This window comes from Providencia vermicola (assembly GCF_020381325.1).
In the GTDB taxonomy this organism is placed as follows: domain Bacteria; phylum Pseudomonadota; class Gammaproteobacteria; order Enterobacterales; family Enterobacteriaceae; genus Providencia; species Providencia vermicola.
This window is the reverse complement of sequence record NZ_JAGSPI010000001.1, coordinates 173,015-230,685: the sequence shown is the minus strand read 5'-3', so window position 1 is coordinate 230,685 and position 57,671 is coordinate 173,015. Positions and strand designations below refer to the sequence as shown.

The window sequence follows — 57,671 nt, the reverse complement described above, 5'->3', positions numbered from 1 at the left end:
TTTCCACAGCCCACTGAATATCTTCTTGGCTAGCTGATTGGAGATTGGCAATCACCTCGCCATTGGCAGGGTTGATCGCAGGGAATTGGTCGCATTGTGGTTGCGAGCTATCAATATAACCACCATGAATGTATAGCTGATGTAGTGGTGGGTTTGTCATATTATCTCCTGTAAAATTATTTTAGGTTTGAGATACCTGTGCCTCACTAAGTTTCATCTCGATGTACTCATTGGTAATTTTTAACGCATCCGAAACAGGGAAGGCTTCATTACTTAACGCACTACGCAACCACAACCCATCAATCAGCGCTGCAAGGCCTTTAGCCGCCATTCGTGCCTCGTTTTTTTCCAGTACGCGCCCAAACTCATAACTTAAATTTGAATATAAACGTCGGTCATTAACCTGCTGTAAACGATTTAAATTCGGCTGATGCATGCTACTTGCCCAAAATGCGAGCCACGTTTTCATTGCCGCTTCGCTCGTCTGCGTTGGGTCAAAGTTCCCCTCTACAATGGCTTGAATACGCAATTTAGCGTCTGCGCCTGTTAACATTCTCAAACGCATCGCAACAGCAAAACCTAATTGATATTGAATATGTCGCATAGTCGCTTCGAGTAGGCCGTTTTTATCACGAAAATAATGACTAATAATTCCTGTGGAAACACCCGCTTTACGTGCAATTAATACAAAGCTGGCCTCTTGCATTCCAACTTCATTAATTACCGCTAACGTCGCCTGAATTAACTGCTGTTTACGTATCGATTGAATTCCTATTTTCGGCATGAGCTCTTAACCTAAAAACACATTGTCTCCATTTATTAAACGTTTTTTTAATTGAATGTTCAATCAATATTAACTACCATTTGTCACAATTAATTCACAATTATATGGAGGAGAATAGGATAAAACAAGGTTAACTTGCTTAAATTTCAATAAATTAGCAAGAATGATAATTTTTCACCTGTTAAATAAATAAAATGTGGAACTGCCGATGACAACTCTTAATAGTTCGAAAAATCAGCAGAAAGACAAATTAAATTCTGTGGTTTTTTTCACTTCTGCGGGTCTAATACTCGCGTTTTCTTTTTTCACTATCTTGATGACCGAAACAGCAAATCAATGGATCGTCGCTACCCTTGGTTGGGTATCAAAAACCTTTGGCTGGTATTATCTGTTAGCTGCAACGTTATACATAGTGTTCGTGATTTTTGTCGCAACATCTCGTTTCGGAAATATCAAACTTGGGCCAGAACAATCCAAGCCCGAATTTAGCATGCTAAGTTGGTCAGCCATGTTATTTGCTGCGGGGATAGGGATTGACTTAATGTTTTTCTCCGTGGCAGAACCCGTCACACAATATATGCTACCGCCAACTGGCGAAGGCGAAACATTAGAAGCAGCTCGTCAGTCGATGGTGTGGACACTGTTCCACTATGGCCTAACGGGCTGGTCAATGTATGCATTAATGGGAATTGCATTAGGCTACTTTAGTTACCGCTATAATTTACCCCTAACGATCCGTTCCGCTCTTTATCCAATATTTGGTAAGCGTATTGATGGCCCAATCGGCCACACTGTCGATATCGCCGCCGTTTTGGGGACCATTTTCGGAATTGCCACCACTCTGGGGATCGGTGTCGTCCAGCTAAATTATGGCTTAAAAGTCCTATTTGATTTACCTCAAGGGTTAACCGTACAAAGTGGCTTAATTTTCCTTTCCGTTGTGATGGCTGTGATATCCGCCACATCAGGGGTCAATAAAGGCATACGGGTATTGTCCGAACTTAATGTCCTACTCGCTTTAGGGCTGATTTTATTTATTTTATTTGTTGGTGATACCGAATTCTTACTCAATGCACTCGTGTTAAATGTCGGAGACTACGTTAACCGCTTTATGGGGATGACACTCAATAGCTTCGCATTTGACCGCCCAACGGATTGGATGAATAGCTGGACCCTGTTTTTCTGGGCGTGGTGGGTAGCATGGTCTCCATTCGTCGGGTTATTCCTCGCGCGTATTTCACGGGGGCGAACAATCCGCCAGTTTGTGATTGGCACCTTAATTATTCCGTTTGTTTTCACTCTGTTATGGCTATCCATTTTTGGTAATAGTGCTTTGTATGAAATTATTCACGGAAATAGCGAACTCGCAAAAACGGTCTTGGAAGCCCCTGAAAAAGGGTTCTATTCCCTCCTTGAGCTGTATCCTGGATTTGGCCTAACCGCTTCACTTGCCACGATCACTGGGTTGCTTTTCTACGTCACCTCCGCCGATTCTGGCTCGCTGGTACTGGGGAATTTCACGTCAAAACTCAGTGATATCAATAATGATGCTCCTAATTGGTTACGTATTTTTTGGTCAGTGGCTATTGGCTTACTCACATTAGGTATGCTGATGACCGATGGTGTTGCTGCGTTACAAAACACCACTGTCATTATGGGGCTCCCCTTTAGCTTTGTGATTTTCTTTATTATGGCAGGCTTGTATAAATCATTAAAAGTGGAGGATTTTAGACGAGTCAGTTCCTTAAATACCAATGCGCCAGCGCCACTGTATGGCAATGGCACATTAAACTGGAAGCAGCGTTTAGGCCGTGTCATGAACTTCCCTGGAACCTCTTATACACAAAGAATGTTGGATTTAGTATGTATCCCTGCGATGCAAGACGTAGCGAAAGAGCTGACTTTAAGGGGAGCGAAGGTCGAGTTTAGCATTCTACCTCCCATTTCCGATGAACGGTTAGACCATCTAGAGCTCACTGTTGACTTAGGTGAAGAGCAAAGCTTTATTTACCAAGTATGGCCACAACGTTATTCCGTTCCCGGTTTTACCTATCGTGCCCGTTCAGGGAAATCCCATTATTTCCGTTTAGAAACCTTTTTATGGGAAGGTTCGCAAGGAAACGATTTAATGGATTACACCAAAGAGCAGGTTATTAGCGATATTCTTGATCAGTATGAAAAACATATGAATTTCATTCATTTGAGTCGCGAATCTCCCGGGGCAACTCTCACATTTCCTGAATCTGTATGACCAAACCTAATCCGTTTGTCTACAGGTTGGAAAGGTTTTGAAAAAAACTAACGAAAATCAATTTATTGATTTTGGCTGATAACACAAACTGGGCAAAACTACGTTTTTATCCACTTTGTCAACAACCTCAAGGGAGCTTATCGCTCCCTTCTTATTTTACAATCCGTCATTAAACCACTCATTATACAGGCCCACTTGTTATCATATTTTTTCATTTGTTGGTGGTCATTCATCCATAATGTTGAATTTGGGCTCCCAGTTCGAATAAGGTTTGACAACTTTGTTCTTCTAGCAAAAGCCAGTGACTAGATAGAATTCACGCTACCACTACTCCACTAACACAGATACGTTGATCGCTCCTTTATATTTCCCAGGTTTAATATTTCCATTTGCACAAAGGTTAAAAAAGAGTGATTTAGTGAAGTCTTTACCTGGTATCGTAGAAATAGATTGACTACCTAAATAAGGGATTGCATCTGACGAGTTCGCGTTGCACACACTATCACCTTGGCTTGTTGCAGACGTTGCAATATAGGGCAAGTCACCTGAATCGTCTTCTGAGCCCGTTAATACCATCCCTGTTGTGCTTCCTGCCACCATTGGGTTTAAAGGGCCTAATGTTAAGAACCCTTCTTTCCCTGCTTCATAGCAACTCACTTGCACAACGGCTTGTTCACTTGCAAGGTTTTTCGGCGTAGGGTAATTCTGACTTAACTGTGCTGGATATTGGATATTGGTTGGTGTAGAGGGGGTCAGATTACAACTTTTTAGTGCTGTAATAGTAACATTACTATTTTTATCGAAAAGTGCAGGCCTACCATCTTCATAAGAATATCCTCCCGTTGTCACCAGACCCACACTTTCATACCCTGGATGGATTTTATACACCCCAGCTTTGAGCCCACCACCAATTGCATATGCTGAATAACTCGTCACTGTAAAAGTGGTTGGATTTACATTTGAAGCGCCAGACCTATAAAAGAAATTGCTACTACCTGACTTTGGAGCTATTCCCCAAACTGTTTCAGCTTTACTAGCTTTATTTATAAAAATATATAACCCATTCAGGTTAACACTTTTCCCATTTAAAACGGTTGCTGAAACATTTTGCCTTATATCGCTATTATAACGTAGAAACGAGCCATTTAAAGCCCCGTTAATTGTTAACACAATTGAGCCACTATCAGGATTATTCGTATTAATAAATTCAATTCCTGCTGTTCCTATTTCAGGAAAATAACGTAACGGTTCAATTGTTGCCGATGTCCTTAAACTTATCTCGTAATGTACTGTATTACCCTCAAGAAGTGTTGTTGTATGTAAATATGCCGTTGAAGATGCAACAGGCGGCACAACCTCACCTAGGTAACCTTTCGCACCGATCGGTACCTTAAGTTCAATGGCGTAACTATGCAGAGTAATAGAAAATAAGGTTGCAATAAGTAGTATTCTTTTTGTCATATCGTCATTTCATCAAGTTAGGCATTCTATTATGATGCTATATTTTAATTAATTAACTCAATATAGGTGTAATTATAATATAAAGAAAGGTAACAGCTCCCTTAATTTGTTACTAACCACTAAATAGCAATCTGATAGCATGAACATGACCACCAGAATCTTTCTACGCCCCATCCACTTGACTTTCAAAACTATCACATTAATTAATAAGGGATTTTAAAAAAAGTCGGTTTTCTGACACTTTAAATACAAAAGCCAAGATAACCCATAATCCATAATTCCCGCCTCAATAGTTGGATTATACGCACACAATAAATTACATATATAAACAAATAGAAAAACCAATCATTTGCTATATCGAAATTCATCAGGATCCTGTAACTTATCCTATGTATTTGCCTTTCATTCAATTATAGCCGTCTAATCGCTCACTGAACTTAATAACAAAACGACCTATCGCCTATTTCAAATATTGGTGCGGAATACGCTATTTTTTAAGGGCTAATTTATTTTCTAAATCAATCACTTTTCTCACTAGATCAACCGTTGGGAATACCTTTTGCTGCTAAAGTGGATTACTACGCGCTAAGCATTAGCAGCCATCAATATCAAAAACCAATTAAAACTGTTCTATTCCAGTATTGACGACCAAGAACGGTATGATTAGATTCAAATTACATCAATGATTGGCTTGAACCTTGTTTCGATGTGGAGCTTAACACGTGACCGACCAGGTAATAAGCCATACCCTGAAGCCACAAGCTCTGGCAATCCAGAGCAGACTCAGGAGTTTGAATACACCGAGTTATTTACCCAAAAACTAAACGCGTAAATAACCCGATATCATCAATATCATGGATAATGGTGATATCCCATTTTTTCTGAAATACGGCGACCTGACGCTTTTAGCAATTGTACATAGTGGTCGAGTTGCTGCTCATCAAAACGGATGGTTGGGAACGAAATTGATAACCCTGCCACCACATGCCCTAAGCGGTCATACACAGGCACCGCAACACAACGCAAACCGAGTTCTTGCTCTTCTCTATCCTGCGCATAGTGGCATTCCCGCACTGCAGCTAATTCCACCAGCAAATTTTCGATGCTTAAAATGGTTGTATTCGTTTTTTGGGTAAACGTTTCATCTTTTAAAGCCAAACGGATGGCATCTTCATCTTGCCAAGCCAGTAAAATTTTACCAATTGCTGTGCAATACAGTGGGTTACGGCGTCCTACCCGCGAATACATGCGCAAGTTATAGCTGGAATCAATTTTATGAATGTAAATAATGGCATCTTCATCCAATGTCCCTAAATGCACGGCTTCATGGGTTATTTGCCCAATATGGCGCATTTCTTTGTCCGCGATTTCAATTAAGTCCACATATTCAAGGGACTTTGCGCCTAATTCAAAGAGCTTTAATGTCAGTGAGTACTTATCTGCCTCACCTTCTTGTTCCACGTAGCCCAATTGTTTCATGGTTTGCAAAAAACGAAAGGTGGTGGCCTTTGACATTAATAAACGCTGGGATAGCTCAGAAACACCAATCTCTTTTTGCTCCCCTAACGCACTGAGAATACTAAATACTTTCACCACCGCAGATACGGCATCAGTCTGAGTCGTCTTATCCATGTTATTTTCTTCATCCTATTAGATTGGCCGCGATAATATCATAAAGCCAATTAAAACTACGCGATACGCCATAGCATAATTGTCGAACCTTATAAAAACAAGAACGTCGATTCATTATTTTTAAAACAGCGTTTCATTTTTATTGAGTTTCTGTACCAAATGCGTTTTAATAGCCTCATCAGGTCAGTAATCGATAACACAGTCGTAATCGCGCAGGTGATAAAAATGAGTACACATCCGCAAGTTGCCGTCATTGGCGAGTGCATGGTTGAATTACAAAAGTCGGGGGAGCTGTATAAACAAACCTTCGGTGGGGACACGCTAAACACTGCGCTGTATTTGTCTCGCTTAACTCAAAAACAGGGTGTGACAACACGCTATATCACTGGTTTAGGAAAAGACCCATTCAGCCAACAAATGCTGGATAGTTGGCAGCAGGAAGGTATTAATACTGAAGCAGTCTCAATTTCACAAAAGCATTTACCAGGGATGTACCTAATTGAGACCTCCGCTGATGGCGAACGCCGTTTCTTTTATTGGCGCGATAACGCAGCAGCCAAATTTTGGTTGGATGAAAACAGCAAAGCACACACACAGCAACTTCTTAATTCACAACAATTTATTTATTTAAGTGGCATCAGCTTAGCGATTTTACCTGACGCAGCTCGCCAACTTTTAATGGAAATACTGCAACAAGCTAAACAGCACGGTGCGAAAATTGTGTTTGATAATAACTATCGCCCTGCACTTTGGCCATCAAAAGAAGCCGCACAACAGGCTTACCAACAAATATTAAAATTAACTGATATCGCGTTTCTGACCTTTGATGACGAGCAACTTCTGTATGGGGATTGCCACGAAATCGAAGCCATTTCGCGAACGCAACTGTATGGCGTAAATGAGATTGTGATCAAACGTGGTGCAGAGGCCTGCTACGTGGTCATCGATAATGAGCGCTATGAAGTGCCAGCAAATAAAGTCAGTCACGTCATTGATACCACCGCCGCAGGGGATTCGTTCAGTGCAGGCTATCTTGCCTGCCGCATTTTGGGCGGCACACCCTGCGACGCAGCAAAAACTGGCCACTTACTGGCGGGAACTGTTATCCAACACCGGGGAGCAATTATTCCTGCCGAGGCCATGCCAACCACCGATTTAGGAAAATGTTAAGGGGCTTTAGCCATGAATCAACTGATTGAAAGAATTAAAAAACTGAACGTTGTTCCCGTGATCACCATTAATCATGCAGAACATGGCGCACCACTTGCTAAAGCCTTGGTAGAAAACGGCCTGCCATGTGCGGAAGTGACTTTTCGTACCCCTGCCGCCGTGCAAGCCATTAAAAATATGCGTGCCGCCTACCCTGAATTGCTGATTGCTGCGGGCACCGTGTTAACCACTGAACAAGTTGATCAAGCTATTGATGCAGGTGTGGACTTTATTGTTAGCCCAGGTTTTAACCCCAAAATTGTCGCTTATTGCCAACAAAAGAAAGTGATTATTATTCCTGGGGTGAATAGCCCAAGCCTCGTCGAACAGGCCCTTGAGTTTAACCTGACCACCTTAAAATTCTTCCCTGCGGAAGCCTCTGGCGGTGTTGCTATGCTAAAAGCCCTGAGCGCTGTTTACCCAGTGAAATTTATGCCAACTGGCGGTATCGGCGTGAAAAATATTAAGGAATACAACGCATTACCATCGGTGTTAGTCTGCGGTGGCTCGTGGATGGTGCCAAATGACTTAATTGACAAAGAAGACTGGCAAGCGCTTGGTCAATTAATTGCCCAAGCAGCAGCTATTTAATTAACATAAAAAAAATCTCGTTGTCGTTATTATGCCCTTATCTCCATGATAAGGGCTTTTTTATGAGAAATTAGCCTGCATTTTTTGCCCAATACACACTAATCCTAACAACTGTAACTTGATTAATTATTGGTATTATTCATCAATAAAACGTTTGAGCTGTAACCGTAGCATCTCATTTTCACGCCGCAATCTGTTATTTTGATCCATCAAGCTCATGGCCATTGCAATCCCTGGCCAATCAATCTCTAGCTCATGGTAAAGACGCACCGCCCTTCTCACAATAACCACGGCTTGGTCATCAAATAACCATTCATGCGTTGTTTCAATCGGTTGGATTATCCCCAGCCCGACAATTTCCTGTAATTCATCTTCGGCGATACCTGTATGAATACAGAAATCAATAACGGTGAGTGTTGTTAACTGTTCCATTATTTTCCTCCCCAATTCTTACGCGGGTCAAAGCTCTGTTGTGCCTCCGCCAACTTCTGCCACAGTGCATTGGATTGTGCATCACTGCTCTCTGGCATCACCACTTTTATAATCACGTATAAATCACCGGCATGCCCCTTGTGCGCCAATCCTTTTCCTTTAATCCGTAATTTTTGACCCACTTGGCTGTTTGCAGGAACCGTAATAACAATAGGGTCTTTGAGCGTCGGAATGGTGATTTTGGTGCCTAGCGCTGCTTCCCATGGTGCTAAGGGCGCCACAATTTCCAAATCATGCCCTTTAATATCAAATAATGGATGTGGAGCAATGCGGATAGTGATCCATAAATCCCCGTTTTCACCGCCATTCTCCCCTGCGGTACCTTGCCCTTTTAAGCGGATGCGTTGCCCATCGATAACCCCCTCGGGGATTGTTACATTTAATGTTTTGGGGATTTCATTGTCGATAAAACCGTAGGCATTATAAACTGGTAAATTGTAGCTTATGGTGCGTTTGTGTGATTCTTGACTCTCTTCGAGGAAAATAGCTAATTCAACTTCGAGGTCTTGGCCGCGGTGACTGCGAGGCTGCCTTGTGCTACCACTGCGTGCACGTTGAGAAAACATCGATGAGAAAATATCATCGAAATTCCCTGAATCAAAACCTTGCTGGGAGTATGAATGACTTTGCTGGCCTTGAGCCCCTTGGTTAAAATAAGGGTCGTTTCGGTGTTCCCACATCTCATCGTATTCTGTACGCTTTTCTTTATCACTCAGTACTGCCCACGCTTCGGCGATTTCTTTAAAACGCGCTTCCGCATCAGGTTCTTTGCTAACATCAGGGTGATATTTGCGCGCTAAGCGGCGATATGCGGTTTTAATAGTCTTCAAATCATCGGTGCGATTTACACCCATGATGCTGTAATAATCCTTTAGTTCCATAGTCATATCTCGTTCATTTATTTGTTGAATAGAATTCTTATGGTGCTTTACCTTGCCGCGTGTATTTTGAAAATATAATGGCAGCATTGAATTTAACTTAAGATATTTAAGCAATAATTGGAATAGACGAATGCGGCTAAAAATTAAATATATTAATTAATCAGCCCATTCAATAGATAACGATATTGTCGATTTCACGCAAACCACCATTCCATAAACACAGAAATTATTGATAAATCTCCCCTAAAAACAGGAAACTTTCACCATTTCAGGCTAAACCTATAAAAGAGCTATTTGATTGCAAGGGAAACCCTATGGATGCTATTGCCAGCCGTCTGAACTATAAAGTGAATTTCGCCATATCGATTGAGGATTTTATTCGGTTAATTCTTCAATCGCCGTTTAAAGAAACGGTTTCAACCGATAACCTAACTCAATTAGATGCAATGCTGAATAACGCGGATTTATTGATTAGTGCATGGGATGACGAGCAAGTGGTGGGATTTGTCCGCGCGGTCACGGATTTTAGTTCTTGCTGTTATATTTGTGAGCTTGCCATTGATGCACATTATCAAAAACACGGCATCGACCGTCAATTAATGCGCATTGCCGCCGAAGAGCTTCCCCCCGACTGCCAAATTTTGTTTTTCTCCACCGACAGCAATCTCACCGAATATCTGAAATTGGGCTTCACCCAATCACCAAGAGCTTGGCACACCACCGCAGAGACCTATTTAGCCAAATCCGCCGATAGGGATTGATATTGAGGAAGCAATGGGAAAAGAAATTTTAAAGAAAATTTACCAACAGGGTCTTTAAGGTACTCACATAACAAATTCAAGAAAATAGCTTTTAACTCAACAACGATGCCCTAACCTAATCATACACAACAAATTCAAAAAAATTCTTTAACTCCGCAGCGATGCTCCAAAGAATAATTTCAAGAAACACTCTTTTAACTTAGTAGCGATGCTCTAAATAATTCGTGCTACAGCTAGGCGGCGAGTGAGTTTAGCCCTAGGAGCATACATAAGTATGTGACTAGGGTGAACTCATGAAGCCAACAACGCTGTGGTGCGAAGTATGACGAGCATCTTGTTTGAAGCGAAGTATGACGAGCATCATTTAAGACGACCACGCAAGCGCTTAATAGCCTGACTATGCAACTGACTCACCCTCGACTCCCCCACCTCCAGCACCGCACCAATCTCCTTCAGGTTCAGCTCCTCTTGGTAGTACAGCGTCAGCACCATTTTCTCGCGTTCTGGCAACTGGTCTATCGCCGCCATCACTTGCGCCTTTAAGCTCGACTCCATCAGCAAGCTTAGCGGGTTACCGCCGTCGCTCTCATCCATTTGCGGTTCACAGCTTTCCCCGTGAACTTCATGCCACTCATCGTAGGAAAATAGCTGGCTGTTGTTGGTATCCAGCAGTGCTTGGCGATACTCTGCAAGGTCAATATCCAGCGCTTTGGCGATTTCTGGCTCCGTCGCGCTGCGCCCCAGTGATTGTTCTAGCACGCCAATGGCCTTGGTCATTTCCCTTGCTTGGCGACGCACGCTGCGCGGCACCCAGTCACGGCTGCGCAGTTCATCAAGCATTGAGCCACGAATACGCTGCACCGCATAGGTGGCGAACGATGCCCCTTGGGTGACATCGAAACGTTCCAATGCATGCAATAAACCAATGCCCCCCGCTTGAATTAGGTCGTCGATATCAACACTGGCGGGTAGTCTAACTTGCAGTTTCAGGGCTTCATGGCGTATTAGAGGGTAATAACGCTCCCATAGGCTATTTTTATTAATCACACCTTCGGCAGTATACAAATCACTCACAACCTGAATCACCCTTCAAGCTTTATAAAAGGTACCCATTATCTGTGTTGGTTTTGATTTCAATCCGTAGAGTAAGGCACTAAATGTGGCTTTATTTCCCTTATCCTAAATAGGCCAAATTTGAATGATTACAAGGTTAATGGTTGTTTTAACACAACTTTCAGGAGATTTGATGGGCAATACAAGTGGGAGGGGTTGTTTTGTTAAAAGGTAGCTTTTTCATTAAATTTCAGGTTTGAACTTTCGACTTTTCCATTGAATTGTAGGCTGAGTTAGCCCCCTTAACACAAATGAAGCTATTAGTAAGCAACAAGCTAACTTAGCCTTAAGCATGTTGACCTATGTAAATATAACTCTGAATATGAATGCCGATAAAAAAAATCAAACTAATAGATCATATATAAAGAATATAATTATTGAAAATTTGATACCAATTATATATCAAACTTATTATATTTTTTGTTTTAAATTAAAGGTTAAGTTAAAATATTAAATTAAGATATTAAACTAAGACATTAAATTAAAAAACGATAGTTTAGTTAATTAATCAATCAAGATTAATTAACTGATATAAAAAACATTAAAATAAATAATAGTTGAAACTTGACTTTATTTCTAATCCACCAACCCATTTCTAGTTATTTATTTTACCATACACTACCATTCAAGATTAATACTTTACCATAAACATATTATTGTAGTAATTTCACGCCAATAAACCAAATCATTTTACATTTGACGAAATCACTTAACAATTGTAGTTTTAGATTTACTGATGCAACGATGCAACGATGCTTTAGTTTAATCACAAATTAGTTTTTTTATTAAAGGGGTTTACTATGAAAATGATCAAGCATAAACCAAACACTAAACGTATAGACTTTTCTGTCATGTACAACGCTAAGTAATTTGATAAAAAGGAGGCTATCGCCTCCTTTTCATTGGAGGACTATATCATATGGATTACTTCAAACTAGCTGCCAGCATTCCTTTGGAATATCTTATCATTCGTAATATATTACTTAGATATATTTCACAAGAACAACTTACTATCCATGATAAGAAATTTCTTTATCCTTTGGAAAATTTTGATAAGAGTAAACTGTCCTTAACGGATAGAATTAAACCTGATGACCAAATTAGATATTATCTAAGTGACAGAGTATTTAGGAAAATTGCAGAATTAGCTAAAAAAATAGCAATAGCAGAAATTAAAACAGTCAATATTACAGCAAAATTCACATCACATCCATTAATCAATTGTTTTGTCCAGGCATTATATCGCATGAATGTTTCTGTAAACTTACTTGTAGATTGCACTAAAAATGAAGAAACACATTTAACTGAAAATGAAACTAATTTAGTTAATGAATTAATCAAAGAAAAACTTGGCGATATTAATATTATTCAACTCTATATCCAGATGATTATAAATTCTGGTGATATATACAGTGCCGACCACCTAATCGAACACTGCCTAGAGTACCTTGGTGATTACGAAAAATCACAAGCACTTATGATTGGTACAATTAAAAACTGTATCAATAAACCTATTGAGGCTGAGTATTATTACTTAAAAAGTAAAGAATCAAAAGAGCCTTTAAGCATTGTTAAAGCGAATTATACATTGTCAATGCTATATCTTCGACATCATAAATCTAATAAACGCAATATTGAAAAAGGACGCCAATTTTTACAGGAAGCTTATAACATTATTCAATCAGGTCAATTAGATTATTTAGAACAAGATAAAAAGAATTTTTTCACTGTATTTAACAGAAATGGATATGGCCTTATTCTTTTTAGGGAAGGAGACTCAGATGAAGCTATAAAACTTCTTAATTGGGGACTTCAACAGTTATCAGACAAGCATAGCATGCACTATATGCATCGCTCTGTAATTATTTATAATATATGTCTCTGCTATAAACAATTAGGTAAACATGATGATGCAATAATATATTTCAATCAACTACTTGAAATTGATTATGCTTTTCCTGAATATCATCTTGAGCTGGCAATGTGTTTTTATGATAAAGGAGATATGGCAGGCTATATAGACAACATCCAAAGAGCCTTATCTGTTAGTCCAATGCATAGCGATAGCCACTATCATATGAGCATAGCGTTTTTATCATCTGAGGATTATATTTCAGCAGAAAAACATGCTCGCCTTGCTTGGGAAATTTCAGGCGATAACCTTACAGCCTATAATTATGCTTATATTCTTTCATTAAATAACAATTATAAAATTATGGATCAGCTTATGCAAAGAACTGGCATTTTCATGACTCCTGAATGGTTAATTTTACAAGCTGAAAAAATCGCCCAAGATTCGAAGGCGGCTGCCTACAATTACCTCTTAGAATGCCAGAAAATTTTTCCAAACAATCTTTTAGTAAAAGAAAACATTAAAATCCTGAGTATGTAAAATGGCATACAAAATATATTTATTTTATTTCTTTTTTTTATTTCCCATGTGGATATCAAAAACATTACAACCCATCTATTGGGAACAACAAGGGCAATTAAATTTATTCTCAGTTTCTTATGTCATGATGGCAATTGCTGGCGCATGCTCAATGTTTTATGTGAAAGGACTTTCGCATGTTGGCACTAAGAACAGTTTATTTGTCGGTTTTTTCCTATATGGTGGGGGCTTGATACTTAGGGCATATCCTATAGGGATCAGTATTGCGATTACCTCTGGTTTAATGGCGGGAATGGGAGCAAGTATCATTGCCATTGCCCTGAAATCATTGATTTTTAATGCAGAAAAATCAGCACAAAGCAAAATGTTACTGCACAGCGATAACTTAAGTACCCTTGCTCAAAGCCTTGGAGCATTTATTGCTGGTGCGTTAGTGACCCTTCTTTCTACTGTAGACTCAAATGCATACCGCTCGGCTCTGATAATTAGCGGTGGGATGGTGTTCGTTGTAATGTTCACTATTGCATCATTAAATACCCAACAAAAAGAACAGACTTTACCCAAGCCAGACCCGAAAAAAAACACGTCATTTTTTAAGCTATTCAGTAAAAAAGATCTGATTTTATTTATTGCCTTTATCCTCAGCGGAGCCAGTTGGGCATTAATCTTGCCTATTATTCCTATTTATTTAAAAAATATGCATTTTTCAGATGCCAATATGGGCTTAGTGATGTCAATAGGGGTGATTACTGGGCTTATTCTTAAAAACCTTTTTATGCTTCTTTTTTCTGATAAAAATAAATCGTTTTCTTTACTGGTTTTCTCTTGTTTATGTATGTTGATGCTATATGGGGTATTTTGGTCAATTAAAATGAGGTTACCGCTTATTTTTGCGGCATCCGTTATTGCAATGTATATGTTTAGAACGGTTTGCTCACTGTTAATAAACTTTATTGAAATGGAAATTGCACAAAAAGGCAATGCTGAACATGTTTTTGGTTTAATACAAACCGCCTTCTTAACTGGGGATATATTGGGAGGGATAGCGTTACCGTATGTTTATAAATCTGGCTTTATTACCAACCACCCACTGCTCATTATTTTTTTCATTCTGTTATCAAATATACTGATTTGCTCCAGTGTTAAGATGAGTACTAAAGCACAGAATAAATTCACTTAAAATATGGCGGCCCCCCTCTAATAAATATTTCCTCCCCCAAATACACCAAATTGAATCCCTTAAATAATTTAAGTTGTAGGTAGGCGGCAAGTGAAGATATCTCGATGAGCGTACACAATTACATGATTCGAGTAGCTGAGCGCAGCCAACAACGCTATGGTGCGAAATATGACGGCTAATATGACGGGCATGAAAAAGGCCAGCAAGCTGGCCTTCAATCAGGAATACAAGTCTAACTTAACGTAATAGACTTAAAACACCTTGTGGAACCTGGTTAGCTTGCGCCAACACAGCAGTACCTGCTTGTTGCAGAATCTGGCCACGGCTCATGTTAGACACTTCAGTTGCGAAGTCAGCATCTTGAATACGGCTACGTGCAGCACTCAGGTTGTTAACTGAGTTATTCAGGTTGTTGATGGTAGACTGCATACGGTTTTGAATAGCACCTAAGTCTGAACGTAAGCTATCAACTGTTGCTAATGCTTTGTCTAAAGTACCTAGAGGGCCTTTAGCATCCAGAGCTTCTTGTTCCTCAGCCGTTAATGCTGTCGCATCCGCAAATACTAGTTCTGGTTCAACTTCATCACCAGCACCTGCACCAGATTCTTTCTTCCCTGCAGTTACTGTTGGTGCAGCAGCTTTAGCTGTAACTTCTTTGCCATCTGCATCTTTACCAACGATAAATACATTGCCTTTATCTTCTGTGCCATCGTTATTGGTTGCATAATAAACTTTAACATTAGTAAGTTTCTCGCCACCAACCGTGATATCATCAAAACCTTTCTTAGCTGCTGCAGTTGCAGATACATTATCGTCCAGATCACCTTGAAGGGTCTTAATAAAGCTATCAGCTGTGACTTCTGAGCCGAACTTGCCTTTACTTGCATCAAAACCAGTCAAACCTAACTCTGTACTATCGATTTTTTTCAAGTTAATAGCGATAGTTTCTGAATCGTTAGTACCAACCTGAATCTTCATTGAAGTATCTTCACTAAGAACTTTTACTCCGTTAAACTGAGTTTGCTCAGAAATACGGTTGATCTCGCTCATACGTGCTGTAACTTCTTTATTGATAGATTCGATATCGCTCTTAGAGTTTGTGCCGTTTTGTGCTTGAACAGTCAACTCACGAATACGTTGTAAGTTGTCGTTAATTTCGTTAACCGCACCTTCCGCAGTTTGTGCGATAGAGATACCGTCGTTCGCGTTACGTGCTGCTTGAGTTAAACCTTTAACGTTAGCCGTAAAACGGTTAGCGATGGCTTGGCCTGCTGCATCGTCTTTTGCACTGTTGATACGTGAACCAGAAGATAAACGCTCAATTGCTGTACCTAATACGCCTTGTGAACGGTTTAAGTTGTTCTGAGTGGTCAGAGACAGAATGTTAGTGTTAATAACTTGTGCCATGGTAATGTCCTTGTTATTCAAATTAATAAGTTAAGCCTATGTGCTTAACTGAGTGATTTTCGTCAGCAATATGTTTATCGGCTGTAACCAAAACCCCTTTAGGCTTTTTGAATAAAAATTTCATCGATAACGGCAAAAGTGGCACGGGAAGGCGCTTTTTGCTTTATTATTTTGTTGGAAATTATTTTATTTTTATCAATTTTATGATTATTCAACCCTAATAAGGATAAATACCTAGGTTTACCTCGTTACTTCCCGCCATCGTTGTTTTTCAGAATAGTCTAAAATTTTGCTCCGTTTTGCCGATAAGACTCTAAATAGGCTCTATTTCAGAGTTAATGACACAGGCATAGACTCTAAATCATTCGAATTACAGGTAGGCGACAAGTGAAGATAGACCGATGAGCATACACAAGTATGTGATTCGGCTAGCTGAACGAAGTCAGCCCCCCTGCAACTTGAAGGATGACGAGAATAGCGTAGGAGAAAACATGGCAGGCATATCCACACTCGGTATCGGGTCAAACTTAGATTTAAACGTACAAATGGACCAATTAGAAGCGATGGAACGCCGTCGTTTAGAGCCATTAACCACCCAAAAAGCCAGTTATGACGCGCAAATTAGCGCCTTTGGTAAAATGCAGTCATCCTTAGAAAAACTAAAAAAAGCGGCTGAAGACCTAAAAAAATATGGCGATATCAGCACCACCAAAGTGAATGGTGAATATAAAGCCTTTGATGTAAAAACTGACGGTAAAGCCGTCGCAGGTGTGCATGATGTGTTAGTCACTCGGTTGGCAAAAGCGCAAACTATTGCCACCCAAGGGCAAACTGATAATAAAAAATTATTAGGCAGTGATGCAGATGAACGCACCATTACCATTACTCAGCCCTCTCAAAAAGAAGCTAAAGACAAAATCGTTATCAAACTTGATAAAGAGAGTACCTCTTTAATCGAGATTGCAGATGCGATTAATAAAACAGACAAAGGCGTCACAGCCTCCGTCATCAAAGATAAAAATAACGAATACCACCTCGTCGTAACTTCCAAAAAAGAAGGTACAGAAAACCGTATTAGCATTAAAGTCGATGGTGATGATGAACTCGCTAAAATACTCAATGTTGAATCAGTTATTGATGATAAAGGTGTCGTTACCTTAAATACAGATAAAGACAGTGGTATGGTGCAAAAAGTTGCCCCACAAACAGCTTTACTGGAAATTGACGGCTTTGAGTTAGAATCACAAACCAATGAAGCCAAAGACTTATTTCCTGGTTTAACTTTAACTCTGAAAAAAGAAAGCGAAAATAGTAAAGCTGATCATTTAATCGTTTCTGAAGATATCGAACCCGCTAAAGGTAAAATTAAAGCGTGGGTAGATGCCTATAATGAATTCCAAACGTTAGCGAAAGAACTCACCAAATATACTCCAACAGATAAAGGTACTGCACCAGATAAAAGTAATGGTCCACTAATTGGCGATTCAACCTTACGGGGTATTCAAAGCACGCTGCGCTCACAAGTACGTACTGCACAAGATAGCGGAGAGATGAATTTACTCAATAAAATGGGCATCAAGCAAAAACTCGATGGCACCTTAGAAATTGAAGATAAAAAATTAGATAAAGCGCTAAAAGAAAATCCCTCTAGCGTCAAAGTATTTTTTGCGGGTGACGGTGAAAAAACGGGTTTTGGGACTGAAAACTTTAACTACTTAAAAGACACCTTGGACAGCAAAGAAGGCACACTGCACAACGCCACCGATGGTATCCAAAAGAAAAAGAAAAGCTTAGACAAACGTATTGAGCAGACCAATAAGCAAATCGAAAATACCATGGATATATACCGCCGTCAGTTCCAAAACTTGGACAAAATGATGACCTCCCTCAACAGTACCAGTAACTCATTAGGCCGACTTTTAGGTTAAAAAATATGTATCAACGACACGCACAGCAAGCCTACCAGCAAGTCGATTTGGAAAGTGAAATCACCAACGCGACCCCGTACCAGCTGATCCAAATCCTGTTTAAAGGGGCGCTAAGTGCCCTGAAACGCGGGGAGATTTTTATGCAGCAAGGGAAGGTGGCAGAAAAAGGTAAAGAAATCTCAAAAGCTATCGACATCATTGACACTGGGTTAAAGCAGTCGTTAAATTATGAAGCTGGCGGCGAACTTGCGGAAAATTTAGCAAGTTTGTATGAGTATATGACAATGCAGCTACTCCGTGCCAACCTCGAAAACGACGTGGCTTATGTCCAAGAAGTTTACCAGTTACTCTCCGATATCGCCTCTGCATGGCAACAAATCGGTGCAAATGTGGATGAAAGATAATCAGGTGGACAATAAAAATCCTATCGATTTACAAGAAATATACCGTAATGTTTTAGTATTAAGTGAAAATTTAGTTGCCTTAGCGCAATCTGGGGAATGGGAGACACTGGTCTCCCGCGAAACGGAGTATGTTCTGGCGGTGGAAAACCTCACCGCGTTAACGCAAGCGTTCGAAGAACAGCAGCCAATCACTGAGGAATTTATTCAGTTATTGCATAAAATTATTGAAAATGAACGTGTGACTAAAGAATATTTACAACAGCATTTAAACTTTTTAAGCAAAGAAATTAAGCAATTAGACCAAAAACGGGTGCTCAATAACAGCTATGGGCAATTCGATGAGAGCGACGCCCCGTTGGTTATTCGCCCTAGGGAATAAAATTTGTGTGTCAGGCCAACAAACCTGACACGCCTCTTCCCATGACTATTGCTGCTGTTTTAAACGTTGCTGTTTTTTCAGCTTTTTGAGCAGCATATTGCGTTTTAACGGCGATAAATGGTCGAGGAACACTTTGCCGTGCAAGTGGTCGATTTCATGTTGCATCACGATGGCTAAAAACTCATCGCTGTCCACCTCAAACGCCTTGCCGTGTCTATCAAACGCTTTCACTTTCACACGTAAGAAACGGTCGACATCCGCGTATATTTCAGGCACTGACAAGCACCCTTCTTGGTAGCTGGTTTCCCCTTCGCTTTCAACGATTTCAGGGTTGACAAACACCATTGGTTGATCACGGTTTTCCGAAATATCAATCACCATAATGGATTTGGTTTCAGCAATTTGCGTAGCAGCAAGGCCAATGCCGTTATCAGTGCTGTACATGGTATCGATTAGGTCATCGATTAATGTTTGTACCGCGGCGAAATCCGTCACTGGGCTGCATTTAATGCGCAGTCTTTCATCGGGAATTTCAATAATTTCTCTTACTGCCATAATTTAAATCCTATTAATTCAGTCTTTATTCTTAATAATTGAATCTATTGCTCAGCCAAATTATCTAAACAAACAAAGTTGCATAAGCAAGCACCTCAACACCGCGCGTTAAACACGTTAAGGGAGGGTAAGCTTACACGCCTTTTTCTAATGAATGGCCTAATAAATAAGTATAGAAAACATTATCAGCTTTTTCATTTACCAAAAATAGGCAAAAAATGACATTGTGATTTAACCTTACTCGCACATTGGTGTTTTTTTCGCCATAAAACTTGACCGAGCAATTTAAAATTTCGTGTAAAAACAAGCTACAATGAGGCTTGGCAGAAAAATACCATGTTATTTAACAAACTTCACCAAAAATGTGCAAAAAGTGTCATTTAACCAATTACTCATTTTACAATTATCTATCACTAACAATTTCTCATCACCTGTTTAAATAACACTGGAGTTAAACTACCCCACCACGAATATCCCGAATAAACTGCCTTGTATAAGCGATTTTTCATTTTAGCGAAAACCCCCTAGCATGCTGATGTCATTCAAACGATGACAAATAAACAAATGGAATAAATAAGTTATTATTGATAAGGAATTCAATATGAAAATAACTCACCGAGTCATTCAGGTTACTTCATTACTGCTTGTTAGTGTGTCTTGCTATGCGTTAGATAACCCCCTTCTTCCATCACCTACGGAACTTGAAAAAATTCAATATGATATAGACCGTCTGTCAAGTAATGATCGAAACTTCCATGACCGAATGAATTATTTGGAGTCCAATACAGATGCAAATAGCAACAGCATTGATAAAATAAATCAAACCACCAGAAAGCTCGCAACGACCCAAAAAAATGATAGAAAAAACATTGAAAACCAGCTAAAAAACAATAGCAAAATGACTGAGCTAAAATTGGAAGATGCGGCTAACCAAAGCCAAACTTACACCAACATCAGCGTTGATAAGCTCCGCCATCAAAGCTTCGACAAAATGGATCAATTAAGTGACCAGATTTACGGGGAAATGCGCAATTTTAATACTCAATTGGATGAAAAAATTGTCCAACTCGATAACCACTATGAACAGCAAGTTACACAACTCAAACATAAAATAAATAAAACTGCCAAACAAGCCAATTCAGGTATCGCTTCTGTCGCGGCAATGAGCAATATTCCCTATTCCTTAAATAGCCGATTCAGTGCAGGGATTGGTATGGGGCATTATAAAAATGGCAAAGCAATTGCTGCTGGAGCACAATATCAAGTCAGAGAAAATGTGAACCTGCGTAGCTCCATCGCATGGAACAATAGCAATAGCCCTGTCATTGGTGCAGGTATGGCTGTTGGCTGGTAGAATAATTCCCTTGTAACCTGTGCTTTTCTTCTGCCAAGAATACAAAGTACCATTACGGTTATGGCGATAAATAGAGGAGGCTAAGCCGAGTCAAAGTAATATGATTGCGCTGGCTTAATTAGCCCCCTATTTATTCCCCCAATAAATATATTTTAGTAATTTAGCTGCAAGATAAATATACCGTGCCACCCTTAAATATCGACGTGCAAAATGGATATACTTTTGTCCTTTTCCCTGTAAAAACACAGGTAAACGATTGCAGTTGATCTAAGTTGTGAATTCAGGGAAATAACCGCAGATACAAATTGCAACCAGGGGATCAGCTGGATACAATGCACGCCTTTATTTGCTCTTACCTCTGTTATCCAGCCTAAATAACAACGGGTTATAAATACGTTAACGTAAATTCACTTCCAGTCATTTGCGTTGAATATTTTAATTACCGAAAAGCTGAATCGAGGCAACAGAGTGTGAGTTGGCTACATGGCATAACAATACCGTACTGAACAGCGGTATTACCCCATGGTTCCCTTAATTGATTAACGCTTATTTGAAGTCGCTATTGTGAAATTACTTTTTTGCCTTTCGTTAACTACTGCAATTCTCTCGGGCCTTTGGGCATGGGTCGCTGATTTACTGGGCTTAATTGGCTGGGCAGGATTTCTGGGCTGTACGGCTTACTTTGCCTACCCGAAAGATGGCGTCAAAGGCCTTGGTATTACCGCACTAACAGTTAGCAGCGGTGTTGTGTGGGGATTAGTTATCTTACATAGCGGTAGCTATTTGCAAAATTTGCCGAGCTTTATCGGCTATTTCGTCACAGGATTTGTGGCCTTTTTTATGTGCATTCAAGCAAAAAAACAGTGGTTGTCATACATCCCTGGAACCTTTGTTGGTACCTGCACCATTTTTGCTGCGCAGGGGGCATGGCTGATCACCATTCAATCATTACTGATTGGTGTATTGTTTGGTTTTGCCATGAAGAAAAGTGGAACATGGCTGGCAGAAAAGTGATAAAAAAAGCCGCCTTTCGGCGGCATAATAAAATAAATAAAACCAAGGGAATTTCAAACAGGATTGATAGTACCTTAAATTCGCATAACAACAATATATAACATAATGATTTCATTAGTAATTAATTAGAATAACAACTAAGTAAGCTTACATAGCTAAACGAAGAAAATGAAGCAAATATTGTTAATGAAATGATAAAGAATGGATATAAGATTCATTTTTTGATTAGGTAAGCTTATCTAACTGCCCAATATTTAATTTCATATGAAACTATTTATATCATTATTAGTTAAATTCAGATTTATCTGTATACTCGTTTAGAGTAAAATTAAGGAAAGATTAGACTGGCTTAACTTAAATAATAGCTTGGCTAAAAATAAAATTTTACCACGGCAGGCAATTATGCGATATTTCTCGTTTATGAGTAAGGCAAAAAACCATAGAAATAATACAGTTATTAATGAAAACCTTCTTTTTTAGAGCTGACACTGCTTTTTCATTTTCAACCAATAGTTTTGTTGGCAAATATTAAAAAACTCTTTTCTTTTTGGTAATATTTTCAGACCATTCTCTTCGACTAATTGCCAGATAATCCAGCGCTCAGGGCATTGAATATCACAAGTAAATTCCGCTATTTCAATTTCCTCTGTGCATAAAAGTACGACCCCATCCGCAAATTGCCATTGGCGAGTTTTAATAAACACTTCAGATAAACTATCTTGCTGTTGTTGGTTAACAACTAATGTACAATTTTTAGCCGCTAGGGCTTGAGATATATAATGAGAAAGCATGCTAGTTCTCTATCCATAAAGGAAGTTTAGTGATCTTACGATTTAATTTGCTGCGAACAACAGCTATTGGTGACAAATAGCCTGTTTGATAAACCATAAATTAGGTGGTCAGACGGTAGCTTTCATCCACCAAGGATATCAGCTCTGCAACACTTACCTCTGCCCCTAGCTTCACGGTCACCCAATGTTCTTTATTCATATGGTAAGCGGGGTAAATCCCTTTTTGTAACCTCAATGAGCCGACTAACTCGGGGGGCACTTTGACATTCACAATGTCAATTTTTTCCTCTCCCCCACCTTCGACTATCTTTTTTGCAGCAATATCCATAATTACCGCAAACCATTTTCCGTTATTGCCGTGTTTAAAGGTCGCAAATGTGGGGGCTCTTGCCCATGGGTATTCAGGAATAACGCCATAATTATTTTGAATATATGCGATTAATTCATATCGATTCATCATGGGATCAACCAAACGGGTTATGCTACACAAGATTATAAAACTAATTTTATCGCGAGCCTAATCAGGCTCACGACTATTTCAATGGGGCTAAATACCCTATTTTAAAATATGCTCCGCTACCAAATACCCTGATATTGCATTAAGCCCCGCGCCTGGCCACGTCGCAGCACCGATCATCCACAAGTTTTTAATCGGCGTTCTATATCGTGAATGCCCAGGGAAAGGCCTAAAAAGATAGTTTTGACTGAGTTGATGGCTGCCCGATACACTGTCACCATTCACCAAGTTACGGTTATGCCGCATGAGATCTGCTGGGGACAACACTGCATAATCAAGGATATTATGTTTGATATTCGGCGCATAATCCGCAATTTTATCAATCACACGTTCGGCATATTGCTGCTTCATTGAGCCCCAGTCCCCTATGGCAATTTCATTGCGGGAATCCGCCGTCGGTGCAAATGGCAGTGCTCTGACTTGTACCCACAGAGTTTCTTTTCCTTCTGGTGCACGCGTTCTGTCACTGCGACTTTGTTGCCCCACCACTAGCATTGGGCTATCGGGCAAAATCCCCCTTTGTGCTTGGTCAAAGGTTGCGGAAATATCGTCTGTGTACGGGCCAATATGTACATAACCAAAGTTAGAAAAATCTTCCCCTGCATTCCATTCAAGGGGTTTATCCAATGCAAAGTGCAGCATCATCGTACCCGCACCATAACGATAACGCTTCGCTTTTTGAATATAACTGCTCGGTAAGTGCTGCTCTTTGATCAGCGAGTTAACGATTTGCGTTGGTGTAATATTGCCAATAACCGCTTTTTTCGCACCAAAAGTTTGACCCGATGTGGTTTTCACCCCGATCGCTTTACCATTTTCGATAATAATTTCAGTGACCTCTTTTTGCCTCAGCACTTTCCCGCCATGATTTTCAATAATTCTGGCAATACTGTGCATTAAATTCCCCACGCCACCACGGCTAATGGAAAGTCCATTAAGATGGTCACTTAAGCTTTCTAAAAATGAAAATGTTGCTCCACCTGTTACATCAGGCCCATAATCAAGGTGAAAAGCCCAAGGAATAAATAATGCGCGAGTTTTTGGATGCGTAAAATAGTCTTCTGAAAATTGCCGTGTGGATTTAAGAATTAATTGCGCCAAATTGAGCGATTCACCCATACCTAAGTGCCTAACCATGGAAAACAACTGCTTAGCTGCTTTAAAGGATGGCAACTCCATTTGCATTAATGGCGCAAAATGCCCAACGGTTTTTTGAAAATAACTGAGTAGCGCCCAAAAACTATCTGCATCTTGCGGGGAATATTTGCGAAACATCGCATCGGTTTTAGCTCGGTCTTGGTACACACCTATCCCATCACCATCTGGAAATACATTGGAATAAGGGCGGTCACTGGTCACGATATCAAAGCCATTTTTATGCAGTTCACTTTGATATTCCTGATAAAACGGTGATCCTAAAAATAACCCAATATTGGTTGCATACAAATCATGGTGGAAGCCAGGCTGCGTAATTTCAGCGGTACGAGCCGCCCCGCCTATTGTATCTTCACTCTCTAATACAACAACTTTAAGCCCTTTGTGCGCAAGCTTTGCTCCAGCAACGAGGCCATTGTGACCACTGCCAATAATCACCACATCATACTGCTCATCCATTCTACTCCCCTTAATTCTTATTGTTAGCTTGAGGCCAGACCCAAATATTAGTTTACATATAAGCCTTCTAAGTTTAGATAATGAATTTGATAACCTAGACTATTTTTTGTTCTTTATTTTTGCAATTTATCTTATGTAACGTGCTGTTTCGATTATTTTCTAATAATTCAAATAGATAAATTAGACGCAGAGGCATACGAGGAGGAGAGGAAATATCAGAGGCTACACTTGGCAAGCTAATAAATGAGCCGACAATGTTGAGAATTACACTCTGATGATTTTAGGGCAATAAAAAACCCTCTCTAAGAGGGCCTTATCAACTGATTTATTTAAATTGCTAATATCAATGCATTAGTGACTAGTAAACAAAAAGTGGCGATAACAACAATTCCCACAAACATCGCTTTCATGTAAATTTACCCATCATAGGTGTTGACTCATTTAACTGTAGTCTATGAATGAGATAATTCCTAGCTCGATTAAAATAATGCTTACAATAACAGCATTTAATAATACCTTATATACAACAAAACCTCGCATAACGAGGTTTTGAATAAAATTCTAACTGGCTATTAATAAGCCTAAGGTTTCATCGCTCTTTTACAAAAGTGTGAATATTAAACCTAAATAGATTTTTATTAATTTTTACAGTGCAATTACGTTTGCAGCTGCTGGGCCTTTTGCGCCATTTTCGATAGAAAATGAAACTTGTTGGCCTTCAGCTAAAGATTTAAAGTTATCACTCTGGATTGCAGAGAAGTGAACAAACACATCTTTGCTGCCATCTGCAGGAGTAATAAAGCCAAAACCTTTATCATCGTTAAACCATTTTACTGAACCAGTCATTGTATTAGACATAGAATTTCCTTTAATTTTTTAAATTTGCCATAAGGCATATGTTCGTTTGGTTGTTTATTGGTACTTATGGAATTAATTAGAAGGAATTCGCAATGAAGGGTATCTGAGATAACGCTTAATGGTGAACAACTTTAAACTGACTAGCATAAATAGGCCTGTACTTCCAAACCAGTGACGGTATTAAGCCACACATAAAACATAATTGCAATTTTATTTTACACCCTGCCCGCTAACCCATGGGCAATTCCATTAAAAATTGCGCCTAATAAAACACAATTTCCATTCTCATTTTAGACATAAAAAACCCGCCATCTCTGGCGGGCTAAAATAGATAAATAATATTATGATTTCATATCTTTATTTTCAATCGCGATGACTTGCGTTTTTTCTTCCTCTGGAATTTCATACTCAATATCTAATGCTAATAACCCACCCGATAATTCAGCAGATTCAATTTTCACATTTTTGCCTAAATTAAATTCAAGGGAAAACCTGTTTTGAGTGATCCCTTTATGGATCCATTTTTCTGAATCATTATTTAATTCAGTGGATTGTTCGCCTTGTATACATAGTCTTCCACCTTTCATGGATACTGTTAAGTCATCTTCCTTATAACCTGGCACACTCACCGTTAATTGATAGTGCGTATCATCTATTTGTTTTAAATTATAAGGATGCTCTGAAGTTAACGGCCGATTACCTGTTAATTGGCTAAACAATCTATCTATCTGGTCAAATCGGTTTGAAAGTAAGTTATCTGATAATGTTGGAAATAATGAAAAAGATCGAATGTTAGACATAAACGCTCCTTCAATATTCTATATCGTAAACTAAACGTACATAACCCTGCACCATAAACCTAGTGTGACGTCATGCTTTATCTTGGTGCATTATTGATATAAGGCTCACAGTGAATATTTCAAGTTTTCAATACCACTTTTTTACACATTTTTGTTAGCTATCTTGATATGAATAGGACAATAATTAGACATATTTGGCGTTATTTGCAGGTTATCTTACAGCCTTTATTAGCGTATAAATAAGATGGGTATTGTCAAAGCAGAACTATGATATTGATTGCGGGATAACTCAAAGTCACTCAAGCTCATTATTAGTTTGAATAAAAATGCCCCACCACTGCCCGATAAAGGTAATGATAAGGCCATTAATTTGTAATATTCAAATAGATAAATAAATCACACTGGCATTGACATAATTTCTTGGTATGCTGCTACTAACTTATTTCGCACTTGAATGCCCATTTGCAGGCTTAGACTGGCTTTTTGCATATCCACCATCACATCATTCAGGGAAATATCTTGCTTCCCAAGGGTAAAATCTTCAATTTGCTTCGCAGAATCATTGCGCGTTTTATTGATTTGGTTAACGGATGCAACTAGGTGATCCGCAAAGCCCACTGGCTCAATAGTCGGTTTTATTGGGTTAGTCGCTTGCGTCGCCACCACATTTAATTGTGAAATAACCCCTTCAATGGCTTGAACTGTCATGATGTTCTCTTCTCAATATAGTGAATATATAACACTAATTCATTCGTCGAGCTTACCCTACCACACCCTTTTTAACTTGAAGCCGATAAATAACACCAAATTTATAGGCTGATTCCGTCATTAGATTGCCCCAAGACACGAAATAATAGCAAAGTGAAAAAGTGACGTTACGAAGAGGGAAATAACATTGTTTCACCAAAAGTATTTTCATCCGTCTAGTAGTCTGCCAAGCAGGGAATATTTATGAGTGCCGCATCTAAAGACACAGGAGAGGCTAAAAAAGGGTTTGCCTCAATGGTTGACCGCATTAAAGCCGATCCTAAAATACCGCTAATGATTGCAGCCGCTGCTGCCATCGCAATTATCGTTGCCCTCCTGCTCTGGTTACGTAGCCCCGACTACCGTGTCCTGCTTAGCAACTTAAGTGCTAAGGATGGTGGCGACATTGTTGGTCAGCTAACGCAGATGAACGTCCCTTATCAAATCGCCGATAATGGTAGCGCCATTTTAGTACCTGCAGATAAAGTGCATGAGTTACGATTAAAGCTGGCCCAATCAGGCTTGCCCAAAGGGGGGAACACAGGTTTCGAACTGTTGGATAAAGAACAGTTTGGTATTAGCCAGTTTAGCGAACAAATTAACTACCAGCGTGCGCTGGAAGGTGAGTTATCGCGCACAATTGAGTCACTCAGCCCTGTCCAAAGTGCACGGGTGCATTTAGCCATCCCTAAACCCACCTTGTTTGTGCGTGAGCAAAAATTGCCTACCGCCTCAGTCACCGTAGGTTTATTGCCTGGTCGAATGCTTGATGAAGGGCAAATTAGCGCTATCGTCCATATGGTGTCGAGCAGTGTCACTGGGCTAACAGCAACGAATGTCATTATTGTTGACCAAGCGGGTCGCTTACTCACCAATAACGATAACAGCCAGCAATCCGCTAACAGTGCGCAAATTAAAATGACCAAAGAGATGGAATCCCATCTTAAACAGCGCATTGAAGATATTCTTTCTCCATTAGTGGGTCGTGCAAATATTCATGCACAAGTCACCGCACAAATGGATTTTTCCAAGGTAGAACAAACCTCAGAAGAATATAAACCAAACCAAGCAGCAGACAGCGCCGCTATCCGTTCCCGCCAAAACAGCCAAAGTATGCAAAATAACAATGGCGGAACAGGTGGCGTACCTGGCGCGTTATCAAACCAACCCGTTAGTGCACCAACTGCACCAATTGAAACAAACAAAGACAATAAAGACGCACAGCAAACTACCAGTAACCGTAATAACACAACGAACTCGCAAAGCGATGAAACGACTAATTACGAGGTGGATCGCAAAATTAGTCATACCCAACGGCAAATTGGCGTAGTCGATAGGCTCTCGGTCGCAGTTATCGTCAATTACCATTCACAAGAAGGTGAAAATGGCGCAGAAATGAAGCCATTGCCGCCTGAAATGATGCAGCAAATTGAAGCATTAACTCGTGAAGCAATGGGCTACTCCACTGCACGTGGCGACTCGTTAAACATCACCAACTCGTTATTTACGAATGACACGCCAGTTGAAGTTGAACCGTCGTTACTGGAAAGCCCGCAATTTATCGCCCAGTTACTGGATTACGGCAAAATTCTGCTCATTGCCCTAATTGCTTGGTTTATGTGGCGTTTTGGTATCAAACCACAATGGGTTAAATACCGTAAAACGCAACAAGCTCAAACTGATGCCGAAATGTTTGTCGCAACGCAGATGAAAACACCACTTGTGGTAGACGAAGAAATTAACGAAGACATGGATGAGCAAACACGCCGCCGTCTCACTCGCCAACGTGTTAGCGCTGAAATCCAAAGTCAACGTATTCGCGAAATGGCCGAAAAAGACCCACAAATCGTGGCAATGGTTATCCGTCAGTGGTTAGGAAAAGCGTAATGAGTTTAAGTGGAACAGAAAAAAGCGCCGTGATGTTAATGACACTCGGCGAAGATCAGGCTGCAGAAGTATTTAAACACCTGAATCCAAAAGAAGTTCAGCAGCTGAGTATGGCGGTGTCTAACATGCGCCAGATCTCCAATAACGAACTGGCGGAAGTCCTCACCGAGTTTGAGGAGTCTGCAATCCAGTTTGCGGCGTTGAACATTAACACCAATGACTACCTGCGCTCTGTCCTTATCAAGGCGCTAGGTGAAGAGCGTGCGGCCAGCCTGCTTGAGGATATCTTTGAAAAACAAGAAACCACCTCTGGTATCGAAAGCCTCAACTATATGGAGCCACAAACCGTTGCCGATATTATCCGTGATGAACATCCACAGATTATCGCCACCATTTTGGTTCACTTAAAACGCAACCTGGCTGCCGATGTTTTGGAGTTGTTCGAAGAACGCCAACGCAACGATATTATGCTACGTATCGCGACTTTCGGGGGCGTACAACCTGCAGCACTTGCAGAGCTGACCGAAGTGTTAAACAATTTGCTGGATGGCCAAAACCTCAAACGCAGCAAAATGGGCGGCATAAGAACGGCTGCCGAAATTATCAACCTGATGAAGAGCCAGCAAGAAGAAAGCGTTATCGATGCAATGCGTGATTACGATGGCGAACTGGCACAACGTATCATTGATGAAATGTTCCTGTTCGAAAACCTTATCGAAGTGGACAACCGCAGCATTCAACGTATTTTGCAAGAAGTGTCTACCGACTCGCTGGTTATTGCCCTCAAAGGCAGCAACCAAGCTCTGCGCGACCACTTCCTCAACAATATGGCAGCGCGTGCAGCAGAAATTGTGCGCGACGATTTGGAATCTCGCTCACCTGTACGTATGTCCCAAGTGGAAAACGAGCAAAAAGCTATCCTGCTTATTGTTCGCCGCTTAGTCGAGAAAGGCGAAATCGCCATCGGTGGTGGAGACGACGTGTATGTCTAAAACAAAACCGACCCATGACCAATGGCAGCCTTGGAAATTACGCGAACTTAATCAATGGGAGCTGAACGCATCCGCTATCCCATCATTAAGTGATGTCCCTGAGCCTGACACACCCAAAGTGCCCTGCCTTGAGCCCAAGGAGGTGTTAGAGCAGATTAATCTGCTGGATAACATTAAAGAAGACGCTCAACGCACTGGGTTTCAACAAGGCTATGAAAAAGGCCAAAAAGAAGGCTACCAAGCAGGTTTTGAACAAGGTTTACGGGCTGGGGAAGAGCAAGGGCGTGAGCAAGCACTTGCTTTACAGCAACCCGTTATTGAAACCTGGCAGAAATTATTGTCGGAGTTTAATTACTCCCTCGATACCTTCGATACAGTGGTGACAACCAAATTATTGCAAATTGCCTTAACCGCAGCGAAACAAGTGCTGGGGCAATCCACCGTTTGCGATGGTACTGCCCTGCTTGAAGAAATCAGTCACTTGCTACAACAAAAACCAATTTTTGCAGGTCAACCTGAGCTGCACGTCAACCCGAATCACTTCGAGCTTATCGAACAGCATCTTGGCTCATTATTAAACCTGCACGGTTGGCGCTTAGTGGCAGATCCGAAATTGCACTTAGGTGGCTGTCGTGTTGTCGCCGAAGATGGTGAAATCGATATGACCGTCGCAACCCGTTGGCAAGAGTTATGCCGTTTATATGCACCGGAGAGCCTTTCATGACCGCACGTTTGGGACGCTGGATTGCCTCGCTTGACGATTTAGAATCGCGGATGAAAGGGATCCCAATGGTGCGCCGTTATGGCCGTTTAACCAAAATAACGGGATTGGTGATGGAAGCCGAAGGCATAAAAATGCCACTTGGTGCCACCTGCTTTATTGAACGCGCCATCAATGGTGGCACGGATGAGGTGGTTTGCGAAGTGGTTGGTTTTAATGGCCCTCGCATGCTACTGATGCCGCTCGCTGACCTTGAAGGAATAGCCCCTGGTGCCCGTGTATATGCACAATCAACAGGTGAAGATGGGCAAACCAGCCGCTTACTGCCGATTGGTAATGAGCTGTTAGGCCGTGTATTGGATGCTCAAGGCACTCCCCTTGATGGTAAGGGGCCTTTAGAAGTGAAAACCCGAGCACCACTCATCACGCCCCCCATCAACCCATTAGAACGCACGCCGATTAGCAGTGTGCTAGATGTGGGCGTTCGCGCAATCAATGCCTTACTCACCGTTGGGCGCGGGCAGCGTATGGGCTTGTTTGCTGGGTCAGGTGTCGGTAAAAGTGTACTACTTGGTATGATGGCGCGGTTTACTCAAGCCGATATTATCGTCGTTGGTTTAATTGGTGAACGGGGACGTGAAGTTAAAGACTTTATCGAAAATATTTTAGGGGCAGAAGGCTTAAAACGTGCCGTTGTGGTTGCTGCACCTGCGGATGTTTCGCCACTTTTGCGTATGCAAGGTGCTTCTTATGCTACGCGCATTGCCGAATATTTTCGTGACCAAGGCCTTAGCGTATTGCTGATTATGGACTCACTTACCCGCTACAGTATGGCACAACGTGAGATTGCCCTTGCTGTGGGCGAACCACCTGCGACAAAAGGCTATCCACCGTCTGTTTTCGCTAAACTGCCTGCGCTAGTTGAACGTGCGGGTAACGGTAAAAATGGTGGTTCAATCACCGCATTTTACACCGTCTTGACTGAAGGGGATGACCAACAAGACCCCATTGCAGACTCTGCCCGCGCGATCCTTGATGGTCACATCGTGCTTTCTCGCTCTTTAGCCGAATCTGGGCATTACCCTGCTATTGATATTGAAGCCTCTATTAGCCGTGCAATGACTGAATTAATTCCCAAAGAACATTATCGGAAAATTCAGCGATTTAAACAGTTAACGTCTAGCTATCAACGCAACCGCGATTTAATCAATGTGGGGGCATATGCTATGGGGAGTGACCCCATGTTGGATACCGCTATTCAGTATTACCCACGGATGTCGAAGTTTTTACAGCAAGATATTGATGAGCGTTGTGACTATCAAACCGCTTGCGAACAGCTGATGCAAGTTGTTCCCAACGAGTAATGAGAGGATAAATGGCCAAAAACAATGCGTTGACAACTTTACTCAGCTTAGCTGAGGAAGCTTCTGAAGAGGCCGCAAAAGTGTTAGCTCAAGTGCGCCAAACCCACACGCAAATGGCGCAACAACTACATATGTTGGAAAACTACCAGTCTGAATATCGGCAAAAGCTAAACCAAACGCTACACAGCGGGATGGCATCAGACAAATGGCAGAATTACCAACAGTTTTTGGTCACTTTAGAGCTGACCATCGAACAGCAACAGCAGCAACTTAATGTATGGGAACAACGCGTTAATGATGCCAACCGCCATTGGCAAGAAAAACAGCAACGCGTCAATGCATTCGATACCTTAATTCAACGCGCTGAACAAACTGAATACCAACGTCAAAATCGCTTAGAGCAAAAACAAATGGATGAATTTGCTCAACGCGCGACTTTACGGAGACCACAATAGATGGACATCAACGCCAATAGCGTACCAGCACTTGCGCCAGCTAAAAACAATAACGCGCAGCAAAATGAATCACGCATTGATGAAAACCAAGCACCCGCCCTGCCTTTCCAAGCGGTGTTGGATAACCAACAGCCTGCCCCTAAAGAAAGCACGGTTACCCCGCCTATCGACGAAAAATCTGTCAACAAAGAGATTGTTGATAATAAACTGGCCAGTGCGAATGAAAAAGCCGCTGAGCCCGCCAGGGCCGTGCAAAAAAGTGCAGAAAACACCATCGAACAGCTGAATTTTAGCCGTAACTTGCGTCCAGATAGCGTACAGACCGCGTTGAATGCCGATTTATTAACGGGTAAAGAGGCCAATGAGCAATCTTGGCTTAATAACTTAAAGCAATCGTTAAGCAATCAAATGCAATTAACAGGGAAACCTTTAACGACGCCAGAAACCCACTCCACGCTTGGGGCATTTACCCAGCGCATGCAGCAGCTTAACCAAGGTACTCATGATGTGTTACCTGATGATGGCAAGCACCTTGAAGGGTCGCAATTGCAATTAGCGGGTGAAGACGAAGCCCCAGCTTTAGGCACCGTGATTAAGAACGAAAAAGAAGAGCGCCGCGATCAACCGCTTTTTGCACTTGATAACCCTCGTGATGCCCGTGGGAAAAACCTAACTCAAGACTTTATGCCGTTGAACAAAAAAGTTAGCGACAAAGACCCCCTTGCTAACATGCAAACAGTGACGAGCGAAACGTTAAGCCAAACAGCAAAAGGCGCGTTTACCTTGCAAACGGACACGGGGGCATTTACCGCCAGCGCCTCGCAGCACACCAATACGCAGCCAATCAGTATGATGCCAACGACCTCAACGGTTCAAGCAGCGGCGATGAATGCGCCAACAGCAGCGCCAACCCTGCATTTAACCAGTCAACTAGGCAGTGAAGCATGGCAACAGCAGTTAAGCCAGCACATGCTGTTTTTCTCACGCCAAGGGGTTTCCCAAGCACAAATTCGTTTACACCCTGAAGAATTAGGTTCACTCAATGTGCATTTGCGCATCGAAGATAACCAAGCGGTGATGCATTTTGTGTCGCCTCATAGCCATGTTCGCGCAGCGATGGAATCGATGATGCCAGTGCTACGCAGTGCGCTACAAGAAAGTGGCATTCATCTGGCACAAGGTTCTGTTGGGCAGGAGAACTTAAACCACCAATCCGATAGTTCGCAACAAGGCTCACAACAGCATCGTGATGGACAGATTCAAGCAACACATCCGTCGGCTGGTGTGGTTGGCATCAGTGAAGCCAATGCCACTGTTTCGGCTAAAACCACCCACGTGCGCCAAGGTGGTATCAGTACCTTTGCATAATTAATAAACAAAATGCGGTGATTTCACAACTAAAGCGCCGAGTTACCGCCTTTTTGTTTCGTTTTTCACTCCTTTAACTCTCAGCAAGCAAGCCATAATGCTAGAGATCATAAAGAAAAAACCCATTTGGGTTTAGCATCCAAGAAACAGGAATTCAGCTAACATGTCGTCACGCAAAGAATCTAAACGTTCGAATAAAGGGTTACTCATTCTGTTCGCCCTTGTTGCCCTCGCGGGTGCTGGTTTTGGTGGGTACACCTGGTGGACGACACAGCAAGACACTCAAACGGCAAGTGAGGACGAAAAGCGCCCGAACATGCCGCAGCCAATCTTTATGGAATTAGAGCCCTTTACGGTGAACTTAGCGGGTGTTGACGGCCCTGACCGCGTGCTTTATATCCACGTAACATTGCGCCTTGCGAATGAAAAATCTCGCAAGCAACTTCATGAATACCTTCCTGAAGTTCGCAGTCGCTTACTGCTACTTTTATCTGAGCAAAAAGCCAAAAACATTGAAAATCATGATGGTAAGTTGCAGCTAATGAAAGAAATTAAGCAAACGCTCACCCCAACCCTGATCCCTGGTGATACCGATCAGGATATTTCAGATGTGTTATTTACGACTTTTATTCTGCGGTAATATTCATGAGCGATAATATTTTATCTCAGGCTGAAATTGATGCGCTTCTTAATGATGATGCGCCATCAAGCAATACGCCTGCACCTGAAATGCAAGGGAAAGACCATGTTCGCCCTTATGACCCGAATACCCAGCGTCGGGTTATTCGTGAGCGAATGCAATCCCTTGAAATCATTAATGAGCGTTTCGCCCGTCAGTTCCGCATGGGGCTGTTTAACATGTTGCGCCGCAGCCCAGACATCACCGTTGGCGGCATTAAAATCGAGCCTTATCATGAGTTTGCTCGCAACTTGCCCGTGCCAACAAACTTAAATCTCATTCATATGCCGCCTTTGCGAGGCACGGCTCTATTTACCTTCGAACCTGCGTTAGTGTATATCGCAGTGGATAACCTATTTGGTGGCGATGGTCGTTTCCCTGTTCGCCAAGAAGGTAAAGAGTTTACCAATACGGAACAACGTATTATTAACCGCATGTTGAAATTAGCATTGGGCGCATATCGTGATGCATGGAAACCCATTGCTGATATCGAAGTGGAATATGTACGTTCTGAGGTGCAAGTTAAATTTACCAATATCACCACTTCACCAAACGACATTGTCGTGACTACACCGTTTTTAGTTGAGATTGGCAACACGGTGGGTGAATTCAGCATTTGTATCCCTATTGCCATGATTGAGCCATTGCGTGAGCGTTTAATCAACCCACCCGTGGAGCAAGGGCATCAGGAAAATGAAGCGTGGGTCTCTAACCTTGTGACCCAAGTTAAACGTTCTGAACTTGAGTTGGTTGCCAACTTTGTTGACATTCCAATGCGAATTTCTCGCTTACTGCAACTGCAAAAAGGGGATGTTATCCCCATTGAGAAGCCAGACCGCCTAATGGTGAATGTCGATGGCGTACCTGTGTTGACCAGTCAATACGGCACCCAAAATGGCCAATATGCGTTGCGTGTAGAACATTTGATTAACCCTGTTTTAAACACTCTAGATGAGGAAAGTACCAATGAGTGAGGCGAAGAACTCTCCTGATGCATCAACCAATCACGACAGTGAAGACCTGTGGGCTGAAGCGTTAGAACAGCAAAAAAAAGCGGAATCCGCCTCTGCTGGTGCACAGGCTTTTGATAACTTTGATGGGCAAAACCCATTAAATCAGCTCTCCGATATCGACATGATTATGGACATTCCCGTTCGCTTGTCGGTTGAGCTAGGTCGCACCAAAATGACCATTAAAAAGCTGCTGAGTTTATCCCAAGGCTCTGTGGTATCTTTAGATGGTTTAGCGGGCGAACCTCTGGATATTTTAATCAACGGCTATTTAATTGCGCAGGGTGAAGTTGTTGTGGTTTCAGATAATTACGGTATTCGTATTACTGACATCATTACGCCTTCAGAACGTATGCGCCGCTTGAGTCGTTAAAATACAAGGGCAATTGCCAATGACAATGTTTTCGCAAATCGAACCAGTGACGCCAGCGCAAACGGCACCATTTTTATCCAATACGATTTCGCTCAGTGAGCCGAATGCACCAGCCATTAACCAAAATGATAGTTTGGTGCAAATTTCAGGCTCACTTGGTGGCATTATTTTGCTGATCCTCGCTGGTGCTTGGTTGGTTAAAAAACTGGGATTCGCCCCGAAAAAATTTGGCAAAGACTCGCTGATAAAAGTCAAAAGCAGTTGCTCATTAGGCAATAAAGAACGGGTTGTCGTGGTCGAAGTGAATAATGAATGTTTGGTTCTTGGGGTGACGGCGCAAAACATCAATGTGCTACATCAATACCCTGTAAAAACTGAGCATTTACCCGTTTCAATAAATGAACCACTGACGTTTCAATCTGTTTTCAAGAAAAAACAAGATGCTGCGAACCTTGCAGCGTCAGTGACTCCTTTGTATAAGTAATCGGAAGCTCGCATGTCACCTGTAAAAAACGCGTTGTTTGTTGCTGCGCTTCTGTTTGCTTTACCCCATTCCGCTTTTGCAGCGTTACCTGCGGTCATCAGCCACAGTTTAGCTGATGGCGGACAAACTTGGTCGTTACCCGTCCAAACCTTGCTGTTTTTAACGTTATTAGGGTTTATCCCCGCGCTACTGTTAATGATGACCAGTTTTACACGCATCATTATCGTGCTGGGCTTGCTACGAAACGCGTTAGGGACGCCATCTGCCCCACCTAACCAAGTGCTACTTGGCTTAGCGCTGTTCCTGACTTTTTTCGTGATGTCCCCTGTTGCAGACCAAGTCTATCGTGAAGCTTACCAGCCTTTTAGCGAAGACAAAATCAGCCTTGAAACAGCACTGGAAAAAGGTACGGCACCGTTACGTACTTTTATGCTAGGGCAAACGCGCGAATCTGACCTTGCGTTATTTGCACGTATCGCCAAGGTAGGCGATATCCAAGAAGCCAAAGATGTACCGCTGCGTATTTTAGTCCCTGCGTTTATTACCAGTGAACTAAAAACCGCCTTTCAGATAGGCTTTACGATTTTTATTCCGTTTTTGATCATAGACTTAGTGGTCGCCAGCGTCCTGATGGCATTGGGGATGATGATGGTTCCCCCAGCAACAGTTTCATTGCCATTTAAGCTGATGTTATTTGTTCTCGTCGATGGCTGGCAATTATTGCTTGGCTCATTATCGCAAAGCTTTTTTAATTAGGAGCAATTATGACACCTGAATCCGTAATGGCGATGGGAACAGAAGCGATGAAAATCGCACTAATGCTAGCAGCACCGTTATTACTTGCCGCCCTCGCGGCAGGTTTGATTATCAGCTTATTACAAGCTGCCACCCAAGTTAATGAGATGACCTTATCTTTTATCCCCAAAATTTTATCCGTGATTTCGGTGATCATTATTGCTGGCCCGTGGATGCTCAATCTACTGATTGATTACATGCGCACTTTACTCAGTAATTTACCCTTCATCATTGGCTAACAATGTTAACCATTACCAGCGAAACCCTGACCCTCTGGCTTAGCCAAGGTTTTTACCCATTTATACGCCTCTTAGCGCTGCTGGGTACAGCGCCTTTTTTCAATGAAAAACAAGCCATTACCAAGGTTCGTGTCGCCCTTGCCTTTTTTGTTGTCTTGATTGTTTCGCCGCAACTTCCCGTCGTAAATATTCCATTATTTTCGGCGATGGGCTTATGGGTGATAGTGCAACAAATGGTGATTGGCATCGCAATGGGATTAACCATGCAGATGGCGTTTGCTGCAGTTCGTCATGCAGGGGAAGTGATTGGTTTGCAAATGGGATTGTCGTTCGCCACCTTTTTTGACCCAACTGGCGGCCCAAACATGCCAATTTTAGGGCGTATTTTCAACGTAATTACTATTTTGTTGTTTCTCGCCTTTGATGGCCATTTATGGCTAATTTATATTGTGGTGAATTCATTCGAATTGCTCCCCATTCAAACCAACCCTCTAAACCGCGATGGTTTTTGGGTATTCGCTCAATTCGCCAACACCATATTTATTAATGGCTTAATGCTAGCCCTACCTTTTATTACACTGTTTTTAATTCTCAACCTTGCACTGGGCATTCTCAACCGCATGACCCCACAACTGTCTGTTTTCGTGGTTGGTTTCCCACTCACCCTGACCATCGGTATCAGTATGCTAGGGCTGATTATTTCCATCCTCCCTCGCTATACCGAACGCCTTATCCACCAAGCGTTCGAGCAGCTTTCACTGATGTTTAATTTGTTTGTTTGAGTATCGATACTCAGTCAATCAGCATTAGTTTATTATCAGTACCACTTTGTGAATCTGATAATTAATGTAACCCAAGAAAAATTGATGATGATTTCCATATAATTCCCCTCATTAAAGCAGTTAAAACCCGTCTCTTTTTTCAGGTTTACTACTATGTCCGAAACTGCCTACATGGCAGTGATAAATACCCGTATCTTGTTTCATTTCTAAGCTATCGAGTGATAGTAGCAAGATATATTTCGCATTAAACGCATCACTAACCTATTGAAGAAATTCGCTTAAATAAATATCAATTATTAATAGATGGATTTAATTATTGTTCAGCGAACAATGATGGATAAATTGAAGTGTGAACAACGGCCTTCTAAGCCGTAGCACTAGGCTGCCTGTATGGCAGTGAACAGTCTGTCAGTTACATCGAAGGGCTTACTTATTTTCTAAGCTACCTGTACGGCAGTGAACTTTATAGTCGTCCACTTCATCCTGATTAAACATTTCTAAGCTGCCTATGCGGCAGTGAACAACCATCACTCATAATCGGCTTGCGTAGCCGTTTTCTAAACTGCCTATACGGCAGTGAACATTGTTTAAAAGCAATAGCGATTATTCAATCTTTTCTAAGCTGCCTATACGGCAGTGAACTAATTTCGTAAGGGGATTTCTCTGGCATGTGCTTTCTAAGCTGCCTATGCGGCAGTGAACTAATTTCTTTCGTCGAGTTCCTGCGCTGCAAATTTCTAAGCTGCCTGTACGGCAGTGAACCATATCTCGAATAATAATTTTGCTCTGACCGTTTTCTAAGCTGCCTATGCGGCAGTGAACTGATTTGCCTGTGCCTCAGCCTATTGCTGATGTTTCTAAGCTGCCTATGCGGCAGTGAACGGTGAGTTGATTAATAGATAGGAGATAGAGATTTTCTAAGCTGCCTATGCGGCAGTGAACGGAAAAGGGTTTGTCCAACTGGCAAACAAACTTTTCTAAGCTGCCTATGCGGCAGTGAACCGAGATATCGCGTCATTCATCGCATGATTGACTTTCTAAGCTGCCTATGCGGCAGTGAACAGTCTTTCATGCTTGATAAGCAGCTCGTTGACTTTCTAAGCTGCCTATGCGGCAGTGAACAACTTAGCGTGCTCCTGGAGCAAATGCGTGTCTTTCTAAGCTGCCTATGCGGCAGTGAACATCTGCTTTAGAGATTGGCATTTCAGTGATGATTTCTAAGCTGCCTATGCGGCAGTGAACAACGCAGCACAAATGCCCTTTCATCAAGCTGTTTTCTAAGCTGCCTATGCGGCAGTGAACTTTTTGGCGTTCATGATACGTTATCAACTTTTTTTCTAAGCTGCCTATGCGGCAGTGAACACCCTTATGATCCTGATGATAATGTAAAAGTTTTTCTAAGCTGCCTATGCGGCAGTGAACATTAGGTGTTTAGGGGCGAGATGCCAGAAGTTTTTCTAAGCTGCCTATGCGGCAGTGAACGACCACGCTCAGATTATTGAGCACCATGGCAGTTTCTAAGCTGCCTATGCGGCAGTGAACTATAAACTTTAAAGCAAAAAACATGTGATAACAATGCGTTAAGGGTATTTATTAAAAAATACCCTTTTATTTTATCCGTTTTATAGCTTATTGATTTTAAAATCTATTTTTAAAGAGCAAAAAATAAAGGTCAAAAATGAGGAACCGTTGCAACCAAATTTAAGCCATTCGTCACTTGGCTTAAACCGTAACAATTAAATGGCCCTTTTTGCTCTTGTGCTGACTCCAGCCTTTCAATAAACAACGGAAAAGGTCGCCCGCCACCCTCAGTTTGCTTGGTGTGTAAACTTTCAACCCAAATAAAGGGTAAGCGATTGTTGGCCTTAGGCTTGCTTTTGGATAACGCCTCTAAACAGGTATCCAACGATTGCCCTGTCTTCGCCGACCATAGCTGCGCTTTTTTCTGCATATCCGCCTCTATTCGGTTTTTTCCTTTTACATGACGCCGAATATAACTCACCGGTACAGATTGCTCGGGAACCTGCAATATTGACTTGATATGCACATAATCTGCCAGCCTCGCTAACCATTTTGGTAAATCCAGTTGCTCAAGCTCACTTTGTCCACTAGCATGCAAACGGATTTTCTTACCTAAACGAAAACCTACACAACCATATTCGGGAAACGCAACTGCAATGCCACTTTCCCCTTGTTTTGATTGGTTATCCACCAGCGCAATGTGGATTTGCTGGTAAACCTTTTGCCACAGGAAATCCAAAGGAACCGTCGAGTCAGGCAATAAGGTGACGTCCTGATAATAATTCATAAGCCACCTTATTTATCGCTTTCACCAAAGACACCACCACGAACCAACACCGCCATCACATAATGTTCGTCTTCAACACGAACCAATTTTTCGCCTCGTGCCCATTTATCAAAATGGGTATAAAAATCCTGGTTATCTTTTGGTGTTCGATAAGCTGTACCTAGGTTGGTCACCGCGCCGTAAGGCTCGATAGCAATCGCCCCAGCGCCACTTTCGCTACCGTAAGCGGGGTACCAAGTGTCGATAGAGCGCAGTGCATTACCAATTTTTTGTGAGTGCATAGCTGCATGCTCATTGACGTGGTAAAGGATTTTACTTTTATCCCCTTTACCTTTATCCATCACCAGCTCTTCGCTTGGATAAACTTCTTGGGCTTTGCCGAGTTGAACAAATGTGGTTATTTCCAGTAATAGTGCTGGGTTTTTACCCGATAAGGCCGCTGAAATTCGTTCACCCAACTTATTAATATTTTCATCGCGTTTATCGAAATTATGAATACTGTGTTGTGTCGCATCAAAGACCCACTGTTCTTCATTACCTGCATTTAATGCTTTTACGATAACTTCGATGTTTTCTGCGCCCACACGGTTACGCCATAAAAAACGCCCATTGGCAATATTGTGCGCATAGCGGTACCCCAACTCTTTAAACCCTTCATTTTCAATATAGCCAGTCGCTGCTTTGCTGTAACTCTGCTTAAAAAGCGCATTATTACAAGCCGATGGTGTTTCAACGCCTCCCAATACTTTTAAGGTAAATTGGTGCATTAAGGTGTCTTGGTCAGTACCGAGTGCACATGCATCCACCGTTTGTAAATTAGCTTTTTCAACTTCTGCATTTAATTTCAACGGGTCGTTTTTTACCGCACCTTTTAAACGGTTTGAAATCGTGCCACGAACGGATTTTTCTTGTAATGATAATGGCGCAAATTGCGATTTATCATCCCAACGTGTTCCATAAAAGTATCCATCCGACGGAACCAGTTTTTTTTCAAATGCTAAAACAGATGCAACATCATTATTCTTCGCCATTACCTATTCTCCACTCGAAATAAATTTAGATACCACTTGTTGGCATAAATAAAGGTCATGGGATTCGTCATAAACGTATTCCCACAAAATTTCATCAATTTGGTTAGCGCGGTTTACCAAAATAAACTCACCTAACGTCACGATGCTTTCAGCAAATCGGTGAGGTGTTTTTTCGTCTCGCTGGTTTTTCGCTTGGGCTAATGGGGAAATCCCCTGATACCCCGTTGCGATAGGCACAATCCAACCAGATGCTTTGCGTTGACTACGCCATTCAAAATGCGTTTTTGCCTCATCCTCCTTGATTGCTTCAACACATCGGTTTTCAACTGCAACATAATCGATTAAGGCATCCATGGCGTCTTGCCCTTCTTCCATGGCTTCAATCATTAAGTCACGCCGTTCAATTAAGGCATAACCTGGCATGAGACTATTGAGCAAACTTTGCTTTGATTTTCCTTCGGGATCATCTGGGCGCAAAATGTGCGTTGACGGCTTCCCTAAGGAAAGGATGTCACCACCTGCCAATTTCATCGTCAAAACCAAGTCATAAATGGTTTGCAAAATAGTTGAATCGGCGGGAAGAGCTTGTACTTCGCCCTCATTCCCTATGCCATATTTAATCAGTAATGACACGTTTAAATGGCAACGGGCTTCCTCGATAAATGCAGAACGCGTCCCATCATTGTTTAATGGATTCCCCGTCCCGACAATTGAACTTACATAATCATTCGGCCCACGATAGGTTTGTAAATCACATTCATGACTAATCACCCCAATTGAACCCAATATAATATTCAGACCATCAATTTCCCGTAGTTTACGCTCAAGGGCATGCATAAACCCGAGCCAAGCGGTCATTGCAGGAAAACCAATGGTATATGGACTTGATAATGCATTGGCATTTTGAATGTTGATATGAGGAAGTTTAAGTATAAAAGTTGAGCTCATCGTAACAGCTCCTTATTCAGTGCAATAACCTCTTCAATGGCCGCAAATTCATCACTCCCCAACTTAATCGCTTTTTTCCCCAGAACTTTTTTGTAATGCCGTATAAACTGCTGAGTGATTAGGCTGATAATCACAGATAGCCATTCATCTGAATTATTGCGCGGTTGGTCGGGGAATAGCCAAATTTGTTGCTCTTTTGGTAGCTGAGTGGGCAATGGTGTATTGGTTTGTTCAAACTGGCGTCTTACTTCCCACATCATTAACATTAGGTAGTCCATATACTCATGGATGCGTCTATTTCTGAATTCAATAAAGCGGCTCCCTCGCTGCTCTTTTGGTAGACGAATTAACCCATGAAATGCCTCCAAGGTTTCTTTTACCTGCCAAGGGTTTAGGCTGTTAGTAAAGAAATCATAGGTTGGCATATAGCGTTGTCGCTGCGCAATTTTCGGTGGCACTGAAGCCAATAAGTGGGCTTTCCCTGCATTTTGGTTATTTAAGACCGAAATATTTTGCGGCTTAGTGCCCCCAAAGCCTATTGTGGTCAGCCCATAAATTTCTTTATAGCCAATCTCGCTGTATTCCCCTTTACGTTTTAAATCACGCAATGTTTTGGTTTGTTCAGAAAAGCGAATAGTATCAAGGCGTTTACGTAATTCGAAAACGAGTCCAGAAGGCGTTAATGGGGATAATAAATGGTATTGCGCATCTTCCATCCAAACAGGGAAATAAACTTGTTTGATTTTTGAGCTGGTAATGACCGTTTCATCTGTTGCGACCATCGCTAAAAAGCCGTCTCTGAGTACCTGATAGCTTTCATCGCCCTGATTAAGCAATTCTTTTGCTAACTGGGTTTCATCCTCAATATGCGAAAGTACGGTTTTATTATCTTGTAGTTCCAGTGTGAGAAATTTATACACATCGAGTGCGGCAGCATTTCCCAATGCATCCGTTTCAACAACCACATTTCCTGTGCGCAAAAAACCATCATTGGCTTGTATGCAATTGGCGAGTATTGCTGAAACATAGCCATTTTTGTTCTTTCTTGAACTTGGATGGCTAAAGGTACAAGGGTGGGTTGATAACGAAATTTGCCCCGCCCTCTTCGCTGCATTGGGTAGCCATTGCTCTAACGAAAAAACCGCATCACACTCCTGCTGTAACTGCTGCAATTCACCGTCATTCATCGATGCCTTGATGTTTTTTTTAAGCCAACCCTCTTTACGCTCCGCAAAAAAGGCTTCTATTGCTGGATCTAACATAATAAATAGTCCTTTTGACTTAAATTTTTACTCGGAAACTTTAAATGTGCTAAGCCCCAGTTGGTCGTTATAGTGAAGATAATTTCCACTCACTTTGCGGGGTAAAAAACTTATTTCGCCGTATTGTTTAGAAAGTTGCTCCGCTTGCTGGTATTCACTTTCTCTATTTTCTAAAGATTGTCGGTAATCCCTCACTAACCATAATTTCTGTTTTAATGACTCAGCAAACGGCTGAAAATTAATCCCATATTCTGAGCTGTTATCAACCCAACCACTCTCTTGACTGTATTCACAAAAATGAAGCTTATTTTTGGCTGATAAAATAAGCGATAGACGTATCTCTGGCTGAGTTTTTCTAAAAGAAACAAACTGTTGAGGAAGTGCCGTCATCCACCAACCCCCACTGGTATACCCCCAGAGTGTCGTTGGTCTGTTTTTAGCAACAGTCGCTTCTGATAGAAATGAAGAGCGTTTTCTAACTGTCGTTTTAGAGGGTGTTTTTTCGGGAGCTGTTCCCATCAACCATTCAATAGCCGCATGTTCTAAACAGGCTAAATTGGTATGTTGCCGCTTTTTCCAGTCTGATGTAGGCTGAATTCTGGGGATTGCATCGACAGACTGCCGTAGTTGTTGCTCATCCACCAGCTGGCACAGATCATGGGTCGCTAGCTGTAAACTCAAATGTTTGTTTTCATACCCTGGCTTGGAAAATGCCTCTTCGCCTTTACGATCCAAAAACCCTTTCCAATTATATTGCAACAAGGCAATATTGGGGCTCGCTGTTTCTCCTTCGCGATGTCGCCTCACTCGCCCTGCCATCTGAATAATAGAGCGATACGATGACGGCTCAACCACAGCCCAATCAAAATCATGGTCGCGCCCGACTTCTTCCACGGGAGTGGCGACTAAAATAAAAATAAGGTGTTTGGCTTTACCTTGTTGGTGTGTTTGGTCTAAGTGTTGACGAATGATGACATCTTGAAAAGCACTTGGTTGCTCCCCTGCCTTTTCCTTGCGTTTCAATACCGCATCAAGGTGCTTTTCTTGCTCATGGCGTAACAGTAATACCTGCTGACTATGGTAGGCCATCGTTCGAATCTCTACGTCTTCAGGCCATTGATTAGCAAGCAAATAATGAGTTAGTGCGGCACATACAGGAATATTCGCAACGCGTACAACACCAAAAGAAACACTGAGTTGGGTTTGCGTTTCAATGCAAAAATGGGTGCGATGTAAATGTAAGATAGCTTGCTGGATATGGGCAAAATATTGCGCTTGAAGTTCTTCACCTAGTACTTTTTGCATTTTCACTATGTATGCTTTTCGGCGCGCCACCAGTGATTTCAGTACGTTAACGCGCTTTTCAATAAATGCGTCATGGTATTGACGGTAATAATTTAATGTCTCTTCATCATCCATCGCGCTAATCGTTGCTATCTGGCATGAATGCGTACATTGATTTTTCTTTTCATTGTATTGCCCCTCATCTACCCAAACACAGCCAATTTGTGGTGATTTTTGCTGGCTCAGCGCATGAATTCGCCAACCCAGCTGATAAGCATTAAAATAAAACAGCGCCAGAGTTGGTGTAATTGTCGCCGATGAAATCATCACCTTGCGCCCTAGCATTCCCGCTAAATGAACTAAACGCCCGATTGATGCGGAGTCATCACCGATAAAATCATCAATTTCATCAATGACTAAGTCTGATGACATTAACCGAAGATAGGGAAGAATATAGCGCCCACCGCGAGTGGTTTCAGTCGCCCCCATAATATGGTCGATGGTACAGGCGAGAACGGGCGCGTAGAGTAAAGCTCTATCTTTAGGACGAGTTAACACCGTTGAAAGCTCATCCTCAGGTAAGCAACCTTGCCAGCTCTCTGCCAACCAATTGAGTTCTAGCCCTTCGCCATCAAAAATCCTGTCTTGAGATTCCGAACCAAACTCCGCGAGCTGTTGTTCTTTCTCAATCATTTTTTGTTTAGATTTTTCTTCTTGGTGAAGCTCTAACACAGCTTTAGACCCAATCAGTACCGCAAGGTTATCTTCCTTTATCCCTAAACGGTCTCGGTATTCATCCCCGGTTTGCAGAGTTAAGGTACGTAACCCCAAAGCAAGAATAAAACGCAGACTTTGCTTGTCATCAGATAGCGCTTGCATGATCTTGGCGTTTGCCGTGGTTTTTCCACACCCTGTACTCGCCATATTTACGATAAAATACCCTTGGGGTTTATCGTGTTGCTCTTCTCGATAGCGATAAATGTGGTTAACGGCATCCTCCTGCCAACTGAATTTTCCTGTCGCATTTTTATCGTGTTTTAGTTCGTTAATGTCACTCGCGGATGGGGGTTCTGACTCAAAAAAAGGTAAGTATTCCGTCACGTTGGCAGCAATATTCGCGACATTCACTAAATGTTCATCAAGCTTTTGCTTGTACTGTACCGCGCCGCTAATACGTTGGGTGTTTGCATAAAGTGGAATAGATGATTGCCAATCTGGACTTGCATCTTTGGAGGAATAATTGTGATCCCCTAACATTAAACATAAGCGAGCCTGTTGAGCGACCAGCCGCCAACAACCATTTTCAAGTGCTTCATTAAACAATGGAAGTTGATGCTTAAGGTGCTCCGCCGCTTCGCTCACAGCACGCTTCCACGTTAACGAATCACTTAATAAGCCTTGGGGGAATTCAAAACATTGATTTACTCGGCTCTCATATTCTTGCTGATTATAATTGTTTTGATATCCCCATTGTTTATCGAGAATTTTTAATAAATTTTCCAGGGACTGACACTCTTTACCTGCAAAACTCTCCCGTTCTTCTTTATTTTCGATAAAAGGCAATCGATGGTGAGAAACAACCAACCAAACTAATAATGATGCCGCATCGGGTAGTGCCGCTAATGGGTTTTTAAGGGTTTTATTTTCTTTTATCCAAGCTTTTAACTGTTGCTCATTCCATGAGGATGTCATCAGTGCCGTGATCCAGCTTTCATCATTTTGGGGTTCGGTCTGGCTTTTTACCAAAGCACTTAATAGGAGCACTGATATCCACTCATGCCTTAAGGGGTCTCCTTTAAAAGGCATTTCTGAGTAAGGGTTGAGTTTGTCTTGAAAAAGCTGTGAGGCTTTCCCCCAATCATGAAATAACGCGGCTAGACGAACCAGCGCATTAATCAGCGGCAGGTATTTCCAATCATGTTCGTGTTCACTTCCAAGCAAGGATTTTTCCGTTCGATTGACAGGCACAAAACCTTGTTGATTAAATTTATTTTTTTGCCCAACTACCCATAATAATTGGCTGCGGGAACGAGAACGTACCCAATGGCAACTCACTGCGGTGTTACGGCTCGCACTTTGTCGCAACAATTTTTTGACTGTCTGTAAGCCATCCTCAGTGATGAGTGTTTGCCAAGTATTGTCACCAATTCGATTCGCAAACGCATCAAGTACACGGCGGGTTCTTTTTAAAGCATGTTTTTCACACTGTGAAACAAAGGTCACCATCATAATGCTGTACTCTGCGAGGTTTGCTCAGTGTGGCCTTGTAACGCTATCGATTTCACCGTATCAAATAAAAAGTCCAAAGCGTGATGTTCAACAAAAGACTGCAGTATTTGCTGGCGAAATTCTTGTTCTGTTGCCTCTTCTTTCGCACAGATAAACGCCCATGGCAAAACAATGGCATCTTTAATTAAGTCTGCAACATCAAAAACCAGTGCACCACGCCGTGTTTTTCCATGCATCACAGCGAAGCCATGAGGAATACCGAGTACCCATAGACAACTTGCAGCCAGCCCATAGGCCAAATAGTTACCATGATTTAAAAAAGCATTCCCTTTATCGGCGGCTTGATGTTGACGTTTAAAGTTTTTTTGCTCCGTATTATTGGCAGCGTATTTGTATAAGGCTTTGGTTAATTGCGCTTCCGTTAGAAGGAGTTCTTGGGCGTTACTGGCAGATTCAGTACGTTGATGAAAAGTTGAGAATGCAGTTTTTAGCGTATTATCTTGATAAATAAACCCTTCATTTTGTAAATCACGCGAATTTTGCCAGACTTTTTGCAGATATTGAATTCGAGATTGTTGGAATTTTTTCGCCGCAACTAAGCGCTTTTCATCATCAAACCAGAAACTTAACCAACCTTGCAGATATTCTGTTGGTCGATATTCCCCTTCAGGTGTCATCCACTCCACTTCCGTAGACATATATAACGGTGTCCCGCCACCACCACAAAACCCGACTAAAACACCTGCTTGGGACAGCATTCGCATCGCCGCTTGGGTAATAGACGTTCCAGTTCCGAGCAAAATAACCGTGGTATTCGCAATAGGAATATTAAAGTACAGGTTTTCATTTTTCGCTTCAGTGAAATACAGCACTCTGCCATCTTTTTGCATCACACGGCAATGTTCTAAGTAGTACATATTGGCGCGCTTAGAGTGCAAAATGGTTTTGAGATCTGATGGTGAAAAATCATCCATGATGACGTAACATCCTTTTAAATTGATAAGTTTATTGAATGTTTTAAGGTCAATTAGAATCTACATTCCCACACTAAACAAGTCAAAGTTGGCACTAAAGTGAAATTTGTGAAGAGCTTGGCAAAAGCCATCGTCAAAATAACTTTTATCGGTAATAGTGCGTAGATAAAAGGCTGCCTAGATGGCAGTGAACAACCATCACTCATAATCGGCTTGCGTAGCCGTTTTCTAAACTGCCTATGCGGCAGTGAACATTCAGCCGACAAAGATAACCCGATAAGCGAATTTTCTAAGCTGCCTGTACGGCAGTGAACTAACAACTCTAATAATAACCTCTGATCCTTTATTTCTAAGCTGCCTATACGGCAGTGAACGAAAGAATTGAGAACTCTAGAATGTCTAAATATTTTCTAAGCTGCCTATACGGCAGTGAACTTGATGATAATATTTCCCCTGCATCGGATATATTTCTAAGCTGCCTATACGGCAGTGAACGGTTAATGCAGGACATTATTGATTGGGAGAATTTTCTAAGCTGCCTATACGGCAGTGAACGCCTACCAACAGCTCGCTAGTCGCTTTATGCGTTTCTAAGCTGCCTATACGGCAGTGAACTTTGCCATTGTACGCCATGCAAAATATTTTCATTTCTAAGCTGCCTATACGGCAGTGAACATGCCAATTTCTTTGGCTTTTCTCACAATATCTTTCTAAGCTGCCTATACGGCAGTGAACATTTGATTGTTATCACGCAAATTCTCACACGGTTTCTAAGCTGCCTATACGGCAGTGAACGTTGATACGGTGTACGGTGCTTGTGAGCAATTTTTCTAAGCTGCCTATACGGCAGTGAACTGGTCAGATTGCACCGGCCCTCGCACACAGTGTTTCTAAGCTGCCTATACGGCAGTGAACATAATTTGTATAAAAATTAACCAAATCCATAATTTCTAAGCTGCCTATACGGCAGTGAACTATAAAATATCATAAATAAAGTGAATCACAACAACCTGTTACCGTTAAAAACAGGAAAATACCTTCTTTTTACACCTATTTTATAACGTATTGTTTTAATAGATTTTTTTAAAGAGCAAAAAAAAAAGGGTAAATTTAGGATAGCACAACTTAATTTACATATTCTTGGTGGAATACCCCTAAATCACCAAAAACAAAAAACCGCGCTCCAATAACGGCAAAGCGCGGTTGAGTAGAACTCAAGTATTAGATGATTAACGACTACCGAATAAAGACATGCTGTTTAAATCTTTGAAAATACTTTGTGATGCTTCAAACATCGCTTTTTCTTTATAGTAATCCGTGGTGGTGCCTGTCCAGTTGGTCTCAAGCAACTCACTTTTACGGGCGGCATTTTGAATTGAACGCGTGTCCGCTAAAAAATCCAGCTTATCAATTTCTTGCAGTTGTAAGCCTTGTTTTGCTTCAATATTGGAAATTTGGTCTAGTGCCGCTTTAATTCCACGGTTGGCTTCATCCATCCCTGCTTGCGCACGGTCTAAATCCGCTTGAGGTGCATCTTGCTGTGGGATTTTTAGCGCGTCAATACCTGCATTTAATGCTTTGAAAACATTCACTACATTGCTGCTGTCTGTATCAAATACCTGAGCACCTGTGAAATAAGTGGTCATTTCACGGTCGCTGGAGACATTTTGCATCACCGCTTTATCCCCCCCGTGATAGAGCACATCCCCATCGGCGTTAATTTCAAAAGGCGGCTTATCCGATTTAAACCCCGCAAAGATATAGCGACCGTTACCATCAGTAGAGTTACCCAACGCCACCAGTTGCTCTTTCAAACCGGTTAACTGTTCCGCTAATGTATTGCGGTCTTTATCACTCAAACCACCTTGGTTAGAGGCTTGAATAATTGTGGTATCGATTTGTGTGGTGACATCCGTCATTTGAGTCAAAATACTCATTTGTAATGTCATACCCGTTTTCGCAAATCCACGGCTGGTCACGTATTGCTGATTACGAGTTTCAGATTGGTTAATCCGCACCGCTTGAGATGATGCTTGTGGGTCATCCGACGGTTTGCTGACTCGTTTACCTGATGCTAATTGGCTACCTGCTTCCATCCAACGCGCTTGGGAATTATTCATATCTTGTAGGCGTTGGTGATAAATCATATTTGTGCTTAAACGCATCGCTAAATCCTTATTATGTCGCTAAAACTTAGAACGCACGCATCAGCGCATTAAACAAATCATCCACGGTTTTCAACACTTGCGCATTGGCATTGAAAAACTGTTGGATCTTCTGCATTTGAATACTTTCTTCGTTCATATTCACGCCAGAGATAGCTTGCTCTTGTTCATAGAAACTCTCTGTCATTTTATTTTGTGTTTCAGCGTCAATTTGCGCTTGTTTGGTTTTGCTTCCCACATCATTGACTAACGTCGCGTAAAAATCAGAAAACGTTGAGCCGCCATCAATCAATTTTTGGTCTTGTAATTTCACCAATTCTTTGATGTTTTCATTATCACCAGGGCCACTGTCTTTGCTGCCCGCAGCGGCAAATTTTGTTGCATCACTGATTAACGTTTGCATGCCATTAATCGCGCCACTGACAGGCTTCGCGAGGAATGAATCCCCTTTTTGTACGCTACTGTTGCTAATATTGATTTCAATACCATCAAATTTCAGTGTCGTTGCAGTTGAATCATCATCTAAAGCAACTTTGGTGCCTTCAGGTAAGCGCGTAACACTCCACCCATCATCACCAAAACGAATGTCATAGTTGCTGCCAGTCACTTTGGAAACATCACTGTATTTTAAGTCGAAATCAGCCTTGCCTGTGTTGTGAGTATTGCTCACCACATTGCCTTTACCGATTTCAAAGAAGTTCTCACCCGTTTTACCGCTGGCATCATAGCCTTTACTGTGGACTTCATTGAATTTGGTAGCAAAAACTAGCGCAAGCTTATTGAGTTTTTGATACGCAGGGTCGATAACCTCTTGGCGTGAACGCAAGATACCGCTGAGTTCACCACCACGGAAAGATTCATCAGGAATTTCACGGGCTTGGCCATTTGCGCCAACAAAGCCAATGCTAAAGCGGCTATCATCTTTTGATGATGGTACAGCTTCTAAACGGTTCGCTTTTTCACCCGTCACTAATGGCAAACCATTTGCAAACGTGACGTTATAGTTGCCATTTTGCTCAATCACTTTGACGCCAATTAACGAATTTACTTCGTTAACTAAACGATCACGCACATCAAGCAAATCATTGGGTTCCGAGCCACTGACAGAACGCACGCGGGAAATTTGCTGGTTTAAACCTGCAATTTTCTCAGCGTAGATGTTAATGTCTTTCACCTTGTTTTCGATTTGGCGGTTAACATCACGCTCCATTTCTTGTAAGCGTCTGTCTGCTTCTTTAAATTGGCTCACTAATGCATTAGAGTTACCAAGGAAAACATCAATTAATGTTTTATCGCTGGCATCACTGGTTGCCGCATCTAATGACGTGAAGAAGCTGCCAATATTGCTGGAGATATCTTCGATATCATTGGTTAGCAAATCATCGACTTTATTACAGTTTTTAACGTACGCTTCGTAGTCACCACTTCGCGCACGCGCTTGGCTGTACTGTGCATTGATAAATTCATCAAACTCACGGCGAACATGGCTGAAATACGTGCCGTTACCAAAATAGCCACTCGGTGTCATCGTACCGGGATTCTCCCCGAAAACAGCACTTTGGCGGTGATAATACCCCACACCAGCGTTAGCTAAGTTGTTAGAAATCACACTTAACCCGCCTTGTGCAGCGTTCACACCACTGAGCGCATTATTCATTACATTGTTCAGCATAAGCTTTCCTGTTCTGGGTGCGTATCGCGTTCATTGGCTGACACAATGTCGGCGATAGCAACTCAAATTATTTAGAGCATATTTAGTTATCGGAAAATCGACGTAATTATTTAGCCCTAACACGTATAAATTCCGTATTTTTAGAAAATATCATTTAAGTCGATGGTATAAGCCTGCACAGCACGTGATGCTGAAGTATTTGCCGCAGGCTGGTTGCCTCGTATTTGATTAATTAAGGTGATTAATTTATCGGAATAACCTGGGTCTGTGGCGTAACCTGCTTGATGTAAACGACGTGCCGCAATTTCAGGCGTTGGTGCTTTTTTGACATCTTTATAGCGAGGGTTATTCGTCAATAAACTGATGTAATCCGCAATGGCCTCTTCATATGAACCATAAACACGAAAATCATCGCGCATTTTAATCGTTTGGCCGTTGATCACTTCCGTCGTCATGATATTAGTGACAGGTCCCTGCCAACTTTTCCCTGCTTTAATCCCAAATAAGTTATGGCTGGTTTTCCCATCCATTTTTAATATTTCCCTTTGCCCCCAGCCGCTTTCTAGCGCTGCTTGTGCTAATACAAGCAAATGGGAAATACCACTGTCTTTACTGGCGGCCTTAGCAGGTTCAATCAAACGGCTGATAAAGTTGCTACTGTTGAGGGATAACGCTTTGATTTTTTTCAAAGGCGCAGAAAGCGCATCCCCCATCGGGGCAAAATGGCGCATCATCTGTTCCATATTAAATGGCGGTAAGGATTGCACCGTTTTTTCATCAAATGGCAATAAACTGTTGGAATTTGGGACGCTTGACGTGTGTTGATCGCGAGTCAGTTGCTGATACATCATCTCCCCAAAACCTAACCCTTTTTGGGAGAGGTCTTGGGCGATTTGCTGGTCATACATACTGGTCAACATACGGGTTTGGTCATTGGAAAATAGGCCATCCTGCGGGAGTGCGTCACGCATGCTTTTTAGCATCATTTGGACAAATGTTGCTTCCAATTGCTGCGTGACTTGGCGCAGCCCTTGCTCCGTGTTTTTATTCAATTCGCCCTTTAACTGACTTAGCGACTGTAAATCGAACGCCGCACCTTGCAATAGCTGCATATCCCCCATTAGATAATCTCCAGTTTTGCACGCAGGCAGCCCGCACTTTCCATCGCTTGCAAAATCGACATTAAGTCGTTTGGTGTTGCCCCTAATGTATTCAGTGCTTGAATCACTTGGTTGAGTTGCACACTGGCATTGACTTTTTGCAACGCGCCACCACGGTCTTGTACGCCGACACTGGTGTTACGTGTTACCACGGTTTGCCCGCCCGCAAACGGTGTATCTGGCTGGCTAACTTGGGTTTGTCTTTCCACGGTGACCGCCAAACTGCCGTGAGCTACCGCGCAGCTTTCCAGTGTTACACTGCGGTTGATCACCACTGAGCCCGTCCGTGAATTTAAGATCACTTTGGCCTCTGCCATTGGCGTACGAACATTCAGCTCTTGCACCCGAGCGAGGAACCGCACTTGGTCGCGGTTGTTTGCAGGCACTAATAATTGCACTGTACGAGAATCCAATGCGCTAGCCGTTCCCATTCCGCCCATACGATTGACCGCGTCTGCGATATCTTGCGCTAATGTGAAGCTATCTTCGTTTAATTGCAGGTTAATGGCACCACTTTGCCCAAAACTGCTAGGCAGTTCGCGTTCAATGGTCGCTCCGCCAGTAATGCGCCCACCATTAAGTTGGTTGACTTTGATGCTACTACCGCCGCCACTTGCCCCTGCGCCACCTACGAGGATATTGCCCTGTGCCATGGCATAAATTTGTCCATCCACGCCTTTCAATGGCGTCATTAAGAGTGTGCCACCACGTAAACTTTTTGCGTTCCCCATGGAAGACACCACGATATCCACCGATTGCCCTGTGCGTGCAAAAGGCGGCAATTTTGCTGTGACCATCACCGCTGCCACATTTTTAAGCTGCATATTCGTGCCAGGTGGAACCGTGATCCCCATCTGAGATAACATGTTATTTAAGCTTTGCGTGGTAAACGGCGTTTGCATGGTTTGGTCACCCGTGCCATCCAAACCCACCACTAAACCGTAACCAATCAACGCGTTATCGCGCACACCTTGAACGGTGGTTAAATCTTTAATACGCTCACTGTGCGCCGAAAAGGTAAAAAAGCAAAACAGTGATAGCAAAATTAATACGTTGTTTTTCATTGAATTCTCTCGGCCGTTACTCGCTAATGTTTAATTAATAAGGCGAAACATTTAAGAAAAAGCGTTGTAGCCAGCCCATATTTTGCGATTCGTTGATATAACCATCGCCAACATATTCGATGCGAGCGTCCGCCACTTGTGTGGAGCTTACATGGTTATCTGAGCCAATAGTTCGTGGGTTAACCACTCCCGAAAAACGAATAGATTCAGTGCCTTGGTTAATTACGATGCGTTTTTCACCCACCACATGTAAATTGCCGTTCGCCAGTAGTTGGTCGACGGTCACCGTAATGGTTCCCTTAAAGGTGTTATTCGCATTTGCACCACCTTTACCGCTAAAGTCACTGTTTCCTTTGATATCCAGTTCGGTGTTGTTGCCACCGATCCACCCTTGCATAAAGCCAGGTAATATCGCGGCAAGGAATCCCGTTTTACCGCTGCGATTCGCATTGGCAGAGGAATTTTTGCTGGCGCTGACATTTTCTTGCAAATTAATGGTGAGAATATCGCCAACATTACGCGGTCGCCTATCTTCAAAAAGCGGCTGATAACCGTAATAAGCGGGCTGGGCACTTTGAAATATCGAACCGTTTGGGGAAGGTGCTGTAGGGGCAGAAGGAATAGCCGTCGTTTGTGTATCCACTAACGGACGAGATGGAATGTGAGCACAACCGCTGGTGGCTAAAACCAAAACGGCAAGTAACCATACCTGTTTAGGTGCAGTCAAACGCATCTGCAACGCTGTTTTTTGCTGTTGGGAAATAAGGCCGCTTTCAATCATTATGCTACTCTTTTGCTACTGTGTACGTTGTTTCATCCCAAAGAGATGTCTTTCATAGGGCTCATGAGATCCCCATGAGCGCCTATACAAAACCAATTACAGTTGCGTTAAACGCTGAAGCATTTGGTCTGATGCAGAAACCGCCTTACTGTTAATCTCGTAAGCACGCTGAGTTTGGATCATATTCACCAGCTCTTCTGCCACGTTCACGTTGGAGGTTTCTAACATATGCTGATAAAGCAGACCCGCACCGTTAGTCCCTGGCGCGCTTTCATTCGGTGCGCCTGAGCTCGCGGTTTCCATATAGAGGTTTTCCCCCATACTTTCCAACCCTGCATCATTAATGAAGGTTGTCAGCGTAATTTGGCCGATTTGCTGAGGTTGGCTATCACCATAAACAGTGATAGACACCGTGCCATCCCGCCCAATTGATAAGCTATTTGCGTTATCTGGGATAGTTATTGCAGGGGTAATGAGGTAACCGCTGGACGTCGTTAGCTGACCATCTTGGTTAGGCTGTAATGCCCCATCACGGGTATATGCGTCAGTGCCGTCAGGCATTTGCACATGTAAAAAACCTTGCCCTTTAATGGCGATATCCGTTGTGGTGCCCGTTTTATTCAATGCGCCTTGACCATGAATACGCATAGTTGCAACGGGGCGTGCCCCTGTCCCCAGTTGTAGCCCTGATGGCAAAGAGGTTTGTTCAGAGCTCATCGCCCCTGGCTGGCGAATATTTTGATACATTAAATCTTCAAAAACCGCGCGTTGGCGTTTAAAACCATTGGTGCTAACGTTCGCCAAGTTATTGGAAATCACGTCTAAGTTAGTTTGTTGAGCATCAAGCCCAGTTTTTGCAATCCATAATGAACGGATCATAATTATTCCTTACTGAATTTAGCTGACGGCAAGCAATTGGTTGGCACGTTGGGCATTTTCATCCGCACTGCGAACCACCTTCATTTGCATTTCAAAATGCCTTGCATTGGCTATCATCGACACCATCGCTTCGGCAGCATTGACGTTACTTCCCTCAATCACACCAGACGTCACAACCGCACGGTCACTCAGTGGCAATACATTGCCATTCGCGGCTTGCCCCTGAGGGGATAAATGGAATAGCCCATCTTCCCCGCGAATTAAGTCTTGCGGCTGCGCTTCAACCACTTTCAAACGGCCGATTTGCCCCAACATGGTTGGCGGATCCGTCGCCAGCAATGCGGTGATGGTGCCATCCATACCAATAGTGATTTCTGCATTTTGCGGGACGTTAATTGGTCCGCCATCGCCTTGCAGGCGGCGCTCACCAATCACTAACTCACCTTCGCCCGAAATTTGGATATTCCCATTACGGGTATACGCTTCCGTGCCATCGGCTAATTCAACCGCCAAAAAATGCTTATCGTTTAACGCAACATCTGTTGGCTTACCTGTGTAATTCAGCGGCCCTTGACTCATATCCGCGCCAGGGGTTGAAGACACCACTAAGGTTCTGGTTTGCGCGCTCTCTCCATTTACAGGTACAGCACGCATTGCAGATAACTGGGCTTTAAACCCTGCGGTAGACACATTGGCAATGTTGTTGGAAACCACCGCTTGGTTCTCAAGCGCATGGCGTGCTCCACCCATTGCGGTATAAATGACGTGATCCATGGCCACCCTCTAGGCTTATCGTAAGTTAACCAACGTTTGTAACATTTGGTCTTGCGTCTTGATGGTTTGCGCGTTTGATTGGTAATTACGCTGCATCACAATCATGCTGATCAGCTCTTGGCTCATATCCACATTGGAAGATTCCAATGCACCGCTGGTTAATTTACCAAATTGCCCCACGCCCGGAACGCCATCCATCGGGTTGCCCGATGCGTTTGAAGATGCCCATACGTTGCCACCTTGGGAAACCAGGCCATTCGGGTTCGCAAACGCAGAAAGCGCCACTTGCCCAACCACGCGTTTTTGTTGGTTTGAGTAGTTAGCAACGATTAAACCGTTATCTTCAATTTTGAAACTGGTGTATTCACCCGCAGGAAAACCATCAACATCAATGGCACTGACGGAGGACTCGCTTACTTTTTGTTGGCGGGTTTTCGATAAATCAACGTTTAAAACGCCGTCATCTGCACCATTTAAACCATTGTAGTTAAAAGGAAATGTTGCTTTATCTGCGTCTTTTAGTTTTCCGTTACCATCGAACTCTAATTTGCCAAGTTCTTTTGCCGATTTATCCCCTGCATCTTTTGCGTAAGCCGTCCATTGGTTGTCCGCATTTTTAACAAAGTACACGGAAATTTCATGGGTGTTACCTTGGCTGTCATACGCCGTCATCGTTGTGCTGAAGTTATAGGTTGAGGAATCATCAGGCTTATCAACATCAAAGGCTTTGTCTTTGATTTTGTCTTCTGAGTTCAAGTTAATGGTTAACTTGGCAAGTTCAGATCTTTTCGCATCCATCATGTCTGTTGGGATATTTAACCCTTCAGGCACACCACCGCTTTGAATGGTGACATTCCCTTTTTCATCGACACTGGC

The 57,671-nt window shown here is 42.2% G+C and carries 54 protein-coding genes and 2 CRISPR repeat arrays (2 of these 56 running past the window's edge); of the genes, 25 read left to right on the top strand and 29 right to left on the bottom strand.

Features of this window, described 5'->3' with window-relative positions:
- Both betB and betI read right to left on the bottom strand, forming a co-directional pair.
- Positions 1-160: the start of a betaine-aldehyde dehydrogenase gene (gene betB / locus KDJ85_RS01020; RefSeq protein WP_225818093.1), read on the bottom strand. It extends 1,319 nt beyond the left edge of the window; the window shows 160 of its 1,479 coding nt (coding positions 1-160); its start codon is at positions 158-160; the stop codon falls past the left edge of the window.
- Positions 161-181: 21 nt separating this feature from the next.
- Positions 182-784 (bottom strand): transcriptional regulator BetI, encoded by a 603-nt coding sequence (gene betI / locus KDJ85_RS01015; RefSeq protein WP_225818091.1) that lies wholly within the window; start codon positions 782-784, stop codon positions 182-184.
- A 208-nt stretch (positions 785-992) separates the two neighbouring features.
- On the opposite strand from betI, the gene KDJ85_RS01010 reads away from it, so the two are divergent.
- Positions 993-3,035 carry a choline transporter gene (locus KDJ85_RS01010; protein WP_225818090.1) on the top strand — a complete coding sequence of 681 codons (2,043 nt, stop codon included), beginning with the start codon at positions 993-995 and terminating at the stop codon, positions 3,033-3,035.
- 327 nt (positions 3,036-3,362) lie between these two features.
- Here KDJ85_RS01010 and KDJ85_RS01005 read toward each other — a convergent pair whose 3' ends face one another.
- A complete protein-coding gene (locus KDJ85_RS01005; protein ID WP_225818088.1) occupies positions 3,363-4,496 on the bottom strand; it encodes a frataxin family protein in 1,134 nt (377 codons plus the stop codon).
- A 682-nt stretch (positions 4,497-5,178) separates the two neighbouring features.
- Between KDJ85_RS01005 and KDJ85_RS01000 the strand changes: the two genes are divergently transcribed.
- Positions 5,179-5,328: a hypothetical protein gene (locus KDJ85_RS01000; protein ID WP_225818086.1), complete on the top strand. Its 150-nt coding sequence runs from the start codon at positions 5,179-5,181 to the stop codon at positions 5,326-5,328.
- Between the two features lie 20 nt (positions 5,329-5,348).
- On the opposite strand, the gene kdgR is transcribed toward KDJ85_RS01000, so the two are convergent.
- Complete coding sequence (gene kdgR, locus KDJ85_RS00995; protein WP_225818084.1) at positions 5,349-6,128, bottom strand: DNA-binding transcriptional regulator KdgR; 780 nt, start codon at positions 6,126-6,128, stop codon at positions 5,349-5,351.
- Positions 6,129-6,353: 225 nt separating this feature from the next.
- Here kdgR and kdgK point away from each other — a divergent pair, with 225 nt between their 5' ends.
- Positions 6,354-7,298 carry a 2-dehydro-3-deoxygluconokinase gene (gene kdgK / locus KDJ85_RS00990; RefSeq protein ID WP_225818081.1) on the top strand — a complete coding sequence of 315 codons (945 nt, stop codon included), beginning with the start codon at positions 6,354-6,356 and terminating at the stop codon, positions 7,296-7,298.
- A gap of 12 nt (positions 7,299-7,310) precedes the next feature.
- Positions 7,311-7,928, top strand: a complete 618-nt coding sequence (locus KDJ85_RS00985) for a bifunctional 4-hydroxy-2-oxoglutarate aldolase/2-dehydro-3-deoxy-phosphogluconate aldolase (RefSeq protein ID WP_225818079.1) — start codon at positions 7,311-7,313, stop codon at positions 7,926-7,928.
- A gap of 135 nt (positions 7,929-8,063) precedes the next feature.
- On the opposite strand, the gene KDJ85_RS00980 is transcribed toward KDJ85_RS00985, so the two are convergent.
- Positions 8,064-8,360: a chaperone modulator CbpM gene (locus KDJ85_RS00980; RefSeq protein ID WP_225818077.1), complete on the bottom strand. Its 297-nt coding sequence runs from the start codon at positions 8,358-8,360 to the stop codon at positions 8,064-8,066.
- Positions 8,360-9,301, bottom strand: coding sequence for a curved DNA-binding protein (cbpA, locus tag KDJ85_RS00975; RefSeq protein ID WP_225818348.1), 942 nt, complete (start codon positions 9,299-9,301; stop codon positions 8,360-8,362). Before cbpA ends, KDJ85_RS00980 begins: the two co-directional genes overlap by 1 nt.
- A 314-nt stretch (positions 9,302-9,615) precedes the next feature.
- Here cbpA and KDJ85_RS00970 point away from each other — a divergent pair, with 314 nt between their 5' ends.
- A complete protein-coding gene (locus tag KDJ85_RS00970; protein ID WP_225818075.1) occupies positions 9,616-10,062 on the top strand; it encodes a GNAT family N-acetyltransferase in 447 nt (148 codons plus the stop codon).
- Between the two features lie 360 nt (positions 10,063-10,422).
- Here the strand turns inward: KDJ85_RS00970 and KDJ85_RS00965 are convergent, their stop codons facing one another.
- Complete coding sequence (locus KDJ85_RS00965; RefSeq protein ID WP_225818073.1) at positions 10,423-11,136, bottom strand: RNA polymerase sigma factor FliA; 714 nt, start codon at positions 11,134-11,136, stop codon at positions 10,423-10,425.
- A 958-nt stretch (positions 11,137-12,094) separates the two neighbouring features.
- Here KDJ85_RS00965 and KDJ85_RS00960 point away from each other — a divergent pair.
- Together KDJ85_RS00960 and KDJ85_RS00955 are read left to right on the top strand one after the other, a co-directional pair.
- Positions 12,095-13,567, top strand: coding sequence for a tetratricopeptide repeat protein (locus tag KDJ85_RS00960; protein ID WP_225818071.1), 1,473 nt, complete (start codon positions 12,095-12,097; stop codon positions 13,565-13,567).
- A gap of 1 nt (position 13,568) precedes the next feature.
- Positions 13,569-14,747: an MFS transporter gene (locus KDJ85_RS00955; RefSeq protein ID WP_225818069.1), complete on the top strand. Its 1,179-nt coding sequence runs from the start codon at positions 13,569-13,571 to the stop codon at positions 14,745-14,747.
- A gap of 237 nt (positions 14,748-14,984) precedes the next feature.
- On the opposite strand, the gene KDJ85_RS00950 is transcribed toward KDJ85_RS00955, so the two are convergent.
- Complete coding sequence (locus tag KDJ85_RS00950) at positions 14,985-16,154, bottom strand: FliC/FljB family flagellin (RefSeq protein ID WP_225818067.1); 1,170 nt, start codon at positions 16,152-16,154, stop codon at positions 14,985-14,987.
- Positions 16,155-16,645: 491 nt separating this feature from the next.
- Between KDJ85_RS00950 and fliD the strand changes: the two genes are divergently transcribed.
- The 3 genes from fliD to fliT are packed head-to-tail and all read left to right on the top strand — an operon-like array spanning position 16,646 to position 18,865.
- Positions 16,646-18,082, top strand: a complete 1,437-nt coding sequence (fliD, locus tag KDJ85_RS00945) for a flagellar filament capping protein FliD (protein WP_225818065.1) — start codon at positions 16,646-16,648, stop codon at positions 18,080-18,082.
- A gap of 5 nt (positions 18,083-18,087) precedes the next feature.
- Positions 18,088-18,486: a flagellar export chaperone FliS gene (fliS, locus tag KDJ85_RS00940; RefSeq protein ID WP_225818064.1), complete on the top strand. Its 399-nt coding sequence runs from the start codon at positions 18,088-18,090 to the stop codon at positions 18,484-18,486.
- On the top strand, positions 18,476-18,865 hold the full coding sequence (fliT, locus tag KDJ85_RS00935; protein ID WP_225818061.1) for a flagellar protein FliT: 390 nt from the start codon (positions 18,476-18,478) through the stop codon (positions 18,863-18,865). Before fliS ends, fliT begins: the two co-directional genes overlap by 11 nt.
- Before the next feature lie 45 nt (positions 18,866-18,910).
- Here fliT and def read toward each other — a convergent pair whose 3' ends face one another.
- Complete coding sequence (def, locus tag KDJ85_RS00930; RefSeq protein WP_225818059.1) at positions 18,911-19,420, bottom strand: peptide deformylase; 510 nt, start codon at positions 19,418-19,420, stop codon at positions 18,911-18,913.
- Between the two features lie 601 nt (positions 19,421-20,021).
- Here def and KDJ85_RS00925 point away from each other — a divergent pair.
- Together KDJ85_RS00925 and KDJ85_RS00920 are read left to right on the top strand one after the other, a co-directional pair.
- Positions 20,022-20,774, top strand: coding sequence for a YadA C-terminal domain-containing protein (locus tag KDJ85_RS00925; protein WP_225818057.1), 753 nt, complete (start codon positions 20,022-20,024; stop codon positions 20,772-20,774).
- A gap of 564 nt (positions 20,775-21,338) precedes the next feature.
- Entirely contained in the window at positions 21,339-21,788 is a 450-nt protein-coding gene (locus tag KDJ85_RS00920; protein WP_225818055.1) for a DUF1097 domain-containing protein, read from the top strand.
- 476 nt (positions 21,789-22,264) lie between these two features.
- On the opposite strand, the gene KDJ85_RS00915 is transcribed toward KDJ85_RS00920, so the two are convergent.
- The 6 genes from KDJ85_RS00915 to fliE form a co-directional block, all read right to left on the bottom strand.
- Positions 22,265-22,579 (bottom strand): hypothetical protein, encoded by a 315-nt coding sequence (locus tag KDJ85_RS00915; RefSeq protein ID WP_225818053.1) that lies wholly within the window; start codon positions 22,577-22,579, stop codon positions 22,265-22,267.
- 100 nt (positions 22,580-22,679) lie between these two features.
- Positions 22,680-23,039, bottom strand: a complete 360-nt coding sequence (locus tag KDJ85_RS00910; protein WP_338050574.1) for an MmcQ/YjbR family DNA-binding protein — start codon at positions 23,037-23,039, stop codon at positions 22,680-22,682.
- Between the two features lie 96 nt (positions 23,040-23,135).
- Complete coding sequence (locus tag KDJ85_RS00905; protein ID WP_225818052.1) at positions 23,136-24,710, bottom strand: phytoene desaturase family protein; 1,575 nt, start codon at positions 24,708-24,710, stop codon at positions 23,136-23,138.
- Between the two features lie 645 nt (positions 24,711-25,355).
- Positions 25,356-25,568, bottom strand: coding sequence for a transcription antiterminator/RNA stability regulator CspE (cspE, locus tag KDJ85_RS00900; protein WP_206083875.1), 213 nt, complete (start codon positions 25,566-25,568; stop codon positions 25,356-25,358).
- 341 nt (positions 25,569-25,909) lie between these two features.
- Entirely contained in the window at positions 25,910-26,368 is a 459-nt protein-coding gene (locus KDJ85_RS00895; protein ID WP_225818051.1) for an Hsp20 family protein, read from the bottom strand.
- Positions 26,369-26,764: 396 nt separating this feature from the next.
- A complete protein-coding gene (fliE, locus tag KDJ85_RS00890; RefSeq protein WP_206083873.1) occupies positions 26,765-27,076 on the bottom strand; it encodes a flagellar hook-basal body complex protein FliE in 312 nt (103 codons plus the stop codon).
- 243 nt (positions 27,077-27,319) lie between these two features.
- Between fliE and fliF the strand changes: the two genes are divergently transcribed.
- From fliF to fliR, 13 genes are all read left to right on the top strand, one after another.
- Entirely contained in the window at positions 27,320-29,002 is a 1,683-nt protein-coding gene (gene fliF, locus KDJ85_RS00885) for a flagellar basal-body MS-ring/collar protein FliF (RefSeq protein WP_225818042.1), read from the top strand.
- Positions 29,002-29,994, top strand: coding sequence for a flagellar motor switch protein FliG (gene fliG, locus KDJ85_RS00880; protein WP_206083871.1), 993 nt, complete (start codon positions 29,002-29,004; stop codon positions 29,992-29,994). Before fliF ends, fliG begins: the two co-directional genes overlap by 1 nt.
- Positions 29,987-30,718 (top strand): flagellar assembly protein FliH, encoded by a 732-nt coding sequence (fliH, locus tag KDJ85_RS00875; RefSeq protein WP_206083870.1) that lies wholly within the window; start codon positions 29,987-29,989, stop codon positions 30,716-30,718. Before fliG ends, fliH begins: the two co-directional genes overlap by 8 nt.
- Positions 30,715-32,079 carry a flagellar protein export ATPase FliI gene (gene fliI, locus KDJ85_RS00870; protein ID WP_225818040.1) on the top strand — a complete coding sequence of 455 codons (1,365 nt, stop codon included), beginning with the start codon at positions 30,715-30,717 and terminating at the stop codon, positions 32,077-32,079. Before fliH ends, fliI begins: the two co-directional genes overlap by 4 nt.
- A gap of 11 nt (positions 32,080-32,090) precedes the next feature.
- Complete coding sequence (gene fliJ / locus KDJ85_RS00865) at positions 32,091-32,534, top strand: flagellar export protein FliJ (RefSeq protein ID WP_047756920.1); 444 nt, start codon at positions 32,091-32,093, stop codon at positions 32,532-32,534.
- Complete coding sequence (locus KDJ85_RS00860; RefSeq protein WP_225818039.1) at positions 32,535-33,902, top strand: flagellar hook-length control protein FliK; 1,368 nt, start codon at positions 32,535-32,537, stop codon at positions 33,900-33,902. It abuts the gene before it with no gap.
- A 163-nt stretch (positions 33,903-34,065) separates the two neighbouring features.
- A complete protein-coding gene (gene fliL, locus KDJ85_RS00855) occupies positions 34,066-34,542 on the top strand; it encodes a flagellar basal body-associated protein FliL (protein ID WP_206083867.1) in 477 nt (158 codons plus the stop codon).
- Between the two features lie 5 nt (positions 34,543-34,547).
- A complete protein-coding gene (fliM, locus tag KDJ85_RS00850; RefSeq protein ID WP_206083866.1) occupies positions 34,548-35,555 on the top strand; it encodes a flagellar motor switch protein FliM in 1,008 nt (335 codons plus the stop codon).
- Complete coding sequence (gene fliN / locus KDJ85_RS00845) at positions 35,548-35,964, top strand: flagellar motor switch protein FliN (RefSeq protein ID WP_004255621.1); 417 nt, start codon at positions 35,548-35,550, stop codon at positions 35,962-35,964. The genes fliM and fliN overlap by 8 nt, the downstream gene beginning before the upstream one ends.
- A 19-nt stretch (positions 35,965-35,983) precedes the next feature.
- Positions 35,984-36,448: a flagellar biosynthetic protein FliO gene (fliO, locus tag KDJ85_RS00840; RefSeq protein WP_225818037.1), complete on the top strand. Its 465-nt coding sequence runs from the start codon at positions 35,984-35,986 to the stop codon at positions 36,446-36,448.
- Between the two features lie 12 nt (positions 36,449-36,460).
- Entirely contained in the window at positions 36,461-37,204 is a 744-nt protein-coding gene (gene fliP / locus KDJ85_RS00835; RefSeq protein WP_225818035.1) for a flagellar type III secretion system pore protein FliP, read from the top strand.
- A gap of 8 nt (positions 37,205-37,212) precedes the next feature.
- Positions 37,213-37,482: a flagellar biosynthesis protein FliQ gene (gene fliQ, locus KDJ85_RS00830; RefSeq protein WP_206083863.1), complete on the top strand. Its 270-nt coding sequence runs from the start codon at positions 37,213-37,215 to the stop codon at positions 37,480-37,482.
- Positions 37,483-37,484: 2 nt separating this feature from the next.
- Complete coding sequence (gene fliR, locus KDJ85_RS00825) at positions 37,485-38,264, top strand: flagellar biosynthetic protein FliR (protein ID WP_225818033.1); 780 nt, start codon at positions 37,485-37,487, stop codon at positions 38,262-38,264.
- A 434-nt stretch (positions 38,265-38,698) separates the two neighbouring features.
- Positions 38,699-39,806: a CRISPR direct-repeat array (repeat unit 28 nt; unit sequence TTTCTAAGCTGCCTATGCGGCAGTGAAC).
- 130 nt (positions 39,807-39,936) lie between these two features.
- On the opposite strand, the gene cas6f is transcribed toward fliR, so the two are convergent.
- The 14 genes from cas6f to flgE all read right to left on the bottom strand — a co-directional run.
- Positions 39,937-40,572, bottom strand: coding sequence for a type I-F CRISPR-associated endoribonuclease Cas6/Csy4 (gene cas6f, locus KDJ85_RS00820; protein WP_225818030.1), 636 nt, complete (start codon positions 40,570-40,572; stop codon positions 39,937-39,939).
- Positions 40,573-40,580: 8 nt separating this feature from the next.
- Positions 40,581-41,603, bottom strand: coding sequence for a type I-F CRISPR-associated protein Csy3 (gene csy3, locus KDJ85_RS00815; RefSeq protein WP_225818029.1), 1,023 nt, complete (start codon positions 41,601-41,603; stop codon positions 40,581-40,583).
- 3 nt (positions 41,604-41,606) lie between these two features.
- Positions 41,607-42,551, bottom strand: coding sequence for a type I-F CRISPR-associated protein Csy2 (gene csy2, locus KDJ85_RS00810; RefSeq protein WP_225818027.1), 945 nt, complete (start codon positions 42,549-42,551; stop codon positions 41,607-41,609).
- The gene (csy1, locus tag KDJ85_RS00805; protein WP_225818025.1) at positions 42,548-43,813 is read right to left on the bottom strand and encodes a type I-F CRISPR-associated protein Csy1; all 1,266 of its coding nucleotides are present in this window, start codon (positions 43,811-43,813) and stop codon (positions 42,548-42,550) included. Before csy1 ends, csy2 begins: the two co-directional genes overlap by 4 nt.
- A gap of 27 nt (positions 43,814-43,840) precedes the next feature.
- On the bottom strand, positions 43,841-47,326 hold the full coding sequence (cas3f, locus tag KDJ85_RS00800; RefSeq protein ID WP_225818023.1) for a type I-F CRISPR-associated helicase Cas3f: 3,486 nt from the start codon (positions 47,324-47,326) through the stop codon (positions 43,841-43,843).
- The gene (gene cas1f, locus KDJ85_RS00795) at positions 47,323-48,300 is read right to left on the bottom strand and encodes a type I-F CRISPR-associated endonuclease Cas1f (protein ID WP_225818021.1); all 978 of its coding nucleotides are present in this window, start codon (positions 48,298-48,300) and stop codon (positions 47,323-47,325) included. Before cas1f ends, cas3f begins: the two co-directional genes overlap by 4 nt.
- Positions 48,301-48,525: 225 nt before the next feature.
- Positions 48,526-49,275: direct repeats of the CRISPR family, unit length 28 nt; unit sequence TTTCTAAGCTGCCTATACGGCAGTGAAC.
- Between the two features lie 254 nt (positions 49,276-49,529).
- Positions 49,530-50,465, bottom strand: a complete 936-nt coding sequence (flgL, locus tag KDJ85_RS00790) for a flagellar hook-associated protein FlgL (protein ID WP_047756907.1) — start codon at positions 50,463-50,465, stop codon at positions 49,530-49,532.
- A gap of 28 nt (positions 50,466-50,493) precedes the next feature.
- Positions 50,494-52,137 (bottom strand): flagellar hook-associated protein FlgK, encoded by a 1,644-nt coding sequence (flgK, locus tag KDJ85_RS00785; RefSeq protein ID WP_225818019.1) that lies wholly within the window; start codon positions 52,135-52,137, stop codon positions 50,494-50,496.
- A 140-nt stretch (positions 52,138-52,277) separates the two neighbouring features.
- Complete coding sequence (gene flgJ, locus KDJ85_RS00780; RefSeq protein ID WP_225818016.1) at positions 52,278-53,258, bottom strand: flagellar assembly peptidoglycan hydrolase FlgJ; 981 nt, start codon at positions 53,256-53,258, stop codon at positions 52,278-52,280.
- Positions 53,258-54,361, bottom strand: a complete 1,104-nt coding sequence (locus tag KDJ85_RS00775; protein ID WP_225818014.1) for a flagellar basal body P-ring protein FlgI — start codon at positions 54,359-54,361, stop codon at positions 53,258-53,260. The genes flgJ and KDJ85_RS00775 overlap by 1 nt, the downstream gene beginning before the upstream one ends.
- 34 nt (positions 54,362-54,395) lie before the next feature.
- The gene (locus KDJ85_RS00770; protein WP_225818346.1) at positions 54,396-55,094 is read right to left on the bottom strand and encodes a flagellar basal body L-ring protein FlgH; all 699 of its coding nucleotides are present in this window, start codon (positions 55,092-55,094) and stop codon (positions 54,396-54,398) included.
- A 144-nt stretch (positions 55,095-55,238) separates the two neighbouring features.
- Complete coding sequence (flgG, locus tag KDJ85_RS00765; RefSeq protein ID WP_225818012.1) at positions 55,239-56,021, bottom strand: flagellar basal-body rod protein FlgG; 783 nt, start codon at positions 56,019-56,021, stop codon at positions 55,239-55,241.
- An 18-nt stretch (positions 56,022-56,039) separates the two neighbouring features.
- Complete coding sequence (locus tag KDJ85_RS00760; RefSeq protein WP_225818010.1) at positions 56,040-56,795, bottom strand: flagellar basal body rod protein FlgF; 756 nt, start codon at positions 56,793-56,795, stop codon at positions 56,040-56,042.
- Positions 56,796-56,810: 15 nt separating this feature from the next.
- A protein-coding gene (gene flgE, locus KDJ85_RS00755) for a flagellar hook protein FlgE (protein ID WP_225818008.1) crosses the window boundary here: on the bottom strand, positions 56,811-57,671 show its 3' portion. Its footprint extends 360 nt past the window's final position; only the last 861 of its 1,221 coding nucleotides appear in the window; the start codon falls outside the window, past its right edge; its stop codon occupies positions 56,811-56,813.

Excerpts from the sequence above, each read along its gene's own strand:
- betI (WP_225818091.1), bottom strand. The coding sequence starts at position 784 with ATGCCGAAAATAGGAATTCAATCGATACGTAAACAGCAGTTAATTCAG.
- KDJ85_RS01010 (WP_225818090.1), top strand. The coding sequence starts at position 993 with ATGACAACTCTTAATAGTTCGAAAAATCAGCAGAAAGACAAATTAAAT.
- KDJ85_RS01005 (WP_225818088.1), bottom strand. The coding sequence starts at position 4,496 with ATGACAAAAAGAATACTACTTATTGCAACCTTATTTTCTATTACTCTG.
- KDJ85_RS01000 (WP_225818086.1), top strand. The coding sequence starts at position 5,179 with ATGATTGGCTTGAACCTTGTTTCGATGTGGAGCTTAACACGTGACCGA.
- kdgR (WP_225818084.1), bottom strand. The coding sequence starts at position 6,128 with ATGGATAAGACGACTCAGACTGATGCCGTATCTGCGGTGGTGAAAGTA.
- kdgK (WP_225818081.1), top strand. The coding sequence starts at position 6,354 with ATGAGTACACATCCGCAAGTTGCCGTCATTGGCGAGTGCATGGTTGAA.
- KDJ85_RS00985 (WP_225818079.1), top strand. The coding sequence starts at position 7,311 with ATGAATCAACTGATTGAAAGAATTAAAAAACTGAACGTTGTTCCCGTG.
- KDJ85_RS00980 (WP_225818077.1), bottom strand. The coding sequence starts at position 8,360 with ATGGAACAGTTAACAACACTCACCGTTATTGATTTCTGTATTCATACA.
- cbpA (WP_225818348.1), bottom strand. The coding sequence starts at position 9,301 with ATGGAACTAAAGGATTATTACAGCATCATGGGTGTAAATCGCACCGAT.
- KDJ85_RS00970 (WP_225818075.1), top strand. The coding sequence starts at position 9,616 with ATGGATGCTATTGCCAGCCGTCTGAACTATAAAGTGAATTTCGCCATA.
- KDJ85_RS00960 (WP_225818071.1), top strand. The coding sequence starts at position 12,095 with ATGGATTACTTCAAACTAGCTGCCAGCATTCCTTTGGAATATCTTATC.
- KDJ85_RS00955 (WP_225818069.1), top strand. The coding sequence starts at position 13,569 with ATGGCATACAAAATATATTTATTTTATTTCTTTTTTTTATTTCCCATG.
- KDJ85_RS00950 (WP_225818067.1), bottom strand. The coding sequence starts at position 16,154 with ATGGCACAAGTTATTAACACTAACATTCTGTCTCTGACCACTCAGAAC.
- fliD (WP_225818065.1), top strand. The coding sequence starts at position 16,646 with ATGGCAGGCATATCCACACTCGGTATCGGGTCAAACTTAGATTTAAAC.
- fliS (WP_225818064.1), top strand. The coding sequence starts at position 18,088 with ATGTATCAACGACACGCACAGCAAGCCTACCAGCAAGTCGATTTGGAA.
- fliT (WP_225818061.1), top strand. The coding sequence starts at position 18,476 with ATGAAAGATAATCAGGTGGACAATAAAAATCCTATCGATTTACAAGAA.
- def (WP_225818059.1), bottom strand. The coding sequence starts at position 19,420 with ATGGCAGTAAGAGAAATTATTGAAATTCCCGATGAAAGACTGCGCATT.
- KDJ85_RS00925 (WP_225818057.1), top strand. The coding sequence starts at position 20,022 with ATGAAAATAACTCACCGAGTCATTCAGGTTACTTCATTACTGCTTGTT.
- KDJ85_RS00915 (WP_225818053.1), bottom strand. The coding sequence starts at position 22,579 with ATGCTTTCTCATTATATATCTCAAGCCCTAGCGGCTAAAAATTGTACA.
- KDJ85_RS00910 (WP_338050574.1), bottom strand. The coding sequence starts at position 23,039 with ATGATGAATCGATATGAATTAATCGCATATATTCAAAATAATTATGGC.
- KDJ85_RS00905 (WP_225818052.1), bottom strand. The coding sequence starts at position 24,710 with ATGGATGAGCAGTATGATGTGGTGATTATTGGCAGTGGTCACAATGGC.
- cspE (WP_206083875.1), bottom strand. The coding sequence starts at position 25,568 with ATGTCTAATACAATGACTGGTTCAGTAAAATGGTTTAACGATGATAAA.
- KDJ85_RS00895 (WP_225818051.1), bottom strand. The coding sequence starts at position 26,368 with ATGTCTAACATTCGATCTTTTTCATTATTTCCAACATTATCAGATAAC.
- fliE (WP_206083873.1), bottom strand. The coding sequence starts at position 27,076 with ATGACAGTTCAAGCCATTGAAGGGGTTATTTCACAATTAAATGTGGTG.
- fliF (WP_225818042.1), top strand. The coding sequence starts at position 27,320 with ATGAGTGCCGCATCTAAAGACACAGGAGAGGCTAAAAAAGGGTTTGCC.
- fliG (WP_206083871.1), top strand. The coding sequence starts at position 29,002 with ATGAGTTTAAGTGGAACAGAAAAAAGCGCCGTGATGTTAATGACACTC.
- fliH (WP_206083870.1), top strand. The coding sequence starts at position 29,987 with ATGTCTAAAACAAAACCGACCCATGACCAATGGCAGCCTTGGAAATTA.
- fliI (WP_225818040.1), top strand. The coding sequence starts at position 30,715 with ATGACCGCACGTTTGGGACGCTGGATTGCCTCGCTTGACGATTTAGAA.
- fliJ (WP_047756920.1), top strand. The coding sequence starts at position 32,091 with ATGGCCAAAAACAATGCGTTGACAACTTTACTCAGCTTAGCTGAGGAA.
- KDJ85_RS00860 (WP_225818039.1), top strand. The coding sequence starts at position 32,535 with ATGGACATCAACGCCAATAGCGTACCAGCACTTGCGCCAGCTAAAAAC.
- fliL (WP_206083867.1), top strand. The coding sequence starts at position 34,066 with ATGTCGTCACGCAAAGAATCTAAACGTTCGAATAAAGGGTTACTCATT.
- fliM (WP_206083866.1), top strand. The coding sequence starts at position 34,548 with ATGAGCGATAATATTTTATCTCAGGCTGAAATTGATGCGCTTCTTAAT.
- fliN (WP_004255621.1), top strand. The coding sequence starts at position 35,548 with ATGAGTGAGGCGAAGAACTCTCCTGATGCATCAACCAATCACGACAGT.
- fliO (WP_225818037.1), top strand. The coding sequence starts at position 35,984 with ATGACAATGTTTTCGCAAATCGAACCAGTGACGCCAGCGCAAACGGCA.
- fliP (WP_225818035.1), top strand. The coding sequence starts at position 36,461 with ATGTCACCTGTAAAAAACGCGTTGTTTGTTGCTGCGCTTCTGTTTGCT.
- fliQ (WP_206083863.1), top strand. The coding sequence starts at position 37,213 with ATGACACCTGAATCCGTAATGGCGATGGGAACAGAAGCGATGAAAATC.
- fliR (WP_225818033.1), top strand. The coding sequence starts at position 37,485 with ATGTTAACCATTACCAGCGAAACCCTGACCCTCTGGCTTAGCCAAGGT.
- cas6f (WP_225818030.1), bottom strand. The coding sequence starts at position 40,572 with ATGAATTATTATCAGGACGTCACCTTATTGCCTGACTCGACGGTTCCT.
- csy3 (WP_225818029.1), bottom strand. The coding sequence starts at position 41,603 with ATGGCGAAGAATAATGATGTTGCATCTGTTTTAGCATTTGAAAAAAAA.
- csy2 (WP_225818027.1), bottom strand. The coding sequence starts at position 42,551 with ATGAGCTCAACTTTTATACTTAAACTTCCTCATATCAACATTCAAAAT.
- csy1 (WP_225818025.1), bottom strand. The coding sequence starts at position 43,813 with ATGTTAGATCCAGCAATAGAAGCCTTTTTTGCGGAGCGTAAAGAGGGT.
- cas3f (WP_225818023.1), bottom strand. The coding sequence starts at position 47,326 with ATGATGGTGACCTTTGTTTCACAGTGTGAAAAACATGCTTTAAAAAGA.
- cas1f (WP_225818021.1), bottom strand. The coding sequence starts at position 48,300 with ATGGATGATTTTTCACCATCAGATCTCAAAACCATTTTGCACTCTAAG.
- flgL (WP_047756907.1), bottom strand. The coding sequence starts at position 50,465 with ATGCGTTTAAGCACAAATATGATTTATCACCAACGCCTACAAGATATG.
- flgK (WP_225818019.1), bottom strand. The coding sequence starts at position 52,137 with ATGCTGAACAATGTAATGAATAATGCGCTCAGTGGTGTGAACGCTGCA.
- flgJ (WP_225818016.1), bottom strand. The coding sequence starts at position 53,258 with ATGGGGGATATGCAGCTATTGCAAGGTGCGGCGTTCGATTTACAGTCG.
- KDJ85_RS00775 (WP_225818014.1), bottom strand. The coding sequence starts at position 54,361 with ATGAAAAACAACGTATTAATTTTGCTATCACTGTTTTGCTTTTTTACC.
- KDJ85_RS00770 (WP_225818346.1), bottom strand. The coding sequence starts at position 55,094 with ATGCGTTTGACTGCACCTAAACAGGTATGGTTACTTGCCGTTTTGGTT.
- flgG (WP_225818012.1), bottom strand. The coding sequence starts at position 56,021 with ATGATCCGTTCATTATGGATTGCAAAAACTGGGCTTGATGCTCAACAA.
- KDJ85_RS00760 (WP_225818010.1), bottom strand. The coding sequence starts at position 56,795 with ATGGATCACGTCATTTATACCGCAATGGGTGGAGCACGCCATGCGCTT.